Source organism: Pseudoalteromonas sp. NH0006-46, from assembly GCF_057547735.1.
Map to the genome: position 1 here is coordinate 1 of NZ_BAAJML010000014.1, position 57,671 is coordinate 57,671.

51 protein-coding genes and 1 pseudogene (1 of these 52 running past the window's edge) are annotated in these 57,671 nt (G+C 40.0%); 16 read left to right on the plus strand and 36 right to left on the minus strand.

Annotated features, from left to right (window positions below; all coding sequences use genetic code 11):
* The 21 genes and pseudogenes from AC27I2_RS18495 to AC27I2_RS18595 form a co-directional block, all read right to left on the minus strand.
* A pseudogene (locus AC27I2_RS18495) lies at nucleotides 1-3,037 on the minus strand (hypothetical protein); the annotation flags it as partial.
* Between the two features lies 1 nt (nucleotide 3,038).
* Nucleotides 3,039-4,112: a DUF4150 domain-containing protein gene (locus tag AC27I2_RS18500; RefSeq protein ID WP_487205118.1), complete on the minus strand. Its 1,074-nt coding sequence runs from the start codon at nucleotides 4,110-4,112 to the stop codon at nucleotides 3,039-3,041.
* Complete coding sequence (locus AC27I2_RS18505) at nucleotides 4,112-5,008, minus strand: hypothetical protein (RefSeq protein ID WP_487205119.1); 897 nt, start codon at nucleotides 5,006-5,008, stop codon at nucleotides 4,112-4,114. Before AC27I2_RS18505 ends, AC27I2_RS18500 begins: the two co-directional genes overlap by 1 nt.
* The gene (locus AC27I2_RS18510; protein WP_487205120.1) at nucleotides 4,998-6,029 is read right to left on the minus strand and encodes a DUF2169 family type VI secretion system accessory protein; all 1,032 of its coding nucleotides are present in this window, start codon (nucleotides 6,027-6,029) and stop codon (nucleotides 4,998-5,000) included. Before AC27I2_RS18510 ends, AC27I2_RS18505 begins: the two co-directional genes overlap by 11 nt.
* Nucleotides 6,022-7,173 (minus strand): hypothetical protein, encoded by a 1,152-nt coding sequence (locus tag AC27I2_RS18515; RefSeq protein ID WP_487205121.1) that lies wholly within the window; start codon nucleotides 7,171-7,173, stop codon nucleotides 6,022-6,024. Before AC27I2_RS18515 ends, AC27I2_RS18510 begins: the two co-directional genes overlap by 8 nt.
* A gap of 4 nt (nucleotides 7,174-7,177) precedes the next feature.
* Entirely contained in the window at nucleotides 7,178-7,594 is a 417-nt protein-coding gene (locus AC27I2_RS18520) for a hypothetical protein (RefSeq protein ID WP_487205122.1), read from the minus strand.
* Nucleotides 7,595-7,611: 17 nt separating this feature from the next.
* Nucleotides 7,612-9,633, minus strand: a complete 2,022-nt coding sequence (locus AC27I2_RS18525; protein WP_487205159.1) for a type VI secretion system Vgr family protein — start codon at nucleotides 9,631-9,633, stop codon at nucleotides 7,612-7,614.
* A gap of 25 nt (nucleotides 9,634-9,658) precedes the next feature.
* Nucleotides 9,659-12,391, minus strand: a complete 2,733-nt coding sequence (tssH, locus tag AC27I2_RS18530) for a type VI secretion system ATPase TssH (protein WP_487205123.1) — start codon at nucleotides 12,389-12,391, stop codon at nucleotides 9,659-9,661.
* A gap of 18 nt (nucleotides 12,392-12,409) precedes the next feature.
* Nucleotides 12,410-13,390, minus strand: coding sequence for a type VI secretion system baseplate subunit TssG (gene tssG / locus AC27I2_RS18535; protein WP_487205124.1), 981 nt, complete (start codon nucleotides 13,388-13,390; stop codon nucleotides 12,410-12,412).
* Entirely contained in the window at nucleotides 13,387-15,105 is a 1,719-nt protein-coding gene (gene tssF / locus AC27I2_RS18540; protein ID WP_487205125.1) for a type VI secretion system baseplate subunit TssF, read from the minus strand. Before tssF ends, tssG begins: the two co-directional genes overlap by 4 nt.
* Nucleotides 15,106-15,127: 22 nt before the next feature.
* Nucleotides 15,128-15,535, minus strand: a complete 408-nt coding sequence (tssE, locus tag AC27I2_RS18545) for a type VI secretion system baseplate subunit TssE (protein WP_006792576.1) — start codon at nucleotides 15,533-15,535, stop codon at nucleotides 15,128-15,130.
* A 56-nt stretch (nucleotides 15,536-15,591) separates the two neighbouring features.
* Nucleotides 15,592-16,077 carry an Hcp family type VI secretion system effector gene (locus AC27I2_RS18550; RefSeq protein WP_006792575.1) on the minus strand — a complete coding sequence of 162 codons (486 nt, stop codon included), beginning with the start codon at nucleotides 16,075-16,077 and terminating at the stop codon, nucleotides 15,592-15,594.
* Nucleotides 16,078-16,331: 254 nt separating this feature from the next.
* Nucleotides 16,332-17,858 (minus strand): type VI secretion system contractile sheath large subunit, encoded by a 1,527-nt coding sequence (tssC, locus tag AC27I2_RS18555; protein WP_487205126.1) that lies wholly within the window; start codon nucleotides 17,856-17,858, stop codon nucleotides 16,332-16,334.
* A gap of 10 nt (nucleotides 17,859-17,868) precedes the next feature.
* Nucleotides 17,869-18,390, minus strand: a complete 522-nt coding sequence (gene tssB, locus AC27I2_RS18560; protein ID WP_006792573.1) for a type VI secretion system contractile sheath small subunit — start codon at nucleotides 18,388-18,390, stop codon at nucleotides 17,869-17,871.
* 76 nt (nucleotides 18,391-18,466) lie between these two features.
* Nucleotides 18,467-20,038: a type VI secretion system domain-containing protein gene (locus AC27I2_RS18565; RefSeq protein WP_487205127.1), complete on the minus strand. Its 1,572-nt coding sequence runs from the start codon at nucleotides 20,036-20,038 to the stop codon at nucleotides 18,467-18,469.
* Complete coding sequence (gene tagF, locus AC27I2_RS18570; protein WP_487205128.1) at nucleotides 20,035-21,027, minus strand: type VI secretion system-associated protein TagF; 993 nt, start codon at nucleotides 21,025-21,027, stop codon at nucleotides 20,035-20,037. Before tagF ends, AC27I2_RS18565 begins: the two co-directional genes overlap by 4 nt.
* A gap of 11 nt (nucleotides 21,028-21,038) precedes the next feature.
* Nucleotides 21,039-24,710: a type VI secretion system membrane subunit TssM gene (tssM, locus tag AC27I2_RS18575; protein ID WP_487205129.1), complete on the minus strand. Its 3,672-nt coding sequence runs from the start codon at nucleotides 24,708-24,710 to the stop codon at nucleotides 21,039-21,041.
* Between the two features lie 8 nt (nucleotides 24,711-24,718).
* A complete protein-coding gene (gene icmH, locus AC27I2_RS18580) occupies nucleotides 24,719-25,441 on the minus strand; it encodes a type IVB secretion system protein IcmH/DotU (RefSeq protein WP_487205130.1) in 723 nt (240 codons plus the stop codon).
* A 15-nt stretch (nucleotides 25,442-25,456) separates the two neighbouring features.
* Entirely contained in the window at nucleotides 25,457-26,797 is a 1,341-nt protein-coding gene (tssK, locus tag AC27I2_RS18585; RefSeq protein ID WP_487205131.1) for a type VI secretion system baseplate subunit TssK, read from the minus strand.
* Nucleotides 26,797-27,264 carry a type VI secretion system lipoprotein TssJ gene (tssJ, locus tag AC27I2_RS18590; RefSeq protein WP_006792567.1) on the minus strand — a complete coding sequence of 156 codons (468 nt, stop codon included), beginning with the start codon at nucleotides 27,262-27,264 and terminating at the stop codon, nucleotides 26,797-26,799. The genes tssK and tssJ overlap by 1 nt, the downstream gene beginning before the upstream one ends.
* 34 nt (nucleotides 27,265-27,298) lie before the next feature.
* Nucleotides 27,299-27,718, minus strand: coding sequence for a hypothetical protein (locus AC27I2_RS18595; RefSeq protein ID WP_487205132.1), 420 nt, complete (start codon nucleotides 27,716-27,718; stop codon nucleotides 27,299-27,301).
* A 334-nt stretch (nucleotides 27,719-28,052) separates the two neighbouring features.
* Between AC27I2_RS18595 and AC27I2_RS18600 the strand changes: the two genes are divergently transcribed.
* The 4 genes from AC27I2_RS18600 (at nucleotide 28,053) to AC27I2_RS18615 (ending at nucleotide 33,200) form a co-directional block, all read left to right on the plus strand.
* Nucleotides 28,053-31,754 carry a contractile injection system protein, VgrG/Pvc8 family gene (locus tag AC27I2_RS18600; RefSeq protein ID WP_487205133.1) on the plus strand — a complete coding sequence of 1,234 codons (3,702 nt, stop codon included), beginning with the start codon at nucleotides 28,053-28,055 and terminating at the stop codon, nucleotides 31,752-31,754.
* On the plus strand, nucleotides 31,754-32,305 hold the full coding sequence (locus AC27I2_RS18605) for a hypothetical protein (protein WP_487205134.1): 552 nt from the start codon (nucleotides 31,754-31,756) through the stop codon (nucleotides 32,303-32,305). Before AC27I2_RS18600 ends, AC27I2_RS18605 begins: the two co-directional genes overlap by 1 nt.
* A gap of 9 nt (nucleotides 32,306-32,314) precedes the next feature.
* The gene (locus AC27I2_RS18610; RefSeq protein ID WP_487205135.1) at nucleotides 32,315-32,638 is read left to right on the plus strand and encodes a DUF600 domain-containing protein; all 324 of its coding nucleotides are present in this window, start codon (nucleotides 32,315-32,317) and stop codon (nucleotides 32,636-32,638) included.
* Between the two features lie 217 nt (nucleotides 32,639-32,855).
* Nucleotides 32,856-33,200: a PEGA domain-containing protein gene (locus AC27I2_RS18615; RefSeq protein ID WP_487205136.1), complete on the plus strand. Its 345-nt coding sequence runs from the start codon at nucleotides 32,856-32,858 to the stop codon at nucleotides 33,198-33,200.
* 36 nt (nucleotides 33,201-33,236) lie between these two features.
* On the opposite strand, the gene AC27I2_RS18620 is transcribed toward AC27I2_RS18615, so the two are convergent.
* On the minus strand, nucleotides 33,237-33,488 hold the full coding sequence (locus AC27I2_RS18620) for a DUF1294 domain-containing protein (RefSeq protein WP_487205160.1): 252 nt from the start codon (nucleotides 33,486-33,488) through the stop codon (nucleotides 33,237-33,239).
* A gap of 181 nt (nucleotides 33,489-33,669) precedes the next feature.
* Between AC27I2_RS18620 and AC27I2_RS18625 the strand changes: the two genes are divergently transcribed.
* Complete coding sequence (locus tag AC27I2_RS18625) at nucleotides 33,670-34,200, plus strand: hypothetical protein (protein ID WP_487205137.1); 531 nt, start codon at nucleotides 33,670-33,672, stop codon at nucleotides 34,198-34,200.
* A 62-nt stretch (nucleotides 34,201-34,262) separates the two neighbouring features.
* Here the strand turns inward: AC27I2_RS18625 and AC27I2_RS18630 are convergent, their stop codons facing one another.
* Nucleotides 34,263-34,805: a carboxymuconolactone decarboxylase family protein gene (locus AC27I2_RS18630; RefSeq protein WP_058404755.1), complete on the minus strand. Its 543-nt coding sequence runs from the start codon at nucleotides 34,803-34,805 to the stop codon at nucleotides 34,263-34,265.
* Nucleotides 34,806-34,916: 111 nt separating this feature from the next.
* Between AC27I2_RS18630 and AC27I2_RS18635 the strand changes: the two genes are divergently transcribed.
* Complete coding sequence (locus AC27I2_RS18635) at nucleotides 34,917-35,504, plus strand: TetR/AcrR family transcriptional regulator (RefSeq protein WP_219423301.1); 588 nt, start codon at nucleotides 34,917-34,919, stop codon at nucleotides 35,502-35,504.
* An 81-nt stretch (nucleotides 35,505-35,585) separates the two neighbouring features.
* Here AC27I2_RS18635 and AC27I2_RS18640 read toward each other — a convergent pair whose 3' ends face one another.
* The 5 genes from AC27I2_RS18640 to AC27I2_RS18660 form a co-directional block, all read right to left on the minus strand.
* Complete coding sequence (locus AC27I2_RS18640; protein ID WP_487205138.1) at nucleotides 35,586-37,706, minus strand: methyl-accepting chemotaxis protein; 2,121 nt, start codon at nucleotides 37,704-37,706, stop codon at nucleotides 35,586-35,588.
* A 103-nt stretch (nucleotides 37,707-37,809) separates the two neighbouring features.
* Nucleotides 37,810-39,027, minus strand: coding sequence for an organoarsenical effux MFS transporter ArsJ (gene arsJ / locus AC27I2_RS18645; RefSeq protein ID WP_058404757.1), 1,218 nt, complete (start codon nucleotides 39,025-39,027; stop codon nucleotides 37,810-37,812).
* Nucleotides 39,028-39,056: 29 nt separating this feature from the next.
* Entirely contained in the window at nucleotides 39,057-40,067 is a 1,011-nt protein-coding gene (locus AC27I2_RS18650) for an ArsJ-associated glyceraldehyde-3-phosphate dehydrogenase (protein WP_487205139.1), read from the minus strand.
* 38 nt (nucleotides 40,068-40,105) lie between these two features.
* Nucleotides 40,106-40,459 carry a metalloregulator ArsR/SmtB family transcription factor gene (locus AC27I2_RS18655; RefSeq protein WP_487205140.1) on the minus strand — a complete coding sequence of 118 codons (354 nt, stop codon included), beginning with the start codon at nucleotides 40,457-40,459 and terminating at the stop codon, nucleotides 40,106-40,108.
* 177 nt (nucleotides 40,460-40,636) lie between these two features.
* Nucleotides 40,637-41,065, minus strand: a complete 429-nt coding sequence (locus AC27I2_RS18660) for an organic hydroperoxide resistance protein (RefSeq protein WP_058404760.1) — start codon at nucleotides 41,063-41,065, stop codon at nucleotides 40,637-40,639.
* 136 nt (nucleotides 41,066-41,201) lie between these two features.
* Between AC27I2_RS18660 and AC27I2_RS18665 the strand changes: the two genes are divergently transcribed.
* Nucleotides 41,202-41,660 carry a MarR family winged helix-turn-helix transcriptional regulator gene (locus AC27I2_RS18665; RefSeq protein WP_487205141.1) on the plus strand — a complete coding sequence of 153 codons (459 nt, stop codon included), beginning with the start codon at nucleotides 41,202-41,204 and terminating at the stop codon, nucleotides 41,658-41,660.
* Here the strand turns inward: AC27I2_RS18665 and AC27I2_RS18670 are convergent.
* Nucleotides 41,649-42,548, minus strand: a complete 900-nt coding sequence (locus AC27I2_RS18670) for a LysR family transcriptional regulator (RefSeq protein WP_257903656.1) — start codon at nucleotides 42,546-42,548, stop codon at nucleotides 41,649-41,651. The two genes, AC27I2_RS18665 and AC27I2_RS18670, sit on opposite strands and share 12 nt — an antisense overlap.
* Before the next feature lie 110 nt (nucleotides 42,549-42,658).
* Between AC27I2_RS18670 and AC27I2_RS18675 the strand changes: the two genes are divergently transcribed.
* The 3 genes from AC27I2_RS18675 to astB all read left to right on the plus strand — a co-directional run bounded on the left by AC27I2_RS18675 (nucleotide 42,659) and on the right by astB (nucleotide 46,696).
* A complete protein-coding gene (locus AC27I2_RS18675; protein WP_487205142.1) occupies nucleotides 42,659-43,669 on the plus strand; it encodes a zinc-binding alcohol dehydrogenase family protein in 1,011 nt (336 codons plus the stop codon).
* A gap of 2 nt (nucleotides 43,670-43,671) precedes the next feature.
* A complete protein-coding gene (locus tag AC27I2_RS18680; RefSeq protein ID WP_487205143.1) occupies nucleotides 43,672-44,775 on the plus strand; it encodes an L-dopachrome tautomerase-related protein in 1,104 nt (367 codons plus the stop codon).
* Nucleotides 44,776-45,349: 574 nt separating this feature from the next.
* Nucleotides 45,350-46,696 (plus strand): N-succinylarginine dihydrolase, encoded by a 1,347-nt coding sequence (gene astB, locus AC27I2_RS18685; protein ID WP_487205144.1) that lies wholly within the window; start codon nucleotides 45,350-45,352, stop codon nucleotides 46,694-46,696.
* A gap of 59 nt (nucleotides 46,697-46,755) precedes the next feature.
* Here the strand turns inward: astB and AC27I2_RS18690 are convergent, their stop codons facing one another.
* Nucleotides 46,756-47,610, minus strand: coding sequence for a mechanosensitive ion channel family protein (locus tag AC27I2_RS18690; RefSeq protein WP_487205145.1), 855 nt, complete (start codon nucleotides 47,608-47,610; stop codon nucleotides 46,756-46,758).
* 347 nt (nucleotides 47,611-47,957) lie between these two features.
* Here AC27I2_RS18690 and AC27I2_RS18695 point away from each other — a divergent pair, with 347 nt between their 5' ends.
* Complete coding sequence (locus tag AC27I2_RS18695) at nucleotides 47,958-48,956, plus strand: DUF4382 domain-containing protein (RefSeq protein WP_487205146.1); 999 nt, start codon at nucleotides 47,958-47,960, stop codon at nucleotides 48,954-48,956.
* Nucleotides 48,957-49,184: 228 nt separating this feature from the next.
* Nucleotides 49,185-49,865: an SDR family oxidoreductase gene (locus AC27I2_RS18700; protein ID WP_487205147.1), complete on the plus strand. Its 681-nt coding sequence runs from the start codon at nucleotides 49,185-49,187 to the stop codon at nucleotides 49,863-49,865.
* 129 nt (nucleotides 49,866-49,994) lie between these two features.
* On the opposite strand, the gene AC27I2_RS18705 is transcribed toward AC27I2_RS18700, so the two are convergent.
* The 3 genes from AC27I2_RS18705 to AC27I2_RS18715 form a co-directional block, all read right to left on the minus strand.
* Nucleotides 49,995-50,258 carry a Txe/YoeB family addiction module toxin gene (locus tag AC27I2_RS18705; protein ID WP_487205148.1) on the minus strand — a complete coding sequence of 88 codons (264 nt, stop codon included), beginning with the start codon at nucleotides 50,256-50,258 and terminating at the stop codon, nucleotides 49,995-49,997.
* Nucleotides 50,251-50,505, minus strand: a complete 255-nt coding sequence (locus tag AC27I2_RS18710; protein ID WP_282337796.1) for a type II toxin-antitoxin system Phd/YefM family antitoxin — start codon at nucleotides 50,503-50,505, stop codon at nucleotides 50,251-50,253. Before AC27I2_RS18710 ends, AC27I2_RS18705 begins: the two co-directional genes overlap by 8 nt.
* A gap of 186 nt (nucleotides 50,506-50,691) precedes the next feature.
* Nucleotides 50,692-51,150 (minus strand): hypothetical protein, encoded by a 459-nt coding sequence (locus tag AC27I2_RS18715; RefSeq protein WP_337849113.1) that lies wholly within the window; start codon nucleotides 51,148-51,150, stop codon nucleotides 50,692-50,694.
* 365 nt (nucleotides 51,151-51,515) lie between these two features.
* Here AC27I2_RS18715 and AC27I2_RS18720 point away from each other — a divergent pair, with 365 nt between their 5' ends.
* Entirely contained in the window at nucleotides 51,516-52,829 is a 1,314-nt protein-coding gene (locus tag AC27I2_RS18720) for a M20/M25/M40 family metallo-hydrolase (RefSeq protein WP_487205149.1), read from the plus strand.
* A gap of 67 nt (nucleotides 52,830-52,896) precedes the next feature.
* Here AC27I2_RS18720 and AC27I2_RS18725 read toward each other — a convergent pair whose 3' ends face one another.
* The 3 genes from AC27I2_RS18725 to AC27I2_RS18735 form a co-directional block, all read right to left on the minus strand.
* On the minus strand, nucleotides 52,897-53,694 hold the full coding sequence (locus tag AC27I2_RS18725; protein WP_487205150.1) for a response regulator transcription factor: 798 nt from the start codon (nucleotides 53,692-53,694) through the stop codon (nucleotides 52,897-52,899).
* Nucleotides 53,695-53,827: 133 nt separating this feature from the next.
* Entirely contained in the window at nucleotides 53,828-54,544 is a 717-nt protein-coding gene (locus AC27I2_RS18730; protein WP_487205151.1) for an SIR2 family NAD-dependent protein deacylase, read from the minus strand.
* A complete protein-coding gene (locus tag AC27I2_RS18735; protein ID WP_487205152.1) occupies nucleotides 54,541-55,557 on the minus strand; it encodes a Kelch repeat-containing protein in 1,017 nt (338 codons plus the stop codon). Before AC27I2_RS18735 ends, AC27I2_RS18730 begins: the two co-directional genes overlap by 4 nt.
* Nucleotides 55,558-56,108: 551 nt before the next feature.
* On the opposite strand from AC27I2_RS18735, the gene AC27I2_RS18740 reads away from it, so the two are divergent.
* The 3 genes in view from AC27I2_RS18740 to AC27I2_RS18750 are tightly spaced (at most 24 nt apart) and all read left to right on the plus strand, a layout consistent with a single transcriptional unit that may run on beyond the window.
* Nucleotides 56,109-56,399: a TonB-dependent receptor plug domain-containing protein gene (locus tag AC27I2_RS18740; protein ID WP_487205153.1), complete on the plus strand. Its 291-nt coding sequence runs from the start codon at nucleotides 56,109-56,111 to the stop codon at nucleotides 56,397-56,399.
* On the plus strand, nucleotides 56,387-57,424 hold the full coding sequence (locus tag AC27I2_RS18745) for a TonB-dependent receptor plug domain-containing protein (RefSeq protein WP_487205154.1): 1,038 nt from the start codon (nucleotides 56,387-56,389) through the stop codon (nucleotides 57,422-57,424). Before AC27I2_RS18740 ends, AC27I2_RS18745 begins: the two co-directional genes overlap by 13 nt.
* A 24-nt stretch (nucleotides 57,425-57,448) precedes the next feature.
* A protein-coding gene (locus tag AC27I2_RS18750; RefSeq protein ID WP_487205155.1) for a hypothetical protein crosses the window boundary here: on the plus strand, nucleotides 57,449-57,671 show its 5' portion. It continues 35 nt past the right edge of the window; the window shows 223 of its 258 coding nt (coding positions 1-223); the start codon lies at nucleotides 57,449-57,451; its stop codon lies off the right edge, out of view.

A 57,671-nucleotide genomic window follows, 5' to 3' on the forward strand; every position in this document is an offset into this window, starting at 1 on the left:
ATGAGGTTTGAGAGCGAACAGGCCGCCCTGTTTTTGGAACATAAATAGGATTTGTATCTACGTTGAGTGATTGACCACCTCGTGAGTAACGTTTTATTGTTACATTTAAGTAAATTTGGCTTTTTTGTTCAATATATAAGGGTAACCCGACTTCAATTACATACTGGTCCCAACTCCAAGCCACTTTTTTTATTGATAACTTAGGGCTAAAGAGTACAGAAGTGATAAATCGCATGTAAAGCTTGGGGTTTGTAAACGTTGTATAGTCGTTTTGGTTTGGTAAGATTATTTTTTTTGTTTGCTCATCAAAATTTATTTTTATCGATTTATCGTTTGAAAATATGCCGTATTTTGCCCATATTTCGGCATCAGTGATTGTTAAGTAACTCGCGACGAGCCCGGCTAAAATACTGCCAATTAAAAACGCCCAACCAAATGGTCCCATTGAAACAAATACAGCACCGTGTAAAGCACTGGCAATACCCAAACCGCCACCAATTAAACTGGCAAGCGCTGCGCCATGTTGCCCTTTTTTATTTAAATCGTACGCGTCCCAGATTAATAAGGCCGAGGTCAGAACTCCCCCCAAGCCAGCTGCAAACCTTAGTTTTGTAAATAAGACTGTCCCTTCTTTATAACGCATAAAGTCTTCAATTTTTTCTGCAGCATCAATATACATGGCTTTTGACATAGCAGTGCGATTATTAAAGTAAGCCTCGTATACTTGGGCAGATGAAATAATAACCGAAGAAATGGATGCTATATTTTTTGTTGCTTCATAAAAATCTCCTTTACCTTCAAAATTCTTTTTATATTCTTTGTAGGTATTAATAGTGCTGATTGAATCGAGTAAAAAGAAGGTCCCTGGGTTTGATTTTATCCAGTTGTCCATTAATTTAGCTGTTGATGGTAACCGCATTGCCGTTCTTTTTATGGGATTTAAATTGTTGTAATGCGCTGCCAACATCGAATTTGATACATGCTCTGTAGGTAGCGTTAAAACATCAAGCGTGAGAGTTGATAAGTCTTTAGCAAAGTTTTTTGTATCCAACCCCTTTTGTATAAAAGCTGCAGCGTGTTTAGAGGCTTGTACACCAATTACTTTTCCTGTTTTACTGTCCGTGATGGTCACTGTGCCATGAGCACCTTTGTCGCCCGTGACTTCTCGCGGTACATTGCCAGAAATAATACTAATATCTTTAGCGCTTGGCTTTTTATTGTTATCTATCGCGTTAATTACTCTATCTAGTGCTTTACTTGCACGCCTGAGTTTAGGCTCTTTAAACAACGTGCTTTCGACTATATCAACACCAATAATTGTGTGCCCTTCAGGTACGTCATTAAAGTTATGAATTTTAATATTGCCGTAAGGCTCAATGCCTGATGCTTTTAAGCTTGCGCCAATCACTTTAATTTGAAGTTTCGACGCATTAGGGTTAGCCGCTGGGTCAAATGCGCGCTTCCAATATTTAATTAACTCGGTGAGTACTTTATCAGACGTTTTTAAAGCATGAGCTATTAGTATTTCTGTATTACCAAGGCTATGACCTGCTTGATCAATATTTGTAAAATACGTTTGCCATTTATCTGGGTCAAAGGTGCCGGGCTCTTGTGATTTATCAGGCGTGATACTGGCATATTGTGCATTGTTAAAATCTTGCCCATAAGCACTTTCTTTAGCGCTTAATTGTGTTCTAACAAAGCTTTGAGGGTCATTACATAAGTTTTTGGCAAGTGTTTGCCCGTCTTTTTCTGCTTCAGCTATGCGCTTTTTGAGTTCATTTTTTTTTGCACTATCTGTAATAGGTTTTATAAAAATAGGTAATTCAGCAGTACGTTCATTTGTTGCATTTAAATACTCATACAGTGTTTTTAAAGCAGCACCATAAGCATTTTGGCCTAGACAAGTTAAGTCACGCGATACAGCACTCCAGCTTGGTAACGTTGAAATATTATTATTGCTACATACTGTTTGTAGTGACTCTGTATCAAATTTATCTTGAAAAAAGCCTACAAGCTGTTTTCTACTATCTAAGTATGTTTCTAGGGCACTCAATCCGACTTTTGAAGTGAGCCACTTTTCGATCTCTTTTGCGTCAAGGTGCTTTGCTACATCGCGCAAAGAGCTAGCCTCTAAACTTCTGTCTTCGTGGATATCTTGATTTCCAACCGCTGGCCCTGCAAATTTAGATATTTTTTTATGAAGTTTTTCATTTAAATACAGTTGATAAGCAAGTAGTGCTGAATCGTAAAATGGCTTAGATTTTAACTTTTCATATTCAACTTGCATCACAACTTTAGCCATTTCCATTTGCATAAATAAACGATGTGCAATACCTAGCTTATCATGAAGGTATAAGGTTCCGTCAGCTGCTAAAAGAGCCGGCATGCCTTGCGTAAAATCAAGCAATGTGAGCCTTTGCGACCTGAAAGTAGCGGCTTTAGTTGTATCTTCACACTTTTGCATAAGTGGTTTAAGTGTTAAACGTTTATCACTTTCAAACATACCACCTAAAGTACAAATGTAGTCCCAAGACCATTGCACTCTCGTAAATGCGACCTCTACTTTTGTTTTACTTAGATTGTCACCGTTATATAAGCTTTTAGCTGCGCTTGGAATAATAATATTACTAACATTAGCGCCTGAATATTTACGCGTGTCTAAACTGTGTTCTTTTGCTAAATCAATTTCACTGTATCCGCTTAAGCCCAGTGCTGCATACTCGCGCCACAAAAAACCATCAACAAATATATATAAATATCCACATGCAGTATTCTCAGCAAAGTTATCAGGTTGTTCTATATATGTAGGCTCAGTTGCTTTGTTTTTATCAAGCGATGGTTCTGTAAATACGCGTGGTTTAATTGTCAGCTGTTTTGGAATTTGATCACTTGGTTTAGGGTTATTTTTTGTTTGAGTTTCTGCCTGACCAAACGGCACCATAAGCCCTGTTCCGCATTGGGTTGGGACTATTAGGTCAAGTGAACATTGAGAATCAACACTAGGAAGTTTTTCAACATAATTAATAGTTGTCATTTTATGCCTCACCTAATACTTTATTTGTGCTGTATCCGCCCTGTGACAATTTAAAAGTACCCTGTCCCAAAAACAAATCATTATTTTGCGCTTCAAGACTATAAACAGCCTCTGCTGGGTCTTCGCTTTCTGCGCCTAAATCCCTCACTTGCACACTTAATCCTCGTGGTGATGCGCCACCTGATTGTGCTAGCGGCATAGGTGGGGTGTTTTTAGCGTTTGATATCATTAAATCGCCTTGGCGCACTGCGGGTTTTCCTTCAATCAGCACATTAAATGAGCCTAATATAAACTCGGCTTTGCCGTCGTTTGTACCGCTTGCAATGCCTTTTTTATCGCCGGGTGAATCCCCGCTACTTTGCGAAAAGTAACTTTTTATATTACCCGCGCCATTGCCATTTATTTTTACTGAGCTTGCTACACTTGTAATATCGCTTGTTTGCGCTTTATTTGCGTAAGGAATGGGTATAACACTTGTGCCTACTGTGGTTAAACACACATCAACAGTGGTTAACTTTCCGCCGCTGTCTGTGTGTACTGCCGTTCGGCCGTTAATTAATACATTTTGCCCTGACACTGTGGCCACTTGCGCGGCTTGCGCCTGCGAATCTTTAATTAATTGCGCTTGAGTGCCGGCTTCCCAGCCTAGGTGGCTTGATACTAAATCTAAAAATGCTTGAGCATTGGTAATGGGTTTATTAACGTCCATATTGGTTTGCGACTCATTCCACGGCAATATGGGCTCGTTTTTTTGGCTATCCCATTGCGGGGGGGGAATTATGTAGTCGGGTATGAAGGTATTAACCATTTCACCGAGTGTTTTTTCGCGGTATTTGGGGCGGCCAATTTCGGCTAAAAATGCGGCGTCGCCGCTGGCTCGGTCTTCAAATATGGCTATGCCATTAGCTTTTCCTAACGCGCCATTACTTCGGGCGCTGTTATTTAACCCTAATAAAGTGGGGTTGTTGTGCCGCCATGTTACAGAGCCACCGCTACGTACATCGGCTGTGAGCGCGTCAATATCGTATTGCACAGTGCCTGTTTGTTTACCTGCCATTGCGTTAATGTAGGGCATTAAGTTTCACTCCTTGAAATTTTTATTAATTGATCACTGGGTGAATTAAATAATAAAAAAACATGCTGTAACCCTTTATTTAGTGGGTTATTTAAATAGCTATTTGCGAGGAAAAGCCCTGCTGGAGCGTTTGCAACCCCTTGATAGCCAATAGTATTATTTAAGTTGGCAAGCTCTATTAGTTCGTCTTCTGGGCTATACAATGCTTGTGTATTGGCAAACCATTTTTTTTGCCATGCTAACGAGTCTTTACCTGCAAATAGGTAAGTATTATTAACGCTAGCCTGTGCTTGGTTAAGCTGCTCGTTTAATTCACCACTATAAAATTGTGCGCTAAGGCCGCCTTGTAAATGAGTCAGTAATGCGTACCCACCTTCACCATTTATAATACCTGGCGGGCCGTTTAATACTTGTACCGCGTTATTTTTGGCCTGGTTGCTTACATATTGGTAGCTTACGCATGAGTCGAGTGCAATTATGAGCGTATCGGGCGCTATGCTTTTTAAATCAAGCGTTGTAGTTTGGTTAAAGTCGGGCACTTGCTGCAAAATCACGTCAGACAGTAGCTCAGCGAGTGTGTCGTTATCGATAACAGGGTTGCCTAGTTCGTCTTGAGGGAGTACAAACACAATTTGGCTAATGCGCGACGTTTGCCTAAGCCTCGGTATATCAATATGTTCGAGTAATTGGCTTAATAAAAGCAGGCATTTAGTTTGCCTGTCTAACTGAGCTAGTTCATCTATTTCGACCATTATGTAAGGAGCGTCTAAGCTTATGTCGCACCGTATTAGCGCTTTGCTTGGTTTAGAAAACAGCATTTGATTTGCAACCGCTGTATATAAGCTGCTGGCAACGGATCCCGTTGCATTTATGTGGCAAAGTACATCAAACGTCATTGTTGCTTTCCTTTTTTGCCACGATTACTTGGCTATTTTCTGCAACATTTATTGCATCAATATGCCCTCGCCATAGTAAAGAAAACTGCTGTGAGTCTGAGTCAATAACCAGTGTGTCGCAGTGCATGGCCAATGTATGCCTATTAAGTGTATTCACAATTTGTACTATGGGCTCTTCAAAGGGAAGGTTTACTCGCTGGTGCTGCCCATATTCTTGCAGTGGGTACAAACCCGATAGGGTGAAAGCCCAGCCTGGTGTAAATTTTTTATTTACCCGCTGATCTATCGGTGCGGTGTTATTAAAAAATTCGTTAAGCTGCGTTTTAAACGGGTAGTTACCCGCCATTAGGGCTTTTTGATCGATTTCTGGCATGAGCTCTATGCGCGGTGACCAATGCGATGGAATGGCCGAAAAACTGGCAACCGGTGTTGTATGGCTTGGCTTACGTAAAAGCGCTGTTGCATATTCAATACACGGTAATGGCTGCCCTACCGCGTGTTTATTTTTTAGTTTATAACCGCTGCCTAATGGGTTTTCTAGTAAGTAGTCGGTATCGTCATTGAGGTTTTTGCCACCAAATGCATGGCTGTAATCAACAGGCGTTGGTTTAATTATGAGTGGGTCGGTGGCAACGGGCCCTAACAATGAGCGTTTCCAACACCGCGTGCCTGTAACACGTAAACGTTTATTAAACAGGGGGGTTGTGTGTTCATAAAGGGCAAGCTCAACCTCTATTACGCGGGCTTGCTTTGCTTTTGGCGGATAGGCTGTAAAGTTGCCATACACTTCAAAGCCCGTTTTAAATGCAACCTGTTCGTTTACTTCACTGAGTGATGAGTTAGTAGGCTCGTTGTGATAGTCATCTGCTCCTATTATTTCGTCACCCGGATTGTTTGGTGTGACATTACCTTGCTCGTCAAATTCAAAGTTTTGCTTAACAAGCACGACTTTAGCCTGCGTGCGGTCGTGCAACCAGCCATCAAAAAAGCTAGCCTGCCAAGGAGAGAAGTTATTAAGCATTTGTAGTCTCCTTTACAATTTGCTGCCATTGATTAGCACTGAGTAACACATGATATAAAGCGCACGCTTGTTGGCGCTCATAATGTGTGGCCAAAACGCGTTGTACTACTGTTCCACCCAGGCCTTTTAGCTGCTGAGCAGCATTGCTGTTTGTAAAGCTTATGCCATTGAGTAACTGCTCTCCTGGGGTGAGCGCAAAAGCTTGCCTCGCGTGCTCTGCATCGTCTAGGTTTAAGCCACTGTGAGGGGTTGCGCTCGTATTTACTGCTGAGATTTTATCTGCTTTTGCAAGCTCACGATTGGTAATAGTTAGCCATGCAGCGTAGGCTGGCTTTTGGGTTACCCCTTGCGCCATTAAATTAATAAAAAGAGGCAGTGCCCGCTTATAAACAAAGTGGCTTAATACATATTCACATTGGTCTGGGTTGGCTTTACAAAATAAAAAACACGGCTCGTCCCAGCGGGGGTCGTTAGTAAAGCCTGCTAATGCAAGTAGCTTAGCTTTGTGTGAGTCATCACTCGTTTTTGCAAATACTTTAAATAACATGTCTGATACATGGTCAGCTTTAGTGCAATACGCATTAACTAAAGCCGCATACGCAATGTTAAAATTGGGGTGCAGCATGGCGCTGTTTTGCTCTGCCTCCCCCAACGACTGGGAAAAAAGTAAGGTAGTTATGCTTTTATCAAGGACTTCTTTTTCACTTATAAGACTATTGCGCAGTGCTTTGTTTTCACTTATTTGCCAAAAGCTTATTAAATACTTTAATAAGGTGTAGTAACCCAAATTTTCTGTCGACTTTAACTCGTCAAACGTTTCGTCGCTATTGCGATTGTGTTCAAAATTAAGCGTTTGTATAAGTAGGGTGTATATTTCGCGGTGATCTGTATTATCAAGCGCAAGCTTAATAAATTCATCAAGCGTTAGTGTGCTAACCTCAGAAAGGTTTTTGCCCGAAAAGTAATCTGTTGGCGCTTCAGTTTTTAAGTCACTTAATGTGTATAAGTGGTTAAGTAATTGGCTTTCAATCACGTTTAAACGCGCAAGCGAATACACCCCTTGCTGTTGCAATTTTTGTTTATGTTTTAGTAATGTGGTTAAACGTTGTTTGTGCTGTTTAACTTTAGTGACCTGTGCAAACATGGCGTTAGTTAAGCCTAATTGGCCAACCAGCCAAGGTTAGATCTTGCTCGCTGTTTGCCGTTATACCTTGCCCTTCGAGCACAATAGTACCGTCAGCAAATATTTCTATTAGGCCCTTAGCTGTTTGCAACGTTATGCTTTGCTGCGCTTCAATTGTGATATGCCCTTCGCTGTTTTTTATTAATGCAGCAGGAGCTTGGTCTTCACTTGCTAATACCGCCGTTACTACAAACCCTTGTGAGGTATGAGTGAGTAGTACGGTGTCGTTAATTTTACACGGTGTTATATGTGCAGCCTGCGCGATAATTTCATGGGCTACATTGTTAATCAAAACGGCTTTAACTTTTCCTAAACGGTCAACACGGCTCACTAACGCGAGTATTTGCTGATCATTAAAAATACTTTTAACTTGTGCACTCATTAAATTACTCCTTTAACTTAGTTATTACTAATTGCACTGCCTTTAATAGCTATATTAGTGGCGCTCAGCGTTATATTAGTGGCATCAATCGTTAAGTTACCCGCTGCATCTATTTCAATACTTGCTCCGCCTTGGCTTAATTGAATAGAGCCCTGACCATTGGCTTTTATAGTAATGTTATTGCCACTATTGAGCTCTAAATCGCCCTGTGGCGCTTGAAGTTCAAGGTTTCCGTCAACAGAGTAAACACTTACATCTTGCTGGGCTTGAACTTTAAGCTCTTGTGCTGCTTTTAATTCTAAACTGCCATCGGTTGCTTCAATGCGCGTATTAGCCGTCGACTTTAGGCTTAAGTCGGCTGCTGAGGTAACGGTAATATCACCTTCACGCGTTTGAATTTGCAGGTTGTTTTCAACGCGCGTAGTAAAGTTATTTGCCACGGTAAAATTAGCGTCATTTTCAGCTACAAATTGCAGGTTTTCTTTAGCCGAAATTTTTACGTCCCCATCAACCGATTTAAGCGTTGCTTGGTGTGCGCCGTTTGTTGCATCAAGCAGTAACTGGTTTTTGTTGTTTTTATTGGCAAGGCTTATTTTTTCTTCGCCTTTTTTGTCGTCCATTACAAAACTGTGACCTGCTTTGGTCACCAGTTTGTTTTCTGTTGGGTTTTGGCTTGTTACTGGGTTAGGCGCATTTTGATTATAAAGTGCCCCCAAAATAATGGGCCTGTCTAAGTCGCCATTTTCGCCACAAACGAGTACTTCTGTGCCCTGTGTTAACGGGAAATGCATACCATGGCCACTGCCCCCATACGGTTGCATTAATCGTGTTGAGCGGCTTTCTTGCCCTTCGCCATCTTGGTTAAAAGGCAGCTTTACAACGTAATTACCTTTGTCATCTATTTCTTGTTCAATTAATGCGTTAAAGGTTGCAAATACTCGTCTGGCGGGAATTAATGGGGCTTTGTACACTTGGTCAACACTAATTAAGTACGCTTGGTTTTTATACGTTAGGCCTTTAACATTAGAGCCATATTCAACGACTGCATTTTGGCTGCCTTTATGCTCTACACGTGTTACTAAGTATTGCCCGTCGTGCTCTGGGTGGTCATAAATATTTAAGCGCATGCCAGGGCGTAAAGCTCTGCAATCGGTATCGACTATTATTTGCTCTCGTTGGCAATCAAACGCCTGCTGCCTAATAGTTGCAAGTGTTTGCCCATCTCCCGATTGTGCATAGTTGTCGCCATAATGGCTGTCTTCACCAAACCCGGTTACCGATGCACTAGTATTTTGTGATACTTGTAAATTTCCTGGTGCTTGGTAGTTGTAGTCGTTTAAGTGTGTACTTTGTGGAAACAATTGAGCTTGCCTGCTTATTGCAAATATTGATTCACTTGTTCTAACTTGCCCCGAAGGCGGAATATAACTTAAATTAACCTCATCAAACTTTTGTGCAATATCTTTAGAGTCATTACATATATGCAGCGTACAGTCACCGCCTGTTTGCTCAACAAAGCTATACACAAAGCCGTATTTACGCATTAACCGGGTTACAAACTCGTAATCTGTTTCGTTGTATTGAACGGTCATATCAAGCGAACTAGAGCTTGCTTGAACACTTAATTTTTGAGTAGGAAACCCTGCTTTTTTAAACACACTACTAATTATTTTTCCTGCATCCATGGCAGTAAATACACGGTTAGAGTGCTGATGCTTAAGAAGCGTTAAATGGGAGTTCATGACCAAGGTATAATGATACCCCTGATGACTTTGACCATGTGCTATAAACCCGCTAATTAACCCTGATATAGTGCGGTCAGTCATTGACCACACCATAGAAAGCGAAACGTCTTTTCCTATTAACATATCAGACGTTAAATGCTCTGGGCTCAAAACTTGGATTTTAAATTCATAGTCTTCACATAAACGATCGTTTTTAGACTCAAAGTCGGTTACATACACCATGCCGTCGGGCATGCCTTGTATTGCAACACTAAAATGACTTGAGCTGGCTTTTAATTCGTTAAATACGTCCATGAATCCCATTTTTTTGTCCTTTTATTTACGCATTATCGGCAAATGTTGCTGTAATTTCGTCGTGCTCATCAACTGCTAGCGTTAAAATGTCTGGCATGTCTTCTTCTGCCATAAATTCTAAAATTGATTTGGCTATCCCTGGCAGTATTTGTTGTTCAATGACCGCATTTACCATACGTGCACCACTGTCAGAAAGCGTGCATTGAGTGGTTAGCTTTTCAAGCACACTGGCATCTACGCGTAACTGCATTTTATGGTTTTCGTGTAATCGATTAGCTATGGCCTCGAGTTTTAAACTAACAATTGACTGTAATGCGTCAGAGTCGAGTGCTAAATAAGGAATAACCTGCATTCGGGCTAATAAAGCCGGTGCAAAAAAAGCAAGTAACTGAGGTTTTATTAAATCGGTAAGCGCGCCAATAGTAGGCACTGACCAAGGTGTTCCGTCCTCGTTAATGGGTGCTTGCGCTGTGTTAAGGGCTTCGTTAATTGCCGCTTCGTGTTCAGTTTGTTGCGACTCTTCGTCGTCCTCTTTTGGACTTAAGTCTATTACCGTTGGTGGTGTGCAGGCGTCAATTAGCTCAGCAGAGCCTAAGTTAGATGTCATGATAATAACGGTGTTTTTAAAGTCTATTTCGCGCCCTTCACCATCACGCATGCTGCCACGCTCGAACACTTGATAAAACATATTCATCACGTCTTTATGCGCTTTTTCTACTTCATCGAGCAAAATAACAGAATACGGGCGTTGTCTTACGGCTTCGGTTAACACACCACCTTCGCCGTAACCTACATACCCTGGTGGTGAACCTTTAAGTTGCGATACAGTATGCGACTCTTGGTATTCACTCATGTTTATTGTGGTTAAGAATTTGTCTCCACCAAATAACTGTTTAGCTAAACAACGCGCTGTTTCGGTTTTACCCACACCTGATGGACCCGCCAATAAAAATACGCCCAGCGGGCCTTCATCGTTACTTACACCTGCTTTACTCACTCTGAGCGTTTGCGCAATTTTTGCAATACCCGCCTGCTGACCTATTACTTCTTGACCAATGGTGGCTTCTAAATTAATTAAATTACTAATTTGATCTTTTACCATTGCCCCTACTGGCACGCCGGTCCACTGTGAAATAATTTGCGCAACGGCATCGGCATCTACTTCACTAAATAAACCATTGTCTTGCGTATTTTGTTCTTTAAGTGACTGGCGAAGCATTAATAACGATTCGCTATCAAGGTCTTTATCGTTGGCTTGTTTTATTTCGTTAATTTGGCTTAAAGTTGATATTTGCGATTCGCGCGAGTGTGTCAACTCAGCTAATTTACTTTGGGCATTAACCAACTCTTCCACTAGGTGCGTTAGTTTATCTTGATCAACCGCCAAGCCTTGGCCTAACTCTATATTTAAGCTATTTATTCTGGTTTCTAAATAATTTATGTGTTCACGTTCTGCTTCTATTGCTGCAGGGTCTGTCGCAAACGACATACGCACACGCGCCGCGGCGGTATCAAGTACATCAATGGCTTTGTCTGGTAAGTAGCGCCCTGTTATGTAACGCGAAGATAAAACCACAGCCGCTTCAATAGCGTCATCGGTTATTTGAATATTATGATGCTGCTGGTATTTGTCTTTTAAGCCAGCAAGCATAAGCTGAGCCGCTTGCTCTGTAGGCTCATCAACTTTAATAAGCTGAAAACGACGTTCTAATGCAGCATCACGTTCAAAGTATTTTTTATACTCGCTCCACGTTGTTGCAGCTACAGTTCTGAGCTCACCACGGGCAAGCGCCGGTTTTAATAAGTTTGCAGCGTCACTCATGCCTGCATCGCCACCAGCGCCAATAAGCGTGTGTGCTTCATCAATAAACATAATGATTGGCGTTGTAGAGTTTTTCACTTCATCAATCACGGCTTTTAAGCGGCGTTCAAATTCGCCTTTAACACCCGCTCCTGCCTGCAGTAACCCCATATCGAGTACTAAAAGGCGAACACCTTGCAGGTCTTGTGGTACTTGGCCATCAACAATACGTTGTGCAAACCCCTCTACAACCGCTGTTTTACCAACACCTGGATCGCCTACCAAAATAGGGTTGTTTTTTCTGCGACGGCATAACACATCGACCATCATTCTAATTTCGTCATTACGGCCAAGTACAGGATCTATTTTTCCCTGCTCTGCTTTAGCCGTTAAATCTTCGCAATATTCATCCAGTGCAGCACTGTCGTTTGAACCTTCAGACTTATTGGCTGATTGTGATTTAGCTGCAGGGTTTAAACGCTCTGACGATTGCTGACATATTTTATCCAGGTTTTCAGCTAAAAAGCGCGAGTCAATTTTATCAAGGAGTGCGGGTAACTGAAGCACTGGGCTGTATGGTAACAATTCAGTTAAAGAGTCAACTAAAGCAGCACCCGTTATGAAATCGCTCTTATGCTGAACATTTGCACTTAACCATGCGCGCTCTAGCCATTCGTATAAACGACGTGAAAATGTAGGCTTACTTTGGTTACCCGCAGGCTGCCTATTTAAAAAGTCTAGTAATTCATGCCAAACAGCATCTTGATTAACATTAAAAAAATGAAAAATGTGCTCAAGATCACCATTACTGCCCTCTTCCATTAATTTAATAAGCAAATGCTCTGGAAGTACTTCAAAGTGACTGCGGCTACTGGCAAAACCTGCAGCTGATTCAAGTGCAGTAGCAGTATGGCCATTTAATTTATCTATAAGTTGTTTTATGCCTTTAGCATCCATTTTTTTATCCTTAATTCCTTAGTGTTTATACTGTTGATGGCTGTAGCTATGAGTTGTTGTATTTGCAGCTGCGGCCCCTAAATATGAATTATGTCCTAGTACTAACGATTGCTGACCAATGAGCTGCTCTGAAACAGCGTCATTTGCTACTTTAATTTGGCATACCCACTCAACATTGCTGGGTAAATGCGCGCTTAACAATACGGCCATTTTTATACCTTCTTCACTTCTTGGTGAAAGGCTAATGGCTACATCGCTACTGACGGGTCCTATATCAATCGTTAAAACGCTGCCGCTTACCAATACTTGGGTCCCTAATACAGCAGAGTTGCCCAGTACCATTTGGTTTTCTTCGCCTATGGCGCTTGGGGTATCTACGTGTTGCCAATTGGCTCGTGTATCGTCAACTTTTAATGTGTCTATATTTAAACTGTGCTTAAGCAATTGCGCTAAACCCGCTGCACTTGTTTGCTTTAAACTTGCAATGCCACATTGAATTTTTTGATCTGTTTTACCTAATAAAATAGATTTAACTAAATCATCAAATTGATTCGCGCCTCTGCCTGCAATATTAATTTGAGACTTTTTCCAAGCCTGAAATAACTGACAATACAAAACATGATTAAAAATATCTAAAAACTGGCGGACTCGATCACCGCTTTGCTCATCACTTGCTGCTTGCTCTAACACGTAATGGGGCATGGGCGCGTCTACACCGTATAACCCCAAAAATGACGTCGATAAACTGAGCTTTCCTCTCCCCTCGTTTTCTAATACACATTCGCGAACATCCGTTGCAGGAAACCCGAGTTCTTTATGTGATTTAAAAACAACACGGCTACTTATGCCATGCTCAAGCTCTTGCGGCGCAGCCCAGTGTTTTTCTATTAGGCTCATTGCTTTAAATAAATTAAAGCGCCAGGGTTCAGCAATTAAGCTCTCAATCGCTGGGGGTAATTTAGACCAAACAGGATGTACGTAATTGCTTGACGAATTCATAGCTGGTAACTCTTACCCGGCTCAATATCCCAACACCACGACTTATAACTTGGAATTGCGTTAACGCGCGTTTGTACGCTTTCATTTATAGGCGCATACATCAAAAAGAATTCATGCAATACATTACAAAAGTGATACAGGTCAGCGTCTCCAACAAACTTGCTTTCATCAATATCAATTAATACATCAACCCCTTTTATAAATATACCGCGTTTAATTTGGCTGATAGGTGTTGCTGATATTTTTAAAATACTTTCAATTCTTAATCGGTTTTCGGCCTTGTTTGACCAATCAAATAATACAAGCAGCCGTTTAAGTTCAGTTACCTGCGTAATTTGAGAAAATTTTACGTTTAATAAGCTAATAAGCTGCCAGTGTTTTGGCTGACTTGGGCATGCTAAGTAGTTTGTTGGGCGAATAACATTTTTAACCTCAACAATATTGGGCATGTCTTTGCCCCCTTCATTTAAATCGCCTTCTTGTAGTAATTGACGCGGCCAACCGGCATTAAACGCTGTTAAATCAATTGATAAAGTTTCTTTCTCATCATTTAAATTAAAAGGCAGTTGCAAGTAATGCGTTGGTGCCGCAGCGCCTACGTCTTTAGTTTGCACGGTAAATAGCTTTTTTTCGTCTTCAAATACACTTTGGTAGCGGGGGGTGTATTCGTGAGTTTGACCTGTTACCGAATTACGCCCTGCTACATCGTCAACGGTATAGCTAAAAACATGATCGGTGCGAGCTTGATCCGCGCTTATCATGTAGTCGGTTCTATTAGGTTCTATTTTTATTGGCTCTGCTGCTTGGCTAAACAAGTTAATAGCGGGTACGCAATTTATTAGTATGTTTTCTTTACTTAATTGGTGTCCCGGAGGCAGTTTTTTATCCCCTCTGAATACAATTTCAAACCGGTCTATATGCTCAGGAAACTCTTCATCTTTTAAACCATCAAAGCTTAAAAAGTAAAAACGATCTTTGGCATTAAAGTAATCAAGTAATAAAGCATACCCAGGGTGGCTTTTAGCCGCGCTAGGAAGTAATGCACCATCTATATTTAGGTAACTGGCATTACACCCTTTTGCCTTAAGCTTTTTATTATATTCAAAGTGGTTAGCGCCAAAGTCGAGTTCGGCCTGCTTATTAGGTGTTTTTAATAATTGAAATAATGCGCTACATAAAGGTGTATCACCGCGCAAATAAAAATTAAGTGTTGATAAATCAAAGTTACTACGCTCACCTTGGCATACAAATTTGAGTCCAATTCTTAGCTCGGCACCCAAATGCGACTCTTGATATTGCACATGCTCCACATCTAAAGGCACAACATCTAAACTGTGCGTGGTCGTAAATATAATTTTTTTGCCATCCGACTTAGCTGTTGGTGGGTTTAACTGCAACCCCTTCTCAATGGTGTGCGTTTTTTGCATTGCTAATTTAGGAGAAAACTGCACCACCGTACTGGAAGGAAAATAACTTAACAAAATAGGACATAGCTGGCGCAACACCTGCTCAGATACCTCTGGCACAGATTCATCTAAGCGCTTTTGAGTATGTGCCGTTAAATAAGCAACCCCCTCTAATAAACGCTCAATATGCGGGTCTCTGTCTTTTAATGCATCAATATTAAGCATACCTGCGTGCTCAGGATAAAACTGGGCAAATTGCTTGCCAGCCTGAGTAAGTAAGCGCATTTGTGCATCAAAATATTGCTGCATTCATCAATCCTTTTGAACTACATTAGTTATTATTTTTTGCGTGCTGTATAACATCTGCTTTACCGCCCGACTCAAACCGCGTATTTAACTTAATACTTTGTCCACTGGTCAGAAAAGCTTGTATATCGAGCCTAATTACACAGTTATCTTCTTTAATTTCGACCGGTGTTACATTTGCATAGCGAACGCGGGGTTCGTATTTTTCTATCAATTTTTTAACTTCAAACGCTAATGTGTGTTGCGAATAAGGAAGCCCTTCGTAAATATCTTCTACATCGGGTAAGCCGTAGTCGGTTAAGTGCTTTAAAACGCCTCTGCGGGCATTTAAAAGCTCATTTAAATGCTTGCACACACTGGCTTGCTCATCAGTTTCAAAGCCCTGATGACCATTGCGAATAACGGGTTGAGTTAAAAAATCGAATAACGCCATATTTGGATCTCAATAAAAGGATATGCTTTCGCATATCCTTAATAAGTACTGACTAATTAACGACCTTCAGTCCAAGAGTCAGAGAACTCGATGTTGCCATCTAAGTAAGTCCAAGTAATGCGCTTGTAACGTAGGCAAACTGTTTCAAGGTGCGGGTAACGCTCCTTGTCTAAGTCTTTAACGTTGTGCATTGTTGGTGAGATTGAAGTGATTTTTACGTCTTCCAACTTGTGGCAGAAATATTCACGCTCAGTCCCTGTGTCATCAATACGGTACCATTTAAGCTCAAGTTGCTTAAGTGTTTGACCGTTTGAACACGCTTTGTACAAGTACGGTGTAGATGCATCAACCGCTTTTGTAATAACAAAAGGTTCATGCTTACGAGTACCTGTAAGTTCACCAGTATCATTATCCGTAGGGATACGAAGTTCATGATCAAAGTGTAGGATCTCAATTGAACCTTCACGTTCTGCAACTGTTACAGAACCTTTGATGTCATTACCTTGGTCATCCTTTAACCACATGTACGCTGGAATTGCCATTTCATTATTCTCCTTTTAGAATGAAGTGTTTCCTGTTAGTTGGCATTGGCATAAACATCACTGTTTATGCCCCCCAAAAAGCCCTCTGCTTCATGCCACTGGGGAATATGTCCCAAGTTGGGTGCAACCAACTTGGGGCAACTTTTCAGACCATTAGTCTATATTCTTTAAGTACACCAACCAGCTACTCACCAAATTGACGTATTTACACTATAAAGCCTGCGTTAAATGCGTTTCATCGGCGGCTTGGCAGTTCATTTTTCGCCAGGCATCTGCCCTACTAGCGCTAAACGAACGTCAATTCCTTCAACTTGGAAATGCGGCACAATATAGGTACTTACGCGGTAGTAACCCGGGTTACCCGGAATTTCTGACACGGTTACTTTTGCATCTTTTAACGGATGCGTTGCAATAAGTGACTCATCTGGGTTATTCATTTTAGTTACCAAAGCGCCTAGCCAATCATTTAGCTGCTGCTCTAGTTCATGACGCGGCTTGCTCGAACCAATGTTTTCGCGCTGTAAAACTTTTAAGTAGTGCGCTATGCGCGACACTAAGAAAATATAAGGTAAACGCGAGTTAATGCGTGCGTTTGCTGTCGCTTCGCTTGTTTCAAGTACTTGTGGCTTTTGAGCACTGTTAGCAGAGAAGAAACACGCAAAATCTGAATTTTTGTAATAGCTAAGTGGGATAAACCCTTGGTTAGCAAACTCAAGTTCTTTAGTTTCTGAAATAAGCACTTCGGTAGGTATTTTTGTTTCAGACCCTTTACCTGCTTCAAACGAATGAAGCGGAAGGTTTTCAACTTTACCACCCGATTGCGGACCACGAATATTTACAGCCCAACCGTTGTCATGGAAGCTGCGAATAATATTGGCTGCAAATGCAAACGTGGCATTACCCCATAAGTAACGCTCGTGGTGCTGTGCGTTAACATCTTCTTGATAATTAAAGTTACGAAGAGGGTTTGTTTCGCCATATGGTAAACGCAGTAAAAAGCGTGGGAATGCTAGGCCAATGTAGCGAGAGTCTTCTGATTCGCGGAAGTTTTTCCAACGAAGAAACTCAGCTCGTTCCATATAAGAACCTAAGTCTTGAATTTTTGATACTTCTTCAAGTGAATCTTTCAAGAAGAATTTAGGACCAACGCTACCCATAAATGGACAGTGAGCCGCCGCTGAAACACGCGATATTTCTTGTAATAACGAAACATCTGGCGCAGAGCAATCAAACTCAAAGTTAGATACCATAGTCGATACAGGCTCACCACCCGGCGTGTCGTAGTCTGACGTGTAAACGTGTTTGTATAACGCAGATTGTGTTGTATCTGGCGCTTCTTCAAAATCGTCTCTTAATGTTTCTTTATCAACATCAAGCATTTCAATTTTAATATTCGCGTTATTAGGCGTGTGATTAATTAAATAACGAAGTGAACGCCAAGCTGATTCCATTTTTTGAAAGCTTGGGTTATGTAATATTTGGTCTAACTGCTGAGAGATAATCGTATCTACTTTTGCAATGTAGTCATCTAAAAGCAGTTTATCTATACGTGTTACTTCTTGCTCGCTGCTACCGGCCATATCTAAAAATACGTTAATGGCTGCTGTTAAGCGCTCATTAGCACGTGTTTCAGCAAGGTTGCTGGCGTCTCTGAATGAGTCTAGTTTTATTTCATCTGCAACAGGTGAAATATCAACCATTCCACAAATGCTTTCGTAGGTAGATAAAGCAGCTTGCTCTGTCGTATGTGCAGCTACATTTAATTGTTCTTGCATTGACATGGTAACCTCCTTATTCCGTTACGGGTTGTTTTTCTTCTTCAGACGCAAGTGGTGCAATTTCGTCAAGTTTTGCTTTTAGCTCATCAAGTTCAGGCTGATTTTGTAATACACGCTCAAGCTCTTTACGCAGTGATGAGTTGTCTAATAAGTTAGATTTAAGATCACGTAGTAAATTACGCATTGCCATCATTTTATTAAGTTCAGGCACCTGTGCTGCAACCGACTCAGGATCAAACGATTTAAAAGAGTCAAACTCAAGGTTAACGTTAATTTCGCCGTCGCCTTTAATTTTGTTAGCTACCTGAAAATTAGCTTTAGGCGCCATATCTTTTAGCACTTGCTCAATGTTATTTTTATTAATTGTTACTCGCTCGCGCTCAGAAAGCTCTTGGCTATTTTGACCATTTGAATAGTCACCAATCACTAACATTTTTAACGGTAATTCACTTTTTTGCGAAGCGCCGTCTGTATCAAGCTCTAACGAAATATTGATCCGAGCTCGTGGGATCTCTTTTTGAAATGTATCACTCATGTTTTTTCCTTTGCAGTTTGGTTATCTACCGTCTCAATTCCAATTAAACCTCGACATATTAGTCAGGCCCTTGTAACTAAACCCAACTTAATGCTTGTGCCGGATCAGTTACCATCATTTGCTGACTAATATGTTTAGCAGCTAAACTCATTTCATCTTCTGGCGTTTGTGACAAACTTGCATAACACTGCTTGGAGAATCGCCATACTTCCATGCAAAAACATTGTTGCCATTGCGCTAAATCGTGCGCGTTTATTTGTTCAAGTAATACATTTAATAAAGACAAAGCATGTTCATAGTGCTCAGCCTTTATTAATAATTTGGCCTTTAATAACTGTGCTTGCGCTTTATCAAAAGCATTTAAAATGGTTATTTCATCAACTTTTTTTAACGCACTCGACAACTGGCCTTTTTCAACTTCCTCGACTAACTCAACGTATTGCTCATCAAATAAGTTAGTTTGCGCGCTGGTAGAATCAGTATTAAATGAATTAGCAAGCTCTCTTATAAACTCTTTATTAACGGGTGAACAAAGCGCACTGCTATCGTCATACTGCAATGATGTTAAAGCCGGAAACTGCTCGTTTAAATTTACAAGCTGTTGCTCTAGCCAATGAACAAGGTGCCCTTTGTTTAGTTTTTTTAAAGCATTTAATGTAAGAATTTGCAGGTTTAAATTAAATTGCATTGCCCCTTCCATAAATAAGCCTTCAGCTAAATTTAAGGCTTGCTCTGGCTGGTCGCTCGCCAACGCATTTTCAATAGGAGCAAAAGCGGCTGCACGTGGAGCTGGCAGGCGTGTTTTGCCATTTTCATTTGCAGGTAAAGATAATTTAGTCCACCGTGCTGCGCGCGATAATTTCACTACGCGTTCAATGTTATTTTGCTCTTTGTCAAAATTTAATAACTGCCTGATGGCCGCTAAATATGCGGAATCTGATGCTATGTCGTTAGTATTTACAGCAACTTGAGAGCGCGCGGGTGCCGCATTTGTGCTTGGCTCATCAGCCTTAGGCGCACTTTGCACAGCATTATTAACAGTCGTTTGTTCGGGCTCTTTTACTGGCTCAACTTTTTCAGGATCAACAACGGGTACTGGATTGCGTTTTTCTTGCTCGTGAGCCCAATCGTTTAATGTTGATAATGGGCCTGACTCACTATCAAGCACAGCAACACATTGCTCGTTATATTGTTTTAATGCAGCAACAAGCTCTGGCCATTGCTCTGGGTTAGTATTATGACCTTGGGCAACCCCTTTTAAACGCTCTTGCTGCTGTAAAAACCAGGTATTTACCGCACTTCGCATTCTTGCTTTGAGCGGGTGTACTTCATCTGGAAAGGTGGTTAATAAACGATTAAATAATAAAAGCGAATGCGTAAGCCCAGTCACACCAAACTCACTGGTGGCCGCAAGTGCTAAATAACTCACAATACGCAAATCTTTACTTTGCGTATTAATAAGATCGGTTGCTTGAATAAACATCATTTTAAAGTCAACTTCACCCACTCCAGAGGAAGAGGCTTTTAATGCTTTAAATGTTTCTTCGTATTTTAAATCTTCACCACATTTGTTTCCTAAAAGTGGCGAACTCAAAGCCTCAAGCCACTCAATCCATGTGGTGTGCGTATGCGGTGCTTTTAAACTCATGATTTACACCAACGACGAAGCGCGTCGTATACACTTACATTGTCCATATCGGCAAAGTTAAGTGTTTGTGACGAAGGTTGTTTTTCGACTTTTAAATTACATAAATCAATGATGTCGTTCGATTTTTTATCGCATTCCCACACGCTGTTAAAGTATGAGGCAGGAATAGGTCTACAAAAAACAGTTAAGCTAGGTGCTTGATTTTCATCACCTAATTGATAAAAAAACCAAGGTTGCCAGTTATGATCTGCCACCATTGAGGCGACTAAGTGCAACCAAAAACCCGCCACTAATGCACTTTCGTGCGTAAAGCGAGGCATAGGTAAACGAATACCAAATTGGCTTCTTAAGCAGCCTCTGTTCGCTATGGATTTTAAAACGATTGAAAGCTCTTCAATAAGAATTGCGCGTTTAGCAATATCATTGATTCCTAGGTGCTCCCAAAAAACACTCATCGGAATTGTTCTGAGTTTGTCTAACTCTTGAGTTAAATTTGGTTGCTGTTTAAGCGAATTAGCTACCAAGTTATAACCCTGCGCTTTTTGCTCCATCTCATTAATATTTGATGCATTTTTAATGTTTTCATTCACGCCCAATAAGTGTTCAATTACTTGGCTTGCAAATAAAAACAAAAAAGCAGGATGACGTTTATACGTTTCTAAACCGCTGTGCACAAATGAACTAAATGGGTAAAAACGACCGCTGCTGTCAGTGCTAGGTTGTAGCACCCCAAGTAAACCGCCATCGTCTGCATTACCCGATATAAAAAACAATGATTTACAGCCATTTAAATGATGAGTATCGCTAGCTTTTCGACCTCTGTTTAAATGCGCAAAGCCTTCTTGTAGCCAATGATCAAAAGAGACTGACTCACGGGATGATATATTAAGCTTTACAAAATCTGGCCTAATGGGTGTTTTACCCATAAAACCAAATGCATGTTGCTTTACTAGCGTCGGTGTTTTCTTTTTAGTAAATAAATTAAACATTGGTCAGCCGCCTATTGCATCGTTCGCGACTGCGATTGAGCCAACGTTGGCGTTTGTGAAAACAAGTTGCTAGGAAGTGCAAACGACGTAAGCATGTATTTAGAAAATATGCCGCTGTTGCGTCCTGACTTAAGAGAAAACTGCACCGTAAGCGGCTCTTCAGATTTATCTTTTAACTCCCATGTTGCTAAAAATTCAGTACCTTTAATCCATTTAACATTGGCTGAATTAAGCACTTTTAATAACGCCCATGGCCCATCTTGTGCAATTGAGATTCTGCGCCCTTTATTATCAAGGCCATACAACACTGCTTTTTCTGCAGCACCGCGCCCTGGCCATGAAAAGTTACGCCACTCTTCTGGTTCATTTCGGTAACGATAGCCCTGCTCGCTAAAGCCTAAGTATGTTTCACGAATACCCCTAACAGGCACTGGCATCATTTGAAAAGTAAACCCTGCGCTATCCGCTCCATTTACAAATAACGAACGCGTTACCTTGGTTGCCCTCGTTAACCCATCTAATAATTGAGGGCTAAAACCAATGCCAACACCATTCCATTGTTTTTCTTCCCAAACACCACGACGAACTTTCATAAACGGTTTAAGTTGTGTATTTATAAAGCTCCATAAAACACCCGTTTCAGCGTTTAAAAATTCTGAAACATCAGCAATTGCCGCATCAGGCCCCGTTAAATTAAACGGATACTTGCCAGCTAAGCTGCTGTTATACATGGTATAAACTTGGTTTTCCCACTCTTGATTTAACTGAGTCCGGGCTTTAGCCATAATCGTTGCAATACCCGCATGAAGCGGTGCTTTAAATAAGGCGTCTAACGTTTCTTTAGTTTGCGGGTCAAGCGCCCGAGTTTGGCTTTCAATAATGATCCACGACGACTGCAATGCATTACTTTGACTATTACCAGACAGTAGCTCTTGAGCAAAGATCATCGCTTGCGCGTCGTCTTCATTACTGGCGGCCATTGCTTTAATGTCAGAATGAATACTGCTTAACGAACTAATGTACTGCCTTAAGTAGTCTGATGAATTTTCTTGAGCGTTGGCCTGTGCAAAACGTCTTAAATCAGCAAAACGACTTTCAAGCTCTGGCGCTCTAACAGTACTGATCTGCGTAATAGTTGGCGTGTTAAGCGCTAATTTATTAGCAACATCTGACGCTGTTTTACCAATTGATGCTTGGCTTTTAAGTGGCGCATCGGCAGGTGTGATATTGTCACTTACTAATTTCATTAGGTCATTAAAAGGGCCGTCCATTGACGAAAGACGCGCAAAATCGATACTGGCGTCATTTAAATCTTTAAAAGCAGGTATTTTCACGCTATCAAGAAACTCAAACCACGTATTGCCATAATCTTTAAAGTAATAGGCGCGCATTGCTTTAGCGAGTGTTTCAGCTTGAGCTTCATCTACCACATTTTGGCCCGAGTCATTACTTGTTCCCATAACCCAATCGCCAGAAAACACTAAACGAGAAATACGTTTAATTTCTGGAAAAACATATTCTTCCCAGCCTAAATTTGTGTACACGTAAGGTATTTTGTATTTACTTTTGAATACATCACGATTTTTAGAAGCCATATAGTTATTTAAAAGTAGTGGCTTTTTACGCTCAGCAAAGCTTGTAATAACTTGTTGATATAACGGGAATGCCTCAGGCTGGGTGTTTAGGTTTTCACGCGCTAACGCAATAGAGGTTTCGTTAGATTGCCAAAATACAATGTTTCCAGGCTGATCAATGTCACTGCTCATATTTGCTAGATACATATCAACTAAACTACTCAGTTGAGTATAAATAGGTGCTTGCTCTTCGGCGTTTATATCAATATTAAAGTGTTCGGCAATAAAGCTCAGTAACTGCTCTTTTGCAAATTCAGGTGACATATTTTCAGGATTAGTGCTCATCATTAAGTGCATTTTTAATGCATCATAATAGGCTTGGCGAATGGTTGCTTTTGCCTCATCTTCATTTTCTAACCACTGAGTTTCGTATTGCTTTATTTGAGTAAGTAAACGCTCTTCACCCGGATAAGTAATAAGCTGGTTCATTTGGTTAAACAAAACATTAGCTACGCTATCAAGTGTTTCGTCGCCTTCGTATATTCCAAAAATAAAATACCAAGGTAGTGAATCTTCGTAACTGCGCAATTGGCCATAATGATCGAACAATGCGAGCGTAGCAGCTAACTTTTGCTCATCTTTTGCTTTATTTACACTGGCTTCAACAACGGCTTTAACACGCGCTTCACCTTGGTTTAGTAATAACTGGTTACTCGTGTAAGACGTAATTAATAAAGCCGTAATTGCTGCAATAGAGGCTAACCCTGATGTAACGGTTAACCCTTTTAACCAACGCCCAACAAGACGCTTTTTTCTATTTCCACGAGTTAAATCTTGCAGTTTAAAAATAACATCGTTAAAAACACGGTTAATAAAGTAACTTTGCGTAATGCTTTCTTGTTTTTGCTCAACAATTACAGCACCAAATTGATCTCTTACCCCATTAGTTATGCGTTCTATTGGCGTTCCCTCTTGTGTGCCTGATGTAAAGTAAACACCTGCAAACCAAGGAACCTCTTGATACGGGTTAGATTTAAATAATAAGTTTACAAATTCTGTAAGCTTGGTGGACGCTGATTTAAATTGATTAGGAAAATCTAAAATAAGTTGCTTACGATGTTCGTTTCTTTCGCGTGCAACTTTGCTTAAGCGTTGCTCACATAAACGTTCGTACAGGTCTTGCATTCGAACTTCAAACATTTCAGCCGGATCATTTTTTTGATCTTCACTAATATCAAGTAAATAGGCACCAAACACTTGCTCGCGTTCTTGTTCAGATAGGTCACTAAAGAAGGGTTCAAAACCACTAATTAAATCAGTTTTTGTGAAGGTAATATACACAGGAAAAATAACACCTAGCTGTGTAATTAACTCTTCAATACGCTCGCGTACAAGCTTCACATGTTGACGAATTTCTTCGCTATCTGACGTTAAAACATCTGCCACACTAATAGCGACCATCACACCATTAATAGGTAATTTAGGACGGTATTTTTTAAGTAAAGATAAAAAAGATAACCACTCTTTGTTTTCAGATTGCTCTGTGGTGTAACGCCCTGCAGTGTCAATTAAAATGGCCTGATCTGAAAACCACCAATCACAATTACGTGTACCACCAAAGCCCTGAATATGCAGTTCGCTTGAGTTAGAATAAGGAAAATGCAACCCTGAGTTTGCAAATAAAGTACTTTTACCTGCTGCAGAAGGGCCAATGATCATATACCAAGGTAATGCATATAATGCTGTGTTACCTCTATAACCAGCCCCTAAATGCGACGCTTTTAAAGACCCCAATGCTTCTTGCATTTTATCTTTTATTTCATCAAGTTCAGCGCTAGAACCCGCATTATGACTCGCAAGCTCAGACGCTAATTTATCACCAGAACGTTTAGTCCATAACCAACGAATAAAAATAAACAGTATAAAAACAGCGGTAACGGCACCCATAGCAATAAGCTTTTTGTCAGTGGTGTCTAAACCCACCATACGACCGGCAAACCACACAATACTTAAAACGGCAATTAACCCAATTAACTGACCCGTTGCACGCGATGATACTAAGCCCAGTAAAAAATGGACTAAACCGCTTTTATTAACTCTTCCCTGCATTGTATTACCTATCGTGTTTCGTTGGTTTTGTTGAGCTGAGTCAGCACTTCAATTTGGTTATTTATTGTTTGTGTACTTTGGGTTGCTTGCTTACTGATAACGTAATGGAATCCAGCAAATAAAGAGGCAATCGATCCCAGACAAATTGATAAAATAACCCAATAAGGAATATTACGACCCACCTTCATTGCAAACCCTTCTGCAGGTACACCGTTTTCAGAAAGCTGAGCACTTGGAGTGCCTTTTATGTCTTCAATTTGTGCCCTAATATCAACAATTAACGCTTTTAATTGCTCAATACCCTTAACTTTGTAAATACCTTCAAAACCAAGTTGCAAGCAAATATAGTAAACTTCTAGGGCAGCGAGTTTTTGTTCTCCCCCTGTTCGTAACTTACTTAAGCGCTCAAAAAACTCTTCCCCTGCCCGGTTATTACCAAAAAATTCAAGCTGCAGAGGGCGCGACATCCAGTCCATTCTAAAATGTGCACCCGAGCTCATTACAAACTCATCGCACATTGCCGTAAGGGCAAATTTAACTTCTTGCATTAAACTGGTTGTCACTTGCTGCGAATAGCAATTACGTTCGTATTCGTCAAAGCTAGCTAATAAGCTTTCTCTAAATTCTTCTAGCTCAACAGTTGTAGACTGCTTAAGTTTTAAAGGAGTGAGTGCATTGATCACCGGAGAGATGCACGCGACTAAATCTTGCTCTTGTTGTTTTTCTTGCATAATTTCAACTCAACGTTAACTGCGTGCAACGGTCACAATTTCTATTTGTGCACTTTGTAATCCAAATGGCACAAATAAACTGAGTGACTGCTCTTCAATAATTTGTTGCCAAATAAACCCATGTGATTCAAGCCTAAAGTATTCATAACCGCTTTTTATAGCCAGCTTATTAGGAGGGCGCTGGCAATGTGTTAGCTGAACACCAGCCAATGCCGACGAAATCATAATATCGAGTTTTTCGCTTGCGCCTACTTTTACCTGCTCACTAAAGGTTTCAATCCATTTTGTGTCTTCTGCTTCAAAATACACGGCAAGATAAAAGTCATTATTGGTAAAAGTTGCAGAATCAATAGTTGCCACTTGGTAAATTGCATTTGAAGTTTTTTCGAGTTTAAGCCCCACCATTTTCTTAGGCACTACGCCCTCGAGTAAACGTGTTAACAACTCATCTAATTGACCAAATACATTGCTTAAATGTTTATGCTGATAAGGTGGCACCTGGTTAACTAAATCACTGTGCTCAAACATTGAAACTGAACTAATTAAATCAACCAATTCGCAATACAAGCGTTCAGGATGAACTAAGGCAAGGTTTTTAAGGTGATCTAACCGCTTAGCCGACGGCGCCATGGCATTTAGCAGTAAAAATGTATTCATTTCATTTGGGCCAAAGTCGGTCACCGAACCATAATTTTTGCGCCGGCTTAAAAGCACGTTTACTTTTGCGTTAACTAAGTTTGCCGTTCTATTTAATAATTCAGTTAAATAAGACGATGCCGTTATGTTTAATAAAGGCGGTACAAACTGCTTATTTAAAATAAATGACCCATCATCTGCACGCGTTATTTTTAAACAGGCAACCGTATCAAAATAGGTTTTAACGTCAGAATCAGACAACAGTATAAATTTAGGTTTAGCAATTAATACTTCTCGACTACGTGACGCATCGTGGTTATCTTCTAAATCAATATAATCAGCCTCGTAAGCGCTTAATTGGCCACTTGCTGAATAACCTTCTATATTACTCACCGTTTTATTTGCAGCTATAGCAATATAAATAACGCTATCTTCATGTGAGCTATCGAGCTCCAGCTTTAGCTCTTCATTTTGCTGACGATCAAAATCTAATAAACGGCCATTCTCTAGCAGGAGTTTAAAGCTAATTACTTTTAAAATACCTCTAGCAAGAGACGATTCGTCAATAGCAAAGTGCTCTAACCCAAAGGCTAAAGGTGATGTAAGTGCATGGCGTACAATTTGACTCTGATCGTGGTAATCATCAAATAACTGAAAATGTTGCTGAGCCAGCAATACACCTTCAGCCCATACAGGCTTAGCGGGAGCTTTTAAGTTCATTACTCGGCCTTATCCACACCAGGTAGTTGCACTTCATTGTTAGTTACTAACACATCTAATGAGGTAGATAACTTAACCGGTCCATCTGCTAGCGGATAATATGCTTTCCAATTATCCCCATTGCGGTCTCTAAATAATGCAACAATCGCTACAAATTTGGCATTTTCGGCTTGTTCAAACTTAATTTCAGACTTTTCAGAAGGGTGAATTGTGCGCTCTTCTAACGTAATCAAACTATTTGCTAATACTGATTTATCAGACTTCCACAATTCTTCAAACGTGGCTGTTTTAAATGTTTGTATATCAGACAATTGATAAACTTTTAATACAACAGGTAAAGCCTCATCAAACTGGTTTAAGTTTAAATTATCTGTTGCTTTAACATCTAAACTTACGTTAGTACTCATACAACCGGCTAAAATAAAACACAATGAAAAGCTCGTTATAACCTTTATAATAAAGCGCATATTTACCTCATAATTATTTTTATTTAAATTAAAATTAGTTTCTGCACAGATTAGCTTCGTAAACTGGGCAAATTACTTTATTAAATCTATCGTTCGCACAATCAGACCACTTGTCACTTTTAAACAACCCTAAAAAACGTTTTGATTTACTTTTTTCTTGCGATTCAACTAATAAAGACTGAGTAACCACATCATCTATAGATGTAATCAATTTAGTATTTATTAAAGAAAGTTCTTTAATATAAATAGATACATCACCATTAATTAAAGTAACTTTTTCATTGTCAACTGGGGGATTATTTAAAAAAAAGAAAAAATGCTCCATGGACTTTTCTGAAAAAACACGATGGGCAGGAATACCCACTTGATCAAGTAAGGAGGATACACTTGTAGTCATTGACCAAGCCAAAGAGTACAAGCTATTTATTTGATTTATAAACTCTTTTCTATTCATAACAAGCTCCTTGTCATCAATTTTATTTAACCTCGTAGTACAAGGTTAGCATTCTGTCCATTTAATAAACGCAATAATACAAACTCCAAACAGGCATTGTCAACCTATATAAATCTTAATAAATAACATTAATAAAAACTTAAAATAAATAGAATAAAAACTCTAAAAACAAAAATTAATCAATATTTTGCAACAATAAACAACAATCCCTATTTTTGAAACAATCTAAAAAACGGGATAATAAAATAAACATATATATTATTATTTTATTGATCAAAAGTTTGCAAACAGGTATGTTTAGCGGATATTTTTACTGAGCAAGGATTGCAACGTTGTGAGTAAGGCTAGTTTTTTTTTAAAGGTTAACGATAAAAACCTTAACGTTACACACCTACAAGGCCACGAAACACTTAATCAAGGTTTTTATTACTCAATAACCGTAGAGTCCTCAGAAAACCTCCAATCTGATAATTTATTAGCTAACGCCAATGTCATCTTTGTAAATAAAAAAAATCAATACCGACAACAAGCAGGACTAATTACATCTGTTACCAACTTAGGTGCATTTAATAAGGTTTATCGTTTTGCTATTACCGTACAAGACCGGCTCTCAACATTAAAAAACACGGCCAATAGCAAAGTGTTTATATCAGTTAACATACAAGACGTACTAACACACTTAGCATACAAGGCAGGCTATTCAGCAGGGCAAATTGTATTTAGAACAAGTTCAGTTTTGCCTCAAGTAGCACAATGCGTTCAAGCAATGGAAAGTGACTGGTCATTTTTTAATAGGCTAATATCTCAACATGGCCTTTTTTATTGGATTGAAAGCGATACAAGCACCGAAACCTTGATAATAAGTGACAGTAATTTAAATAGTCCCTACTTAAATACAGGCGTACTTGAGGTAAAAGCGACCGGTGGTATGAACGCGCTTTACAACAATAGTTTTTTTGGATTTATGCACAGTGAAGTAAAACAAAGCATATCTAATAATGCAGCAATAAGTAATGCACGTGGGCAATTTCAAAAAGTAGCCAGCAATAGCCAATCGTTTTTTGAGCCCGTAGCAGAAACACCTAGCCAAGCTGCATTACAAGCACAAAATTTTAGTAACGCATTAGGTACACATAACAAGGTAATTACCTTAACAGGTAACGTATCAGATGTATTTGCAGGATGCTCAATCTCACTTGACGATCAAATGGGGTTTGCCAGCGGCGATTTGCTTTGTATAAAAGTAGAACACACGCTAAATCAAGCAAATGACGAAAGCAGCCATGACGGTGAAACACATTATCATTGTGTTGCACAATTTATTGAGCGCGGTACGCCCTTTAAACCAATGCCTGTGGAGCACACAGCTAAACCAATGGTTTTTGCAGCCAAAGTTGAGTCATTAACGGGTAACGCATTTGTAGATGAACATGGCGAATATAGAACACGTACCGACTTTGACAAAACAGCACGGCCATTAACTCAGTCAAGCCCTGCATTAAAAAAATTGGCGCTATATGCATGTCAAAACCAACCTCAAGCCACTGGCTGGCACTTCCCACTGGTCGGTGGCTCAGAGGTACTTATTGGGTGTATTAATAACGACCCCAACAACACATTTATAATGGGATTTGCACTAAATGCCGACCAGCCAAGTGTAGTAACAGCAGCCAACCCAACACATAACCGCCTTTTAAGCGCCGCCCAAAACGAACTTTTATTTGACGACGATCAAAACGAACCTAAAGTCATTTTGCAAACGCTTGCAAGTGAACATTATATAGAGCTCAACGCTAAACAATCTGGCCGACAGTTTATTGAATGGATAAGCCAACTCGGTACTATTAATTTACACGCTGGGCGCGACCTATGCCTTGAAACCGAACAAAGTAATGTGCAATTTGTAATTAAAAACAATCAATTTATTGATGTAAAAAATAACATTGAGCAAACTACCAATAACAGCCACATAAATTATCAAAGCGCAGGTAATCAATCTTTCAGTAGTAAAAACACACGTGTTGAAAGCGATCAAGAGCTGTCGTTACTTGCTGGTCGTGCACTAAAAATAAATGCCCAAAGCGACATACGTCTTAAAACTGATAATAGCGATTTAAAGCTTAATGTGCCTAATGGCTCTACATTTTTACAAACCAATAACAGTATTAATATTACCGGCTCCGGCCAAGGCGATTTAATTATTCACAACGCAGGCGGCGAGATAAAACTCGACAGCCAAGGTAATGTTGAAATTACTGCAACAAATGTACTCACACTTGATGGCACATTTATAACCTTTGATGGCCCGGTTGATTATGACATAACCAGCCCACAAACCGCGCGGGCACCAAGTAACGCAAGCCCTGCCAACATTAGTCGTGTTAATAATATAAACATAAGTGATGCTGGTGTAGCATCAACCACCCCAAGCGTTGTTGATTTAGAATACGTTTATCAAGATGGTAGCCCTGTAAAAAACGCACCTTATACAATTAAATTTGATGATGGAACACAAATCACAGGCCAGCTAGATGAAGAAGGTATAGCGCAATTAACCGACGTACCAAATGGGCAATTTACTGTTCAATACGGGGAAGATACGCGCGCGTATGAACCTCAAGATAACACCAAACCAAACCCGCTTTATGGAAAAATAACACCGCAACAAGCGGTAAAAATGATTGAAACTAACAACACTGCTTTACTTGATGAAGCTAATAACGTAGCCGCAACATCAGGCAATTGGCTTTGGGGAGCGCTGCAAGGCGATTTTAATAGAAACCCAAGTACCTCCCAAATAGTAGTGGGTAGCGTTATATCTATGATCCCCGTTATTGATCAGTTAATGGATTGTCGTGATATCTGCGCAAATATTATGGTCTTAAGTGATGATGACGAAAGCAATGACAGTGACGGCTGGCTAGCACTTTCTTTAACAGCTATTGGCTTAGTCCCAATTCTTGGAAGTGCATTAAAAGGCACTCTAAAAGTCATTATAAAAAATATTGGGGCAACACTCGATGCAGCCTTTGCTGTATTGCGAAAACTAGGTAAAGGCGATCCACACGCGTTTCTTAAAAATCTGGACTGGTCAAAACTCACTCAAGATTCAACAAAAGCTGTTAAAAATCAAATTAGCACAATTAAAGAAGCACTTGAGTCTATCTTAGACTCTTGGTTAATTCGTAAAATGTTAGATAATCACGCCATTAAATCTATTGAAAATAGCTTAACTAAATTAAAACAGTTTGAAACTAAAGTAGACTCAGGAATACAGCAAGGCATTAATCGTATTAAAGGCTACGTTGACGAAGCGTTATTAAGTAATGCCAAAGGTCGTGTTGTAAGAGGTAATACCGGCCAGCCCGTAAAAGCCAAAACTACGGAGTTAGATGCCAATGACATAGAGCTACCTTATAAAATTAAAGAAGGTGTAAAAGCAATTGGCAGTTCCCCCATTATTTTTAAACGCCATCATCCCCATGGCCAGCAAAATGGCGAGTGGCCCGATAGCTATACACTAACGCCAAACGGGAGGCCTCTTGGGGCAAATGAAGGAATAATGCCTGATGACTTTAAAGGATTAAAGAAACTAGATGAAAATAGCTTGGGCAAAATAGATGAAGGATGGCCTGATTTAAGATATGGGGACAATTTTGAAAACTTCACCGATTTAAAAGCGGACACACTTCCAAAAGGAACAAAGATTTATCGTGTTATTGACGAAGGTACATCTGAAGCAACTCGTCAAAGCTCTGGCGCCTACTGGGCCTTTGAATTGCCTAAGTCAAAAGCGCAGTGGCGAGAAAATTATGCAGTTAAAGATTCATGGAATGACAATGGTCACTATATTGAGCACATACTAGAGCAAGATGAAAAAGTATGGGTTGGCGGTGTAGCTGGGCAGAAATATGAAGAGTTTGAAGGTAGTAACTTTTATTTAAAAGGAGCTGAAACACAGATATTTATCAAACCTGGTTTAATCAATGGTGACAAAATACAACCAAAACTAACTAATTGGCCGGATGCAATATAATGAATAAAAATTCAAAAAAAACACTTCTAGAGAGGAAGTTTACTTCAATAGACTACATCAAACTTTACGTGGATAGTTATCAGGAAATTGTTGAAACGCTTGAAGCCGGAATGAATGAGTTTGAACTTCAGTTGCAAAAAAATCCGACTTTAAACATAGATAACTTTAAGCAATGGCAACTTCGAGGTGCTCCAAATATAAAACGCGGCGCTCAGAATGCGCTTGAACACTTTGAAAAAGCTAAAAAAGACCACCTTACAGGAATTGCAAGCTCTGCTGGCAACTTAAGAGGCTTATCTCGCGATGTTGATAACATAGGTGGTTTTGGTGATTGGTGGCATGAAATAGATAATAAATACTGGGATACTTTTTATTCAACATATATGAAAACGAAAAAAATAGGCTCGAATATCGATTATACCATTTCAAGTTATTGGGATGACGACGAAATCTTAGATGAAGAAATCACAGGCCCTATTGATGAGCAAGAACTCCTCAATTATTTAAAACCCGATGAATCACTTGATGATTTAGCACAAATAAAACGCTAAGGACAGCACATGCAACCCGATATTAAAAACATCCCGCAACACCTAGGTCAGTACCTTTATCAACAAATAAAAGAGCCATGGCTTGAAGCACACCTTATTTTAGACTGCGAAAACAACAATATACTTGAATGCAAAGCCAACTTTATAAAAGCAGATGACGAAACACAGCATGCAATTGCTGTATCTGAGAATATAACTGAGTTATTTAAAACGTTATTTGACCATGCAATTAAAAACGAAGTGGAAAATTGGCAACGCGCTATTTTTACTATCACTTGTAAAGGCCAGTTTAATTTAAACTTTGAGCGTGATAATAATGTGAGTCCCTACTAATAATTTAATTGCGGATCGTTTGTATATTTTTTATGTTTAATTTTGATTAATTAACAACAATAATTGAACCTAGGCTGGATACATATTAAACTGTAGGCCGATTTGTTATTTAAACAAACGAAAGTCAAGGAAGACGAGCGAGTACCCCCCTTTTGTTGATAGTCCTCCATGATATTTCGTGAAATTGAACACTACTAAATGATTTTATGGAGTACCTATGAAAAAGTTAAGCGCACTGGCACTATTGCTAATTTTAACTGGTTGTTCAACCACCTCTCCTGTTCAAGAAACTGAGCAAGTGTCAGTAGAGCCTGTTAATGAGGTAGTCGAAGAAAATGCACCAATTTCGTTAACCGTTATTACCAACCCTGCTGATGCACGCGTGCGCATTATGAATATTGCCCCTGTTTACCAAGACGCCATGGAATTAAAAGAAGGTAAGTACGATATAGAAGTTACCAAAGCAGGTTACCTTACCTACAGAAAGTGGGTTGTTGTTGATAAAAAAACAATTTTAACTGTGGAGTTAGATCAAATTGCCGCAGACCAAAGCGCCAATTAATACCAGTTATTATCGATTTACGCTTAATGCCTTTAACTATAAAGATAAAAGGCATTGAGCGCATAAAAAAATATACCCACCTATCAGTAAAACTATATTTAATAAAATGCACACCCAAAGTACCGTTATAAAACGCTTTTTTTGTGATTTATGACGCAATAATTGCTGAGCAATTAACGCTCCGGGCCACCCTCCACATAGTGCTAATAAATGAAGAGTTCGTTCGCTCGTGCGGCTTACTTTTTTATTTACCGACTGCTTAGCTTTTTGTTTATCCCACGCATACATAATAAATGTTATGGCACTAATAACCGTTATATAAGTAGGCGCAAAAATAGTTATGCCCCATTTAAAATGTGCAACCCATAATATGAATATAAAAAATAAGGATAGAATTATTAAGGTTTTCTTTATCAAGTAATTATCGCCTATACTAGTTTGTATCAGTTCAAATAATAAGAGAATAATTATGACATATTTTAAAGCGCTCCTTTGTACTTTATGCTTTTTAGCTTTTACAACCCACGCAAAAGAACAACCACTTAAACTTGATAAACACCTCAGTGTATTTCAGCCTTATTTAGGGTCGTGGCAGGCCGATTTTGATGTTGCACCAGGCGCTAAACCCGTTCAAGACGTGGGCTTATGGGAGCGTGCGCTTAATGGTAAGGCAATAAGAACAAAGCACTCTATTAATGAGGGTGAATATGGTGGCGAGTCGATGATTTTTTACGATAGTAAAAAAGAGTCATTGGTTTTTTATTATTTTACAACAGCCGGTTTTTACACAAAAGGCACTATAAAAGTACTCAGCTCTACGCAATTTGTTGCTTACGAGGAGGTTACTGGTAGTAAAGAAGGTATTACTAAAGTGAAGTCGACCAGTGATTTAAAAGATGGAAAGTTAGTTGTGTCTACCTCCTACTTAAAAAAAGGTGAATGGACTAAACCAGAGTCACGTATTTATACACGTAGCAATCAAGCCGTTAAATTTAAATAGCTATCATTGTTTACAGTACAAAAAAGGCAGCCCCGCTGCCTTTTTTGTTAATTAATACACGATTATTTTGCGAATTTTTTAAATGGTTCGTCCACTGGCGTATTTGCTAGGTGGTTAGTGTAGTTGCTCATTACCTTTTGCGATAAACCTACAATAATTTCTAGTAGTTGCTGTTGGCCGTAACCGGCTGCAAAAAACTTTTCAATTTGCTCATCGCTAATTACGCCACGTTCGCGCGTCATAGCCAGTGTTGTTTCACGTAGTGTTTCTAGTTTTGCATCTGCAAGTGGTGTTTTGTTTACTAGTGCATCAACAATACCTTGGTCAACTTTCATTGAAGCGGCAATTGCGCTGTGCGCTGGCACACAGTAATGACACTCATGCTCAACGTTAATTGACTGCCATACTACTGTTAGCTCTTCTGCGTTAAACGATGTTTTTTGAAATAAGTCGTGCAGTACTTGGTAACCTTTTAATAGCGTTGGTGCTTCAGCCATTACTGCATGTAAATTAGGTAGCATGCCAAATGCAGCAACTGAATCGGCTAATAAAGGTTTTGATTCTTCAGGTGCGTTTTCTGCTGTGTATAAAGTAAATTCTGCCATTGTTAGCTCCAAAAATGAGTTGTTTATGTAACGTCAAAATACATACTATTTGATTTTGAGCGATTGCTCAAGTTAAAATTGAGCGAATGTTCAAATTAATTGAGAAACAGCATGGTCAATAAAGTAAAGTTTGAGCGCGAGAAGGTTGTTCGCCTTGCCAGTCAGCTATTTTGGGAAAAGGGGTTTAACGCCACTTCTACTCGTGATCTACAAGATGCAATTAATATGCGCCCAGGCAGTATTTATTCTGCGTTTGGATCAAAGGAAGGGCTTTATATTGAGTCTTTAAAAAATTATACCGTTCAAATAGAAGACCAAATAAAAGCCTGTTTATTGGCGTCACCTACTATTATTGGCGGTTTACAAACGTTTGTTGAAAACGTGATTATTAAAGATAAAAAAAATGCCCCGAGCGCTATTTGTATGTTGGTAAAAGCAAATTGCGAATTTGCCGACGAAGACAGCTGTTTGTATTCATTGAGCCTTGATTTATCAGATAAATTTGAAGCCTATTTAAGCGATTTATTTGCACAAGCCATTGCGCGTGAAGAGCTAAAAGGCGAGGTTAGCCCAAAAGACTACGCCCGCTTTTTTAAAGTGCAATTTACAGGCCTACGCGGCTATTTTAACCGCCCGGGTGTTGAAGAGCTTGCACAACCTATGATCGATCAAATGTTTAAAATTATGAAAACGCTCTAAACCCTTTAGCTCAATTAATGGCAAAAAAAACGGCGGTAATGTAATTACCGCCGTTTTTTATTTTTAGAAATTATGTACCTGTTAGGTTTTTAACTTATTGAGTTCGCTATCTTGTTGAGCAACTAGCTTATTGAGAACTTCGCTGCTGTCGCCAGCCTGTGAAGATAAACCAGATAACTGAGAAGCTGCATCAGAAATAAGCGTTAAATTACGGTTTATTTCCTCTGTTACTAGGCTTTGCTCTTCAGCGGCTGTTGCAATATGCGTAATTTGATTAGTTATTTCATCCACTTTTACAACCACACTGTGCAGCGCGTCAAAAGCAACAGAGGTTTCGTCAACCGCGTTTTGTGCTCTTACAACGCCTTTTTCTATTACAGTGGAAGCATTGCCAACCTCATGCAGTAGGCTGTCTATAAGGTTGCTAATGTCATCAGTAGATGAACGTGTTTTAGAGGCAAGTGCTCTTACTTCATCAGCAACAACGGCAAAACCTCGACCGTGTTCTCCAGCACGTGCAGCTTCAATGGCTGCATTGAGTGCCAGTAGGTTAGTTTGCTCTGAAATAGTTCTGATCACATCTAAAATTTGCGTTATGTCTTTACTGCGCGTGGCTACTTTTTCAACCGCTTGGTTTGCCTCTTTTATTTCTTCAGACATGGTTTTAACTTGCGTCATAGCCGACGACAAGCTCGACTCACTGCTTACCACTAAGCCGTTAATTTCGTCAGCTTGCTGCGCCGATTGCTCAGACGCTCTTGCGACTTCAAGTGCCGTTGCGCTCATTTCGTTCATAGCGGTAACAACGCTTTCTATTTCTTTAAACTGCGCCTGCACATTATGTTTTGTGTCGATGGCTATATGCTGGGCAATTTCGCCTTGTTGCTTAGTCTGATCTGATACGGCTTTAAGCTCAACAATTAGGTCGCGTAATTTGGTTAAAAAGCGGTTAAAACCACCAGCCAGCGCAATTAGTTCGGCATGGCTGTCTACATGTAAAGTGTGTGTTAAGTCGCCTTCTGAACTGGCTAGGTTATCAACGCGTTCTTGTATTTGTTCAAGTGGGGCAATAACACCTGCTACAACAAATTTCATAACTACAAAAGCAACACCCGCAATAATTAAGCCGGTTACTAAAATAATAGTGCCCAATGCTGCTGCGGTGCTTTGCATATTTTCGCTCAAAGCTTGTGGGCCAGCCAGTGCTAAATTTGCAGGTACTTCAATAATAAGCGACCACTGAGTGTCTGCAAGCTTTATATTTATGGGGTAATTAACCAGGTAAGTGTCATCCGCTTTTAAAAGATTGTTTTCACCTCGTACCTTTTCAACTTTACTGGTAATCGTGGATGACATGGCTTCTTTGTAAGGTCGGCCAAGCTTGGTTTTGTAGTGGCTACTGCCTACTATTAAACCAAAATCACTTAATAATGTTACCTTAGCTTGACCATTATAAAGCTCTTTTGAAAGCTGCTCTGTTAACGCTTGAAAAACCGGTAACGTTAAATCAACGCCAGATATACCAACAAACCGACCATCTTTGACAATAGGAACCGTAAGAGACGTCATCATTTCTGAGTTGCCTGGCTTAATTTCGTATAGGTAGGGTTCCATAATACAGGGCTTAACGTTGTCTTTAGCACACAAATACCATTCAGACTCTCGCAGGCCAAATTCATTAAGCTTAGTGAAATATTTTTCGGCAGGGTCGTCTACAACTTGCTGCTCAACCACGCCTGCTTTACTACGTGTAAAATAAATTTCGAGTGTACCAGCACCATCAACAGAGTGACTGTAGCCGCTTGTAAATTGAGTATCTTTAGAATCATAACCGTTTACTTCAAACTGGGAGTAGATGGAAGAAAGCGATTCATTATTATTTAATATGGATTGATTAAGATTAACAACGGATTCGCGACTAAGTGCATCATTACCCGCCGTGCCACTTAATATGGCAGCGAGAGAAAAAGGGACACGGTATGCCTCGTTAATAAACCCTGCAATTCTTTCACCATATACAGCCGCATTAGCACTTAGCTTTTCTTCAACCTCTGCTACTATGTATTTTTCTGACTGGGTTGATAGCTCATCGTTGCTTGATGATAGCTGCCACCACAAAACACTAGAAAGCACCAAAACTGTTATAAATATACTGCCTACTGTAATCCACAGTAGTTTTTTTGCTAACGATATTTCTCGCATTGACCCGCCCTTTGTTTAAACTACAAATACAGTTTAGACGATTTTATTAATCAAGCTATCGATAACCGTTAACAAAATTTAATTTAATACAATACGTTGAGTTTTAACGCTTGGCTAAAAAAGCAGTCGTCACTGAGGCACTTAGTAATAGCACCACACTCACCCACAAACAGGCACTTAATCCATAAACTTGGAATACCCAACCAGACAACACAGTCCCTAATAAACGCCCCATTGCATTGGCCATGTAATAAAAGCCCACATCTAACGACACCCCATCGTCTTTAGCAAAACTTACAATTAAAAAGCTGTGTAGCGATGAGTTAATTGCAAACACAGCCCCAAAAATAAGTAGCCCAACTATTAAGGTTATGTGTACCGCTAAGTTAAGTTGCATTAAAACGGCTAATACTAAAGTAACCATGCTCAGTAACACCACCCACCAATATGCAGTGGCACTTGCTTGTTTATGAGATTGGCTGTGTCCTGTAATACGTGGTGCCTGAGATTGCACTAGTCCGTAAGCAATAACCCACGTTGCCATAAACCCACTTACCCACCAATGATCCCACTTAAACTGAGCCGCTAAATAAACCGGTAATGCAACCACAAACCACACATCACGCGCTGCAAATAAGCACAAACGCGCTGCACTGAGTAAATTAATTGCACGAGATTTTGAAAATAACTCTTTAAACTTAGGTTTAGTTTTAGCTTTACCCATGTCGCCTTTTAAAAACACTAAACTTATTACCCACGCTATGCTGAGTAATACAATAAGCCCAACTAAAGCGCCAATAAACCCAAATAAACTTAATAGCAAGCCACCTAAAAAAAAGCCTACGCCTTTAAGTGCGTTTTTAGACCCCGTTAAAATAGCAACCCATTTATATAATTGCGCTTGCCCGCTGTCGCCTTGAGGAACTAAATACTTAATCGCGCTTTTGGCGCTCATTTTATTTAAGTCTTTTGCAATACCACTTAGTGCTTGCGCTACCATGACATACGCAACTGTGAGCCAATCACCCGGTACACACAGCATGCCTAAGGCAACAATTTGCAGCCCTAAGCCTATATTCATAGTTTTATTTAACCCAAGTTTGACACCTAACCAACCGCCCACTAAATTGGTGATCACACCAAAAATTTCGTAAAACAAAAACAGCATGGCAATAGCCAACGCACCATACCCTAACTGATGAAAATGCAGCACCACCAGCATACGCAGTGCCCCATCGGTTAAGGTAAATGCCCAATAATTACCGGTAATAATTAAATACTGTTTTATTGCTGTAGGTAAATTAGCAAGCTGCTCAAACATGGTTAAAGCCCTTTAAACCTTATAAATGGTTAAACCAAGTCGCTTTTAGCAACTTTAAGCATAAGCTCGGCGGTACGATTAGCGTAGCCCCATTCGTTATCGTACCAAGCGTATAATTTAAGCTGTGTATTATTAATAACCATGGTAGAGAGTGCATCAATAATGCTACTACGTGGATCGGTTTTGTAATCAATCGATACCAGCGGTTTTTCTTCGTAGCCTAATACACCTGCAAGCTCGTTTTTAGACGCCTGAGCAAACCATTCATTTACCTCAGTTGCAGTTACACCACGCTCAAGCTCAAATACACAGTCGGTAATTGATGCGTTAGTTAACGGTACGCGCACGGCGTGGCCATTTAACTTACCTTTTAGCTCAGGGAATATATGCGTAATAGCTGTTGCGCTACCTGTTGTGGTGGGTATTAAACTTGTCCCGCACGAACGAGCACGGCGTAAGTCTTTATGTGGCGCATCAATAATAGTTTGGGTATTGGTAATATCGTGAATAGTGGTCATTGAGCCGTGCTGAATGCCTACTTTTTCTTGTAGTACTTTTACAATAGGCGCTAAACAGTTAGTCGTACACGAAGCCGCTGTAACAATTTTGTGCTCATCTGGGTTATATAAATTATCATTAACGCCCATAACCACATTTAAAATGCCGTCTTCTTTTACTGGTGCGGTTACCACAACGCGCTTAACACCTTGTGCTAAGTATTGATTTAACAACTCAGTGGTTTTCATTTTACCGCTGGCTTCTATTACTACATCGCAATCAGACCAATCGGTGTCGTTAATAGTTTTGTTATTGGTAACCGCAATAGTGTGTTTACCCACACTAAAGCTATGTTCGTTTGCTGTTACGCTGTGCGCTAAACGCCCATGCACTGAGTCAAACTCTAATAAATGGGCATGTGTTTTAGCATCACCAGCAACATCGTTTACTTTAATAAATTCTACTTCTGGCCATTCTAATGCCGCGCGCAGTGTTAAACGTCCCATACGGCCAAAGCCGTTAATACCTACTTTAATTGTCATAATAAATACCTTTCGTAAAGTTATATCAATTTGCTTAATTAACAGCAGCTTGCTGCACGCTCTGGGCGATTACCCATTGCATTGAGTCGATTTAAATCGTCGTTATAAAACGAAGAATTTTCGTTTCGTGTTTGTGTTATTACGCTAAGAGACCACTCTGGCAGGGCTTTATTAATGCTGTAGTACACCCATTGATTTTGCTTACGGTCGCTTAATAAGCCACATTGCCTAAGCTGCGCTAAATGGCGCGATACTTTAGGTTGGCTAAGTTCAAGCGCAGCAACAAGCTCACACACACATAGCTCTTGCTCATGGCTAATTAATAACATGGCTTTTAAGCGCGTATCCTCGGCTAAGCACTTGTAAAATTGTAGTGGGTTGAGTTGTTCCATAGCATCCTCGTTTAGTTAGTGTGCATACAATAAAACAAAACAAGAATATATGAAATAGTGAATATACGATTTTTCGTATATTTATTTATAAGCGTGGAAACTCAGCTAAATTGCAACGCACAAAAAAAGCCCAGTGGCAAAACCCCTGGGCTATTACAATGCTAAGTAATCAGTTAACTAAATAACCGAAAGTTCCACCTCAATATTCCCGCGTGTAGCGTTTGAGTATGGGCATACTTGGTGTGCTTTATTTACCAGCTCTTGCGCTGCTGCTTTATCCATATCACCTAGTGATACCGCTAATTTAACTGCAATGCCAAAACCGCCTTCAATTGCGCCAATAGATACTTCAGAATTAATGTGTGTATCACTTGGTAGCGCAATTTTTTCGCTACCTGCTACAAATTTTAGTGCGCCAATAAAACACGCTGCATAACCTGCTGCAAATAGCTGCTCTGGGTTAGTGCCTTGTCCGTCATCACCACCTAGCCCTTTTGGGGTTGATAGCTTCACATCTAAACGGCCATCGTCAGATTTAGCTACACCTTCACGGCCACCGGTTGCAGTTGCTTTTGCTGTGTAGGCAACGTTTTGTAATACATTCATAGTGAACTCCAAAGTTTATCAATTAATTTATTTTGCATGCAAAATAATAGGGTAAGTAATTAGAGATTGCAAATACTTTGCATGCAAATTAAAATGTTTTTTTGAGTTAAAGGTATTATCGCGTTGGGAGTTAGGTATGTCGTTTGAGCAATTAAAATTAAAAAATCAGCTGTGTCATAGGCTATATATGGCATCAAATAGCATTGCACGCGCTTACCGTGAGCCTTTAGCTGCACTTAATTTAACGTATCCGCAGTATGTAGTAATGATGGCGCTGTGGGAGCAAGACGAAATAACCATCGCGCAGCTAATAGATAAAACCGCTATTGATGGCGGCGCTATGACCCAAATACTCAAAAAAATGACCGAAAAGTCTCTGCTAGCTGTTATTAAAGACGAACACGACAAGCGTAAACGCCTAATTCAGCTTACCCACAGTGGGCAAGCCCTTAAAAACGACGCCGCTGATATTCCAAAAAATATACTATGTAAGTTTGAAAGTGTAGACCCCACACAAGCCAAACAGCTTATGCAACTACTTGATTTAGTATTAAACGATTTACATACTAAAAGCGATGATGAGTTAGCCAACTAACGCGGTTATTTTTTGTTGAATAAACGCCCTGAATGCGCTGATCACCGGGGTCATTTGGCGCCGGTCAGCGTACATCATATAAAGCGGTAGCGGATCGCTTTGCCACTCTGGGCATAAATGAACGAGTTGCCCGCTTGCTAAATTATCAATTACATCCAAGTACGACTTATACGCAATGCCTTTGCCCTCTAGCGCCCAGCGCCTAACCATTTCGCCATCGTTTACTATGTGTTGGCAATTTAGCTGCACTTTTTGCACCGCGCCATTTTTATAAAATCGCCACTCTTTAAACACTTCACCAAAACGCATAAAGGTAATGGTGGTATGCTGCGTTAAATTAAGGGGGTGTGTAAGTAATCCATTGTTTACTACATATTCAGGAGAGGCCACTAAAATACGCGCATTATTTAAAAAAAGCGGCGCTGCAATTAACTGCGAATCTTTTGGTACGCCAAAGCGAAGCGCAATATCAATTGATTGGCTGTAAATGTCGCTTACTTCGTCACTTAAATGCAGTTTAAGTTTTACATGCGGATATTGCGCTAAAAACTCATTGAGCCATTCACTTAGTTTATTTCGCCCCAAATCGCAGGGGGCCGATACCTGTAGCGTCCCTGTTACTTCGCCTACTGCAGTTTGCACTGCGGCTACACCTTGTTGGATAAGCGAAAGTGAATCTTTGGCGTAACTTAAAAACTGCTCCCCCGCTACACTTAAGCGTAAGCTGCGGGTAGAGCGAATAAACAGCACGTTTCCTAAATCTTTTTCTAGGCGTTTAATAGCGGCACTTACCGCCGCTGGAGTTTGCGCGTTTTGCCGTGCGGCTTCAGAAATGCTGGCGCAACTAGCTACATCTATAAAAGTTTGAATATCGTTAAATGATCGCATATTTTCAATTAAAATTTGAAAGTGCTTTAGTTTTTCATGTCTTTTTCTATTTTTCAACTGAGCTATAGTGCTTACATATTAAAAAGTACTTAAAATCATCAGGAACCCACATGAAAGCATTTGGCTACACCAAAAACACTAAAACGCTTACAGCAAGCTCTATACAAGCAATTGAACTTGATACCCCAACCGCTACCGGGCACGACCTACTTATTGAAGTAAATGCTATTTCGGTAAACCCTGTTGATACAAAAATACGTGCCAATGTAACGCCAGAGCAAGGCCACAAAGTATTAGGTTGGGACGGCGTAGGCATAGTAAAAGCCGTTGGCGAGTCGGTTTCGTTATTTAACGTGGGGGAGCGTGTATTTTACGCTGGCGATTTATCGCGCCAAGGCAGTAATGCGCAATTTCAATTAGTTGATGAACGTATTGTAGGGCGTGCGCCTAAAACATTAACCGACGCACAAGCCGCAGCGCTGCCGCTAACCAGTATTACCGCTTACGAAATGCTGTTTGATCGCCTGCAAGTGCCTAAAAATAAGCAAAATACTCAGCAATCTATTTTAGTTATTGGCGCCGCTGGTGGCGTTGGCTCTATTTTAGTACAGCTTGCCAAGCAGCTTACTGGGCTAAACGTAGTAGGTACTGCATCACGCGAGCAAAGCGTAACTTGGCTTAAAGAGTTAGGAGCCGATCACGTGCTCGATCATTCTAAAAACTTAAACGAGCAGCGCAAAGAGCTGGGTTTAGCTGAGTTTGATTACGTTATTGGCTTAACCCATACCGACCAATACCAAGACCAAATAGTGGAGTGTATTAAACCCCAAGGTAAATTTGCGCTAATAGACGACCCTACATCGTTCGATATTTTAAAATTTAAGCGTAAGTGTATATCGGTACATTGGGAGTTTATGTTTACCCGCTCGCTATTTACTACCGCCGATATAACAGCGCAGCACACCTTACTTAATGAAATTAGTGAGCTTATAGACTCAGGTACGCTTAAAACCACACTTGGGCAAAATTTAGGCCCAATAAACGCCGCTAATTTATATAAAGCGCACCAAATTTTAGAATCGCACACATCACGCGGTAAACTTGTTTTAGAAGGCTTTTAAACATGATCGAGATTAAAAAAATACTTTTAGTTGCAGCCTGCAGCACCGCGTTTTTAACCAGCAGTGTGTTTGCTAATACCGCTAATCAAAATGCTGATTTAAAAACAGTAGCCACATTCGACGCGCAACACCCACCGGGGAATATTGCTATTACGCACTCGGGTTGTAAGTTTTTATCGGTACATGGTTTTTACGGCCAAAAACAAAAAATTATGGAGCTATTAAACGATGGCACCACCAAACCCTACCCTAATGAAGAATGGGCATACGCGTATAAAAACGGCAAAGGCTTTTACGATATACTTGGCATAAATGTATCAGCCGATGGCGTATTATGGATGCTTGATACATCAGGCCCTGATCATGCTGGTCGTTTAGTCGGATGGGATACCCATAAAGAGCAGCTGCATAAAATAATTTACTTAGCTAAACCCACCATTACCGACACCTCGTTTTTAAACGATTTAGTCATCGATAATAAACACGGTGTTGTATACATTGCCGACACAGCACAAGGCAGCCAAGCCGCTATTATTACCGTAAATTTAAAAACAGGTGAGGCGCGCAGAGTATTACAAAATAGCCAATACACCACAGCCGAAAACATCGATATGGTCATTGAAGGGCGCACCATGAAACTAGGCGGCCAACCAGCTCGTTTAGGCGTAAACCCAATCACACTCGACCCAAGCGAACAGTGGCTTTACTTTGGCTCTATGTCTGGCACGTCGGTTTACCGTATTGCCACCAGCGATATTAACAATAAAAGCCTGAGCGCAAGCACCCTTGAGAGTAAAGTAACGCGTTACGGCACTAAACCCATTTCCGACGGTATTATTGTTGATGGCGGCGGCAACGTGTATGTTACCGACATTACCAACGGAGCAATTGGCGTAGTAAAACCAAGCGGTAAATACCAGGTATTATTTAAAGACGAGCGCTTAAGCTGGCCAGATGGCTTTAGTTATGGCGCCGATCATAAAATATATTTTACCGTTAACGACCTACATCATTCGCCAGTATTAAGTAATGGTCAAAACGAGAGCCACGGTAAATTTAAAGTCATGTCGTTCAAACCAATAGTAAAAGGGCAAGTTGGTCGTTAAACACGCTTATGCTTGTATTTTACTTCAACCAGCCCCGCTTACTTTTTGCAGGGCTGAGTTGTTTTTATGATCCAAAAAAGTGCAAATATTGACTATTTTTACCTATTTTGGTGCTAGTTTAATTGCACAAAATAAAGCAAATAAATTAAATAGCTGATTTATATTCATAAAATATTCAACTTAACATTGGCACAATTCTTCCTTAATTAAACACGTGTTTAGTGATTCAATAAGGAATAACCATGATCAGTTTTTACCATACCCTTTATCTTTTGTGGCGTTTAGACATTAGCGTTTGGCAGGTAAACGAGCCAACCAATACACATACTACTGCCGACAAAGAACGTGCCTATGTTAAGTAACACGGTAATGTACAAAAACGCAGCGTAAGCTGTGCAAATAAGCCCAACTGCATTTTTGTACATTATTTAATTTTACACCCTGCCTATAAAATAAAACCTTCCTACTAAATACAACGTATTAAATTAAATATTTAAAACCAATGACTATACGCTTTGCAAGCGCAGCTATTGCGTTGTATTGTTGTTATATATTAATTATTTTTGGAAAAAGTATGCGCGCCTTAGAAGTGAATTTTGATGGATTAGTGGGCCCAACCCATAACTATGCCGGTTTATCGTATGGTAATGTTGCCTCATTAAATAACGCGACAAGCTTTTCAAACCCGCAAGAGGCCGTATTACAGGGCCTAGAAAAAATGAAAGCCATGCACGACAAAGGCCTAACACAAGGTGTGTTTGCGCCTCACGCACGCCCCGACTTAAACGTGCTTCGTCGTTTAGGCTTTGCCGGTAACGACGCACAAGTCATTCATAAAGCATTTAAAGCAGACCCTATTTTATTACGTGCCTGTTATTCGGCCTCTGCAATGTGGACTGCAAACGCAGCAACTGTGTCACCTTCGCCAGATACACTCGATGGCAAAGTGCATTTTACGTCGGCTAATTTAAATAATAAGTTTCATCGCTCCCTAGAGCCTGCTACAACTACCCGCTTACTAAAAGCCATGTTTAATAACGATAGTTATTTTACACACCATACTCATTTACCTGATCAAGGCTTTTTTGGCGACGAAGGCGCTGCAAATCATACCCGACTTTGCGACAGCCACAGCGAGCAAGGCCTAGAAATGTTCGTATTTGGCGCAAGTGCCTTTAACAGCCAACTACCAAAACCGGCTAAGTTTCCTGCAAGGCAAACACTTGAAGCCTCAGAAGCTATTTGTCGTTTGCATAATTTAAAAGAATCGAGCCAAATTTTACTGCAGCAAAACCCCGACGTAATAGACCAAGGCGTGTTTCATAACGATGTAATTGCAGTAGGGAATGAAAACGTACTACTTTGCCACCAGCAAGCATTTTTAAACCAACAAGACGCCCTGCAAGAAATTCGCGATGCCTACACCGGCAGCAAACAGCTATACATAATTGAAGTACCTACTGACAAAGTAAGCATTAGCGATGCAGTAAGCAGTTACTTATTTAATAGCCAATTAGTAAGCCTAGACGATGGCTCAATGCTATTAGTAGCGCCACAAGAGTGCCAACGTAACAGCGCAGTAAACGCCTACATTGAAGAAATGATTTTAGCCGATAACCCAGTAAACCAAGTACAGTTTTTTGACCTGCGCCAAAGCATGCAAAATGGTGGTGGTCCTGCCTGCCTGCGTTTACGTGTAGCCCTTAACCAACAAGAGCTAAGTGCAGTAAACCCAGCGGTTATTTTAACTGACACTAAATACACCCAGCTTTGTGATTGGGCTAAACGTAACTACCGCGATAAGTTAGGTGCAAACGACTTCGCTGACCCTGCTTTACTTAACGAAAGTTACCAAGCACTAGATGAGTTAACCCAACTGCTTAATTTGGGTTCAGTATACGACTTTCAATTAGCGCGTTAAATTTTTTGAAACTAAAATAGCGAGCCTTGGCTCGCTATTTTTATTTATGTTAATAGTGTTTAAATATCTTTATTAACCGTTACTGCCGATGCCATCGACTCAGATATATGCAACGTACGCTGCGGAAACGGAATACTCAGCCCTGCACCTTCTATAGCTTCTTTGACGCGTTTATTTAAATCCCACACAGTTTGCCAGTAATCGCCGTTTAACGTCCATGCACGTAATTGAATGTTCACCGCACTTTCGCCTATTGAAGTAACCATTACTTTAGGTGCAGGCTCTGCAAGTAGTCGGCTTTCTGATTCGGCGAGTTCTTTAAGTACATTTAAGCCAACATCAATAGAGTCGGCGTACGAAATCCCCACCACTATATCCATGCGCCTTTTACCATTACGGGTAAAGTTTTTAATGTTGCCGCCCCACACTTTACCGTTAGGCGATGCGATATAAAGGCCGTCGGTGGTTTTAAAAATGGTCGTAAATAAGTTTATTTCTTTTACTGTGCCTAGCGTGCCGCTTGCATCTACAAAATCGCCTATTTTAAATGGCCTAAGTATTAGTAACATAATGCCAGCGGCAATATTACTTAAGGTGCTTTTAAGCGCCAAACCAATCGCTAAACCCGCTGCGCCCATTAGCGCTATTAAGCTTGCCGTATTAACGCCAAAAATATCTAAAATAAACAGCCCAGCAATTATGTAAACTAAATACCCCGCAATGCTCGATAACAGCGGTAGTAGCGTTTCGTCTACTTTTTTTAATGGCGACTTAGAGTTTTTAATCGCTTTTTTAACCGAGCGTGCAATAAGCGCGCTCGCAACTAAAATAACCAACGCTAATACCACTTTGTAACCTAAAGTGATGATAGTTTCTGAATGGCTTTGCCAAAACACAATAAGTTTATCTTTCATAAATATTCCAACTAGGGGCTGATTATCAGCAAGAATTAAATCTATACACTTCAAAAGAAGTGGCGGGAGTATATAGTAAAAATTTTAAAGCGATAGCATTAAAATAAGTAGAAGGTGTGCCTATTTCAGTAAATTAATTGGGCAAAATTTTTCTTTTTTTTCGCTTAAATTTTCACACTTAAAACCTTAGTGATCACAAATTAGTTAACCTATGGCGTACATACTTTTGTTCAAAAATGCGCAAAGTAAAATAAAAATTAATTTCAAGTAACTATTTTAAAAACCAGTTCAATCTAAATTCAGCTTAGCCCTTCTATAATCCGCTTTATAAACTAAAGGAGTAAATCATGAATTTTAAATCAACATTAGTCAGCAGCGCCGTTCTTTTTGCATTAGCCGGGTGTGGCTCTTCAAGTGATGACAATGGCACAACACCGCCACAATCTAGCGACAAGTCAACCTTTAGCCTTGGTGTGTCAGATGCGCCAGTTAGTGGTTTAAAAGCGGTTAACGTCGTGTTTGATTCAATTACTATTAAAACACAAGGCGATGAAGAATTTAGTTTTGAAACCCGAAGTGAAGCTGACGCATCTCAACCACAAATGGTTAATTTGCTCAATTACACCGGGGACGATGTTTTTGAGTTGCTTAACGATCAAGAAGTGCCAGCAGGAGAATACTCGTGGATCCGCGCTCAGGTTATAAATGGCGATACTAATAACCTTAGTTTCACATCTCACGTAGTATACGAAGACGACAGCATTGCTCCGCTCGTGGTAAAAAGAAAGGGGAATGATGGTGTAGGCGAAATACAACTCGATGGCTTTACACTTAACCAAACTGACAACGACTTTGTTTTAGAATTTGACCTAAAAAAATCGCTGGTCGATCCCCAAAATAATGAGGAGATCTTTTTAAAACCTAGAGGCGTACGATTACAAAATATTTCTGAGTCACAAGAAATTGAAGGCACAGTAAGCCAAGCGCTTATTAATAACTGTGAAACAGACAATATCGCCACTGCAGCTGCAGATTCAACGTTTGGACACGCCGTATATTTATATTCATCAGATGCTCAAATACCTAAAGATATATACGAAATAGATCAGCAAACCCCAGAAGATGCCCCACTTGCGACCGCAAATGTTGTATTTGATCAAGACGATAACCAATATGAGTTTGAGCTTGCTTTCATTACACCGGGAGATTACCAACTTGGCTATACGTGCACCGCACATATAGACGATGCAGAGCTAGAAGATACAGATTTCACTGTTTATCAACTTAAGCAAATTAGTGTACCGCAAACTGAGGACCTCTCAGTTAGCTTTGACATAACACAATAAACGTATAGCGCACTTTAAGGTGCGCTTTTTTTATAAAAAGTATAACAAAAACGAACACTCCACCTTTGCAAAAACCCATTAAAGCCACTCATCTAACATCATCCAAATAATTCATTCGAAAAGTGACCTGCATTCAAGCCCTGTTAACCCAGTACTGTTACAGTAAACAGCACATATTAGTTAAACCGTTCTTATCATTTTGAATATGTAAACATAGGAGAAATAATCATGGCGAAAGAAAAAATAGTCCTCATTACAGGTGCCTCTAGTGGCATAGGTGAAGCAACTGCTAAAACACTGGTTAATAGCGGCCACAAAGTCATACTTACAGCCAGAAGCGAAGACAAATTAACTAAATTAGTACAATCATTAGGTGAAGGTAACGCACTGAGTGTACCCGCAGATGCCACCGACTTTACCGAACTTGAAAACGTAGTAACAAAAGGGCTTAAAAAATTTGGCCGACTAGATGCCGCATTTGCCAATGCAGGTATGGGTGTTTCAACCGCAGGTACCGAAAAGGGTGACCCTGATGAATGGTCAACCATGATAGACATAAACATTAAAGCCCTGCTGTGGACGGCAAAAGCAACCCTGCCCCATTTACGCCAAAACAAAGGTCACTTTATATTAACCAGCTCAGCCGCTGGCCGTAAGCCTATTAAAGGCTCTATTTACGGTGCAACTAAATGGTTTGCTTACGGGTTTGGGCAAAATTTAGCTGAGGAAATGAGCGAGTGGAATGGCCGCTGTACCACCATAGCCCCTGGCATGGTAAACACCCCATTTTTTGATGAAGCTAAACCCGACAAACTTGACCCGCAAGATGTAGCCGATGCGGTATTGTTTGCAATAGAAGCAAACCAACGCAACAGCGTACGCGAAATTTATTTAATGCCGACTAATTAACGCTGATTGGTTGAGTTTGAGCTCTCAGGTTTAATGCCAATGGCGTTAAACCTGATGGTTTTTTTAATAAATACTGGCTGGATAGAATGAAGAATTTAAGATGGGTATCTTGTTTTTTATCTTGTTTATTTAGTAATGGTAACGACACGAGATAACTGTAATTGCTGTATCATCCACGGCATATACCAAACGATTTGTATCATCTATTCTGCGAGACCAGAAGCCTGAAAGGTTTTCTTTAAGGGATTCCGGTTTTCCAATCCCATCAAATGGAGAACGCTTAACATCGACAATTAGCTTATTTATACGTTTCAAGGTTTTCTTATCTTGAGTCTGCCAGTAGACATAACTATTCCAAGCTTCATCAGTCCATGACAATAACCTGTTACTCATCAATAAGTTCTCGTGGGGTCGTTTTGCCCGCTTTGAACTGCGCAATTGAACGGTTTAAATGTTCAGCGTTCGCTGGAGAGCGAAGTAAATGAACAGTTTCCATAAGGCTGTTGTAGTAATCTAATGACATTACAACCGCATCTTCAGTGTCACGACGAGTGATGACTGTCGTATCTGCATCATTAATTACATTATCCAAAACGGCTTTTAGACTATTTCGGGCTTCGGTAAAAGAGACTATTCTCATTTTGCACCTCACTTGTACATTATATAAGCCAAGTTTAGCTGGAAAAATATTACATGTACAGGATGCTGTGCATTACTTTGCCGTAGTAGCAAATTTCTAAATAAGGCGCAAAGACATACGAGCTAAAATATTTGATGAACGAGCAAAAACCAACTGTTTTTTGTCCGTTTAAGCAACTTGTATGGGTTACAAAACATCTTGTTTGATTGAGTGTGCTTTGAGTTCCTTAGATATTGAATTTCGATCCATTTTTTCAGGTAATAAGAATGTAATTTCACTATCATCAGTAAACTTAAAAACGATGCCTTTAAAAATAAACCTGTATGAAGAGATCAGTTCCCAAGGTATCAAAGTAATGTTATCCGCTTTAATTCTAACAAGGCCTTTGGGGCCTGAGTCAATTTTAACTGGTGACAGCCAAGTAATCGTATACAAGACCCAAGCTAAAATGAAACCTCCCACAGGCGCAATCCAAATAATTTTAGTTACGTGATGGATAAAGTCATCTTTAGTCAGCAGACTTATTGCGGCCAAAAAAACAAAAAACAGCGTCCATAATAAGCAACTAATTAACAGCCCCTTTGAAATGAGGCTGTATTTCTCTTGATTTTGGATTGATTTAATCCAAGGTTCAGTCCATTTCATTGCCTAATTTTAACCCTAACAATTTAGTCTACGACATTTGTCGCTTTACAAACCGACAAATGTCTTTATATACAATAATTTATCCTAGCTATAAAATAAACATCTGTAAACAGATAGTTAGCTTCGCCTTACCTTTCCTAAATACAGCAAAAACCCAAATTGGTAGAGAGCAGTAATATCAAGTAAATTACTGTTTAGTTGTACTAGTTGAATATTAATATCTGTGTTTAAACCAATAACGCTTACACTCCATACATCTTATGCTTGTAACTTGTTATTATTTTAAAAGTCATAAACCACACCTATTGAACCCTTTGTATTTTTACTCCATATTAGCTGAACTATTCTCCAATTATTAGGCTGTTATGTCACTTTTAAAATTTAGCCAAGCACTTATATTTACCCTTGCGAGTACCCTTTCGCTTACAAGCTATGCGGCGCTTGATAAAAACGAGTGTGAAATAGTAAAACAAGTTGAGCAAAACATGCCTCAAGCACTTGAAGAGATAAAACAAGCGGTAAACATTAATAGCGGCTCGCTTAATATTGAAGGCGTAAAAAAAGTAGGCACACTTGCAAGCGAGCAACTAAAAGCGATTGGTTTTAAGGTTGAGTGGTTAGATGGCAGCGCGTTTAACCGTGCTGGGCATGTACTCGCTACGCATGAGAGTAAAAAACCCGATGCAATAAAAATACTGATGATCGGCCATCTAGATACGGTGTTTGCCAAACACGATAACTTTACTACCTATAAACAAATTGATGAGAACACTGCGAGCGGCCCAGGTGTAGCCGATATGAAAGGCGGCAACACTATAATAATTACCGCGCTTAAAAGCCTGCAAGCTCTTAATTTACTTGAAAACGTAAGCATTAAAGTACTGCTTACGGGCGATGAAGAAAGCAGCGGTCGCCCACTTAGCTTATCTAAACAGGCCATTGTTGATGGCGCAATTTGGGCTGACGTAGCGCTTGGCTATGAAAATGGTGATAACAATATTAAAACCGCGATGGCGGCGCGCCGTGGTTATACTGGCTGGACATTAAATGTAACGGCCAATGCTGCCCATTCATCGCAAATATTTAGTGACAATGTGGGCTATGGCGCTATTTACGAGGCGTCGCGTATTTTAAATGACTTTAGAGAGCAACTTGCCACGCAACCTAATTTAACCTTTAACCCTGGGCTTATTGTGGGTGGCACTGATGCACAGTACGATAGTGCTAACTCATCCGCCACGGCGTTTGGTAAAAGTAACGTAATTGCACAAACCGTGTATGTAGCGGGTGATTTACGAGCGCTTTCGCCAAAGCAGGTAGAAGGCGCTAAAAAAGTGATGCTGCAAATAGTGGCTAAAAGCTTAAATGGCAGCCATGCTGAGCTTATTTTTGAAGACGGCTACCCACCAATGGGGCTCACCGAAGGTAATAAAAAGCTGCTTGCACTGTATAGCCAAGCAAGCCAAGACTTAGGCTATAACAAAGTGGTGGCTGCAAACCCTCGTAATGCCGGCGCTGCTGATATTTCGTTTGCTGCAAACCATGTTGATATGGCGCTTGATGGCCTAGGACTAATGGGCAGTGGCGCGCACACTAAAAACGAAACCGCCGATTTAACCAGTTTAAATAAAAACACCGCTAAAACAGCGCTGCTTATTTATAGATTAGGGAAAATGTAAAAGTATTTAAAAACGAGTGCTGTTATTTTTGCACTCATTTTAAATACATGTGATGAAAAAATGTCTATCACGACATTATTTTAAAGAGTAAATCTCGCACTGTTGCGGGTTCAAACGGTTTATCACAAATGGCATCAACGCCCGCTTGCGCAATATTAGCTAGGTGGGTGTCGTTTGCCTCTGAGCTCACCATTAAAATAGGAATATGCGAGTAAGTATTTGAGCCACGTACTGTTTCGGTTAACTCGCGGCCATCCATTTCCGGCATGTTATAGTCGGTAACAATCAAGTCGAACGACTGCTCGTTAAGTTTTTCAATTGCTTGTTTACCATCTTCTGCTTCAACCGGGGCTGGAATTCCCATACCAGCAAGCACACGAATAATATGCTTGCGCGCAAAACGACTATCATCAACAACAAGTACACGTAAAAGTGTGACATCAAAGTGCTCTAGTTCTACCTCTTCTTCCGTAATTATATCGAGTGTTGCTTTTAATGCGCGTGTAATTGCATCTGCACTGAATGGCTTAGGTAAAATAGCTAATACGCCCGACTGCCTTAATTGCTCTAGGTATTTTTTATTTCTTTCGCTCGAGATCAACATAAACGCTTGGCTTTCTGTGCGCGGATTTGAGCGAATATTTTGTAACAGAGAATCTGCAGTACCATCGGCTAGGTACATGCTACTAATAACTAAATCTGGGTGATACTTTTCTAGCAATGCTAATGTTTGCGCTTGATTACTTGCAGTTTCTACTTGCGTTACTCCACATTGAGTTAGTGATTTGATTATCAGTTTTTGCTGAACCTCTGACGGCTCTACTAATAATATTGATAAATTGGCTATTGCAGTTAAATCACTCATGTAACTCTCTTAGGTCATGTTTTTTAAACGATTTCAGTTTTACAGTATCATTATAAAACAACATGTATCACTGGGGTTAACAAAACGCATATTTTTAAGTATTTATTTGTAAGTTTTAAATTACATAAATAAATTAGCAATGCTGAATATACTCAAGTGCAGTCATTTTTTTATAGCTTACATTTGGGTGTAAAACATGCGCGGGATTAGGACCTACCACCTCAATAGGGATGCTGTAAGTACGAGCTATTTCAATTGCCATTTGAGTGATATTGACACTAAATGAGGTGCCTATAAATACCATTTTATCGGCATTGAGCATACGTTGCTGTGCTTCGGTTATTCTGTAAAGCTCGGTGTAGTATTCATCAAATAATAAAACAAAGGGCTTAAATGAATGGTTTAACTCAGGCGTTTGGTTTTGAATATTAAATAGCTCAAAAAGAGAGTCATGCAGGCGGCTTTCGTCTACGCTATCCCATGGGGTCATTAGCGGTTTAACTGCTTCGCCTTGTTCATGAAATAACGTCATTTGATCGAGCCTGCCATGTATAGCAATGTAATTTTTATTACCAGCTTTGCCATCAAGCCCATCTATATTTTGGGTTATTAAGTTTTTATCGCTAAGCCAGTGGTGTACGTCGTTAGGGCCATGGTTACGATACGTTGCAAAGCGGTTGTAATACCAGGCTAAAAACTCGCGCGGATTGTTTTGATACATAGCACGCGTGGCCATTTCCATAGCCGTATAGTTTTTACTGCCTATAGTCCAAAAGCCATCTTCGCCCCTAAAAGTAGGTATACCACTAGCAGCGCTTACTCCTGCACCGGTAATATAAAGCGTATTCACTGTGCTACCTCATAACCTGTTACATCGCTTATTACTTGTTGTTTGTTGTTCATACCTCCAACACGATATAAAGCCCCGTTGTGCTCAAGTAGCCCGCGGTGATCCATAGTGCCTCCGGCTAAAGGCGATAAAACTTGCCATGAATTTTGCTCAATATTAAAACGCCACACGTGTTTACTTGCCGGTGCTGGCTTTTTATCATAACCAATGCCGTTATAGTTATAGGGGTTGTTAGAACCAGCCATCATGTAAATGTTGCCATTGTAACTTGTAGCAGCCATACGGTAATGCGACTCACCTGTAGGATGAGGTAACGTGCGCCAATCTATTTTTTGCACATTGTTAGCATCTATTGTGCCTTTTAAACACTGCGCAACACCTGTAAACGAGCGGCGTGAATCTGGGTTTGCTTGGGTTTTAACGCCATCGCATATAACAATAGTGTTACCACTAATAGCAGCTGCTTGGCCAAATACAGGCTCGCCTAAAAAAGGTGATGCCTGTTGCCATGTGTTGGTTTGGGTATCGTATACCTGTACTAAATTTACGTTACCATCGTTATGCCAGCCGCTAATCAGGTAAATGTAGCGCTCTTTGTAGCTCAGCGCTACACTGTCATCTACCGGTACTGGCATGCTTGCAAGGTGTTTGTATGTATTGCTTTTTATATCAAAACGGTAAACATCGGGACTTGAAATTTCAGTATGGTCGCTATCTACCGTATAACCACCAAATACATAGGCGTATTCACCTAAGCCCACAGCAGTACTTGCTAAGCGCCCTTTTAGTGGCAAACTTGAAGGCACACTCGCTTGCTGCTGCCATGCGCCCTCACCTAATTTAAGAGAAAACACCTTGTTGTGTACATCGGTATGTTGTTTGTTTTTACCCAGCCCCATAAAACTTAAAAAGTAGCTTTGGTTTTGTACTGTAACCTTAGCTACGGCATTGTTTGCAACGGGCTCAGGTAAAACAGGAAGACTAGCTAGCAGTGCAGAAAAAATAAAACTCATATAATATTCTGATAATCGTTAAATGCAGCAAGATTAATTTATTTTTTAACCCTGAACCAGTATTGATAGGCTTTATTGAGAATAAATTTAATTACGCCACCATTAGGGATCACCATCATTTTAATTTATCAAAGCATTTTTATGCGAAACAACCTGATTTAGGTGGCAAAAAGCAATCAAACATGGGCTTAATACTTTCGTTATAAGATAATATATATAATCAATCATTTAAACCTACATTTAGTAATGATGTTATTTTAACCAAAATTGCTATATGAGCTAATGATATACGAATAAAAGTAGTCTCGATTTTTATTAATGACGATAACGTATTTTCTATGTTTAAAGCTTTTACGATGTTAATGTAATGTTTTAAAAAGCAACCTCGCTTATATAATCTTTGACTAGGTAGGAGATCCTTAGTGAAATTTTCGTATCAATCACTATGGCCATTTTTATTATTATCGCCGCTTGTGATTGCAGACCCTTTTGAAGACACAGAGCTAGACCTTAGCGCATTAATGGAAATGGATGTGTAAGTAACGTCTGCAATGAAGCGAGCACAGTCTGCATTTAATACCGCCTCGTCAATCTATGTATTAAGCAAAGAACAAATATATAAGTCGGGTGCAAACTCAGTACCTGAAGCGCTAAAAATGGTGCCAGGTCTTATAGTTAGGCAACTTGATAATAACCAATGGGCAATTTCTTCGCACGGTGTTGCTTCTCGATTTTCAAGTAAACTTTTAGTTATGGTGGATGGCCAAGCTTATATACACCTAAATTTGCTGCTGTCTACTGGGAAACACTTAACGTCCCACTTTATGATATGGAACGAATAGAAGTTATTCGCGGTCAAGGCGGCTTATTGTGGGGCACAAATGCAAATAATGGTGTTATCAATATTATTACTAAAAACAGTATTGATACCCGTGGGGCCTATGCAAATGCTACTACGGGTAATCAAATAAACATTAATACCAATGTACGCTATGGTAACGATTTAGCTAATAAAGGAAGCTATCGTATTCATGGCCATGTAAAAAATGCCAATGAATCAAAAAAAGGAATTTCGTTAGAGCCTACCGACACAGCAAAACAACATTCTTTTGGTTTTCGTACTGACTTTACACCTAGCGATGAATGGTCAGCATTGGTTCAAGGCGACTTTACTCACTCAAACCTAGGCCAAAACTTTCGTGGAGTCATTGACGCAACTAATAAAAACGTTTTATTTTCGGATGACTTATCACGCACAGATTCGCGTGTTATGGCGCGCCTTGAAAATAGAATATCACCAGATGCCAATCAAATGTTGCAGGTATCGTGGTTGAAGCAAAGTGGTAATCAGACCTATATAAAAGAAAATTTTGAATCTATAGACATAGACTACCAAATGAACTTTTTATATAACTCTTTGCAGCTAGATTGGGGGCTAAATTATAGGTATAACAATATCTCTTTTGACGAGAGCCTATTTTTAGACAGTGATAAAAACCTTAACAACCTACAACAGTATGGCGGGTTACTTCAGGCTCAATACAATGTAATACCTAACTCTCTAGACCTTATTATTGGCACTAGGCTCGATCACAATGACTTAACTGGTTGGGAAAACCAACCATCAGCTAGGGTTATTTATAAGCCACAAGAAAACCACCTAATTTGGGGAGCCATATCTAGAAGTGTTCGTACACCAACCCTTATAGAGTTTAATGATGACTATAAAGTGAATGGCACGGTTGTAGAAGAGGCGCTCGGAGGAAGTGCTGGGATTAGAGCTATTGATGAATATGCGATTGCAACTTTCCTCAATGGCAACGACAACGTTGAATCAGAAAATTATGTTTCATACGAGTTGGGCTAGCGCTTTGAAAGTGAAAACACCTCTGTGGACTTTTCTGCATTTCATACCGATGCCAATAATATAGCTGCAATTAGATTTAACACCGATCCTAATCAATTTTTGCCCGCTATACGTTTTTTTCAACTCGGTCAATTTGAACAAGCCGCATTTGCGCTTACTCAAACCCGTGTTGACCTTGATATTGTATCAGAGGGTGAAACAACAACTAACGGGGTTGATATAGTCGCCACTTGGCAACCTTTTAATA

Bases quoted from the DNA above. Each gene is read 5' to 3' on its own strand.
- AC27I2_RS18500 (WP_487205118.1), bottom strand. From the start codon at position 4,112: ATGCCCTACATTAACGCAATGGCAGGTAAACAAACAGGCACTGTGCAA.
- AC27I2_RS18505 (WP_487205119.1), bottom strand. From the start codon at position 5,008: ATGACGTTTGATGTACTTTGCCACATAAATGCAACGGGATCCGTTGCC.
- AC27I2_RS18510 (WP_487205120.1), bottom strand. From the start codon at position 6,029: ATGCTTAATAACTTCTCTCCTTGGCAGGCTAGCTTTTTTGATGGCTGG.
- AC27I2_RS18515 (WP_487205121.1), bottom strand. From the start codon at position 7,173: ATGTTTGCACAGGTCACTAAAGTTAAACAGCACAAACAACGTTTAACC.
- AC27I2_RS18520 (WP_487205122.1), bottom strand. From the start codon at position 7,594: ATGAGTGCACAAGTTAAAAGTATTTTTAATGATCAGCAAATACTCGCG.
- AC27I2_RS18525 (WP_487205159.1), bottom strand. From the start codon at position 9,633: ATGGACGTATTTAACGAATTAAAAGCCAGCTCAAGTCATTTTAGTGTT.
- tssH (WP_487205123.1), bottom strand. From the start codon at position 12,391: ATGGATGCTAAAGGCATAAAACAACTTATAGATAAATTAAATGGCCAT.
- tssG (WP_487205124.1), bottom strand. From the start codon at position 13,390: ATGAATTCGTCAAGCAATTACGTACATCCTGTTTGGTCTAAATTACCC.
- tssF (WP_487205125.1), bottom strand. From the start codon at position 15,105: ATGCAGCAATATTTTGATGCACAAATGCGCTTACTTACTCAGGCTGGC.
- tssE (WP_006792576.1), bottom strand. From the start codon at position 15,535: ATGGCGTTATTCGATTTTTTAACTCAACCCGTTATTCGCAATGGTCAT.
- AC27I2_RS18550 (WP_006792575.1), bottom strand. From the start codon at position 16,077: ATGGCAATTCCAGCGTACATGTGGTTAAAGGATGACCAAGGTAATGAC.
- tssC (WP_487205126.1), bottom strand. From the start codon at position 17,858: ATGTCAATGCAAGAACAATTAAATGTAGCTGCACATACGACAGAGCAA.
- tssB (WP_006792573.1), bottom strand. From the start codon at position 18,390: ATGAGTGATACATTTCAAAAAGAGATCCCACGAGCTCGGATCAATATT.
- AC27I2_RS18565 (WP_487205127.1), bottom strand. From the start codon at position 20,038: ATGAGTTTAAAAGCACCGCATACGCACACCACATGGATTGAGTGGCTT.
- tagF (WP_487205128.1), bottom strand. From the start codon at position 21,027: ATGTTTAATTTATTTACTAAAAAGAAAACACCGACGCTAGTAAAGCAA.
- tssM (WP_487205129.1), bottom strand. From the start codon at position 24,710: ATGCAGGGAAGAGTTAATAAAAGCGGTTTAGTCCATTTTTTACTGGGC.
- icmH (WP_487205130.1), bottom strand. From the start codon at position 25,441: ATGCAAGAAAAACAACAAGAGCAAGATTTAGTCGCGTGCATCTCTCCG.
- tssK (WP_487205131.1), bottom strand. From the start codon at position 26,797: ATGAACTTAAAAGCTCCCGCTAAGCCTGTATGGGCTGAAGGTGTATTG.
- tssJ (WP_006792567.1), bottom strand. From the start codon at position 27,264: ATGCGCTTTATTATAAAGGTTATAACGAGCTTTTCATTGTGTTTTATT.
- AC27I2_RS18595 (WP_487205132.1), bottom strand. From the start codon at position 27,718: ATGAATAGAAAAGAGTTTATAAATCAAATAAATAGCTTGTACTCTTTG.
- AC27I2_RS18605 (WP_487205134.1), top strand. From the start codon at position 31,754: ATGAATAAAAATTCAAAAAAAACACTTCTAGAGAGGAAGTTTACTTCA.
- AC27I2_RS18610 (WP_487205135.1), top strand. From the start codon at position 32,315: ATGCAACCCGATATTAAAAACATCCCGCAACACCTAGGTCAGTACCTT.
- AC27I2_RS18615 (WP_487205136.1), top strand. From the start codon at position 32,856: ATGAAAAAGTTAAGCGCACTGGCACTATTGCTAATTTTAACTGGTTGT.
- AC27I2_RS18620 (WP_487205160.1), bottom strand. From the start codon at position 33,488: ATGTATGCGTGGGATAAACAAAAAGCTAAGCAGTCGGTAAATAAAAAA.
- AC27I2_RS18625 (WP_487205137.1), top strand. From the start codon at position 33,670: ATGACATATTTTAAAGCGCTCCTTTGTACTTTATGCTTTTTAGCTTTT.
- AC27I2_RS18630 (WP_058404755.1), bottom strand. From the start codon at position 34,805: ATGGCAGAATTTACTTTATACACAGCAGAAAACGCACCTGAAGAATCA.
- AC27I2_RS18635 (WP_219423301.1), top strand. From the start codon at position 34,917: ATGGTCAATAAAGTAAAGTTTGAGCGCGAGAAGGTTGTTCGCCTTGCC.
- AC27I2_RS18640 (WP_487205138.1), bottom strand. From the start codon at position 37,706: ATGCGAGAAATATCGTTAGCAAAAAAACTACTGTGGATTACAGTAGGC.
- arsJ (WP_058404757.1), bottom strand. From the start codon at position 39,027: ATGTTTGAGCAGCTTGCTAATTTACCTACAGCAATAAAACAGTATTTA.
- AC27I2_RS18650 (WP_487205139.1), bottom strand. From the start codon at position 40,067: ATGACAATTAAAGTAGGTATTAACGGCTTTGGCCGTATGGGACGTTTA.
- AC27I2_RS18655 (WP_487205140.1), bottom strand. From the start codon at position 40,459: ATGGAACAACTCAACCCACTACAATTTTACAAGTGCTTAGCCGAGGAT.
- AC27I2_RS18660 (WP_058404760.1), bottom strand. From the start codon at position 41,065: ATGAATGTATTACAAAACGTTGCCTACACAGCAAAAGCAACTGCAACC.
- AC27I2_RS18665 (WP_487205141.1), top strand. From the start codon at position 41,202: ATGTCGTTTGAGCAATTAAAATTAAAAAATCAGCTGTGTCATAGGCTA.
- AC27I2_RS18670 (WP_257903656.1), bottom strand. From the start codon at position 42,548: ATGCGATCATTTAACGATATTCAAACTTTTATAGATGTAGCTAGTTGC.
- AC27I2_RS18675 (WP_487205142.1), top strand. From the start codon at position 42,659: ATGAAAGCATTTGGCTACACCAAAAACACTAAAACGCTTACAGCAAGC.
- AC27I2_RS18680 (WP_487205143.1), top strand. From the start codon at position 43,672: ATGATCGAGATTAAAAAAATACTTTTAGTTGCAGCCTGCAGCACCGCG.
- astB (WP_487205144.1), top strand. From the start codon at position 45,350: ATGCGCGCCTTAGAAGTGAATTTTGATGGATTAGTGGGCCCAACCCAT.
- AC27I2_RS18690 (WP_487205145.1), bottom strand. From the start codon at position 47,610: ATGAAAGATAAACTTATTGTGTTTTGGCAAAGCCATTCAGAAACTATC.
- AC27I2_RS18695 (WP_487205146.1), top strand. From the start codon at position 47,958: ATGAATTTTAAATCAACATTAGTCAGCAGCGCCGTTCTTTTTGCATTA.
- AC27I2_RS18700 (WP_487205147.1), top strand. From the start codon at position 49,185: ATGGCGAAAGAAAAAATAGTCCTCATTACAGGTGCCTCTAGTGGCATA.
- AC27I2_RS18705 (WP_487205148.1), bottom strand. From the start codon at position 50,258: ATGAGTAACAGGTTATTGTCATGGACTGATGAAGCTTGGAATAGTTAT.
- AC27I2_RS18710 (WP_282337796.1), bottom strand. From the start codon at position 50,505: ATGAGAATAGTCTCTTTTACCGAAGCCCGAAATAGTCTAAAAGCCGTT.
- AC27I2_RS18715 (WP_337849113.1), bottom strand. From the start codon at position 51,150: ATGAAATGGACTGAACCTTGGATTAAATCAATCCAAAATCAAGAGAAA.
- AC27I2_RS18720 (WP_487205149.1), top strand. From the start codon at position 51,516: ATGTCACTTTTAAAATTTAGCCAAGCACTTATATTTACCCTTGCGAGT.
- AC27I2_RS18725 (WP_487205150.1), bottom strand. From the start codon at position 53,694: ATGAGTGATTTAACTGCAATAGCCAATTTATCAATATTATTAGTAGAG.
- AC27I2_RS18735 (WP_487205152.1), bottom strand. From the start codon at position 55,557: ATGAGTTTTATTTTTTCTGCACTGCTAGCTAGTCTTCCTGTTTTACCT.
- AC27I2_RS18740 (WP_487205153.1), top strand. From the start codon at position 56,109: ATGAAGCGAGCACAGTCTGCATTTAATACCGCCTCGTCAATCTATGTA.
- AC27I2_RS18745 (WP_487205154.1), top strand. From the start codon at position 56,387: ATGGAACGAATAGAAGTTATTCGCGGTCAAGGCGGCTTATTGTGGGGC.